Here is a 57,183-nt window from a genome sequence, read left to right on the forward strand (position 1 = left end):
CTGTCTCGCTGGCCGGGTAGCCATGGTTCAGTGCCTGGATTTTTTCGAGCGCGTCGTCCAGCAGGGCCTGGTCGCCGGGCAGATGTTCGGAGTCGGCATCGGTCCAGTCCGTCAGCAGAGCGAACTGCGCATGGGTTTCCCGGCTGGCCAGCCAGTGCAGACTCAGGCGATGCGCCAGTTCGCTGTTGGACGATGGCGAGGTGAGCATGCACGGAATGACGACCAGCACGCGGTGTTCAGCCGGGATACCGGCCGTGAAATCGAGTCGGGCCAGCGGCTGGATGCGGGCCGACTCGGCCACCAGCCTGTGAATCAGCGCGGCGACGGCTTCGGAAGCCGGCAAAGCCATCAACAGCACCCCCACCCAGGCCGTCCAGTGCAGACCTGACAAATGATGCACGGCCGTGTACAGGGCCAGTGCGGTGCCGCCCACCCAGACGGCGGCATACAGAGGCAAACGCCAGGCGTGCCAGTTGATGGTGGCGCGGCGTGGCGTGCTTGTCGGGGAGGCTGGATGCAGTGCCGCTTCCAGCACCGCTCGTCCGGGGCCGATCAGGTAGTAGCCCGCCGTCTGCTCGACCGCGGGCAGACCGGCTTGGGTCGCCGCTGCCAGCACAGCCTCGGCGACGCTGCGCTCGGACCGGCCGCTTTGCTGCGCCAGCCTTTCCATGGCCCGCGTAATCTGCTGGCGCGTCATTTCGCTTTCCATGGAAAAACTCGGCAGACGGCGCAACACCTGCAGGCAGTGGCTGACCGGCTCGATCAGCTCAGTCCACTCGACCTGGCCGATCAGCCGCAGCGTGGTGATGATATTGCTCACCGTGAGGTTGGCCTCAACCTGGGTGGTTTGCGCCTCGCCGATCAGGCCCAGCCCGTCCGCGCAATGGTGTTCGGTCCAGGCGACCAGCGGCGGCTCGGACTCTTGCCGCTCGGCAGGCATGCGTTGCCAGAGCTGGGTCAGGTAGCTGTGCTCCAGGCCTCGGTGTTGCATGTAGCTGTGCAGTTCGTCGAGGTCCTGCAGGCTCAGCGCCTCGGCCGCCTCCCACGCAGCGTGCGCGACTTCCCGTGCCACCTTGTTCCAGGCGATCCGGTCGGCCATGCGTCGCAGATTTTCCAGCAGCACCACACGCAGCGTGGTGGGCAGGGCCCAGAGTTCGCCCAGCGTCAGCTCGCTGACCTCCTGGTAGGCGTTCAGAAAGGCCGTGAACAGTTCGGGGTCCAGCACACTGTCGGTGTGCGCGACATAGGCCCAGGCGATGCCGTACACACGCGGCAGGCCTTCCAGCGGTTTGTCCGCGAGTTTGGGCAGATCCGCGTAGTAGCGGTGCGGCACGCCTTCCTGAATCTGCTGGAGTTGCGCCTCAATCAGGTGAAAGTTGTCGAGCAGCCATTCGGCGGCCGGCGTGACATAGTGACCGCGTCGCGAGGTAATGGCGATGTAGTCGTAGGCTTCGCGCAGGCCGGTGATGTTTTCCTGCACACGCGGAAAAAAGGGCAGCCCGCGCCGGTTGCGGTCGCGGGGACGGATCGCCTGCGCCTTGGCCAGGCTGCGGCCGTGCTGTTCAAAACGGTGAGCGCCGAACAACTCGGCGCGTATGGGTTGATGAATTTCGCCGTGGCGATCAAGAAGTATTTTCCTGGCGTATGGGGTGAGGGTTTCCAGGCGGTTGATGACGATCGTTTTCACACCCTCATGCCAGAATGAAAAGGGCCAGGCCCAAACCCCCGGTTGCCAGCGCGGCCACCGTCACAACGCGTGGGCCGAGCGCGCCATGTGCCGACTGCAGCGCGGAGTGCACAAAGAACAATCGGCTGTGCGAGCTGGCGCAATGGTTCATGTGGGAGGCAAGTTCCGCCGCGTCTGTGGACACGGAATCAACATAGCCGGGTGACGAATCAGTCCGGAATTTAAAGGTATTCATGCTGTGCGCTCCGACGATAGCCATGGCTAACGCCGCGCAGCGACATACCGGCGCGTTTTTCCATGAAATTAGATGCTAGGCTGGGCTGCCACGCTCCGCCATCGGACGGCGCTGGTGTTGACCTAGGACTGGGCCTACAGGGGGCGTTGGGACGACACCGCACGCGTGCGCAATGGCTTTTCAGCCGCGCGCAGGTGCGGTTCAGCCGGTGTTGCGCAATCCAGCCGCGATTCCGTTGATCGAGATGTGGATGCCACGCTGCACCCGTTCATCGGCCTTGCCTTCGCGGTAGCGCCGCACCAGTTCAACCTGCAGGTGGTGCAGCGGGTCGATGTAGGGGAAACGGTGGCGAATCGAGCGCTGCAGCGAGGCATTGCCTGCCAGGCGCTGTTTTTCACCAGTGATCAGGCCCAGCGCTTCGGCCGTGCGGTGCCATTCGGCCTCGATGGCGCTGAAGATTTTCTTGCGCAGGCGCGTATCGTTGACCAGCTCCGCATACCGCGAGGCCAGGGCCAGGTCGCTTTTGGCCAGCACCATGTCCATGTTGCTGAGCAGGGTCCGGAAAAACGGCCATTGTTTGTACATTTTCTGCAGCAACGCGAGCGCTTCCTTGCGACTGGCCGGCGTGCCGCCGGCGCTGAGCATTTGCTCGATGGCCGAACCGAAGCCGTACCAGCCGGGCAGCGTCAGGCGGCATTGGCCCCAGCTGAAGCCCCAGGGAATGGCGCGCAGGTCTTCGATTTTTTGCGAGGCCTTGCGGGATGCCGGGCGCGAGCCGATGTTGAGTTCGGCGATTTCGCGTATCGGCGTGGCGCTGAAAAAATATTCGGTGAAACCAGGCGTGTCGTAAACCAGTGCGCGGTAAGCCGCCATGCTGGTCTGCGACAGCTCGGCAGCGGCCAGCAAAAAGGCTTTGGTGGCGGGTTTGGTCGGCTGCAGCAGCGTGGCCTCCAAAGTGGCAGCCACCAGGGTTTCGAGATTGCGCCGGCCGATTTCGGGATTGGCGTACTTGGAGCCGATGACTTCGCCTTGTTCGGTCAGGCGAATTTGTCCGCGTACCGTGCCCGGCGGCTGCGCCAGGATGGCCTGGTAGCTGGGGCCGCCGCCGCGTCCCACGGTGCCACCGCGGCCGTGAAACATTCTGAGCTGAATGTTGTGGGAGTTCGCGAGCTCGTCGAACAGCTCGACCAGCGCGATCTCGGCGCGGTACAGCTCCCAGTTGCTGGTGAAGATGCCGCCGTCCTTGTTGCTGTCGGAATAGCCCAGCATGATGTCCTGCTCGCCGCCGCTGCGCTTGACCTGCTGCGCGATACCAGGCAGCGCGTAGTACTCGCGCATGATGGGCGCGGCGTTGCGCAGGTCTTCAATCGTCTCGAACAAGGGCACCACGATCAGGTCGTGGGTGGACCTGTGATTCACCGCGTCGCCGGGCCGCCCCAAGGCGCGAGCGCCCCCTCGGGGGGCAGCGACAGACCCGAAGGGCTGAGCGTGGGGGTCGTTAAGGATGCCTTGCATCAGTCCGACCTCTTTTTGCAGCAGCAGGACTTCCAGCAGGTCGCTGACGGTTTCTGTATGGCTGATGATGTAGTGGCGGATCGCCTGTGCGCCGAAGCGCTGGCGCATGACCTTGGCCGATTCAAAAATCGCGATCTCGCCACGCGCATGGTCCGAGTAGGCGGCGCCCATTACGCGCAGCGGCCGGGCATCGTTGAGCAGCGACAGCAGCAACTCGCGCTTGGCGCTTTCGTCCAGGCTGGAATATTTTGTTTCGATGCGTGCGACAGCCAGCAGCTCTGCAATCACCTCCTCATGTTTGTCCGAACTTTGCCGCAAGTCCACCGTGGCCAGGTGAAAGCCGAACACCTCGACCGCGCGTATCAGCGGGTGCAGGCGCTGCGCCACCAGCGCGCTGCCGTGGTTGGCGCGCAGCGAAGCTTCGATGATGCGCAGGTCGGCCAGAAAGTCCTCGGCGCTCAGGTAGGCGTTTTGCGGTGCGACCGCATGGCGTGCAGCATCGCCCCCGGTCAGATCCTTCAGCGTGGCGGCCAGCCGCGCATAGACACCGGTCAGCGCGCGACGATAGGGCTCGTCCAGCCGGTGCTCATTGATGTCGGGCGAGCGTTCGGCCAGAGCACGCATCTCTGGCGTGAAGTCCACCAGCATGGCTGACAGCGAAAGCTCACCGCCGAGGTAGTGGACCTCGGTCAGGTAGTGGCGCAGCGCGACCTCGGACTGGCGCCGTAGCGCGTACTCCAGCGTGTCGGCGCTGACGTTGGGGTTGCCGTCGCGGTCACCGCCTATCCACTGGCCCATGCGCAAAAAGCTGTGTACCGGCTGGCTGCCGAGCGCGCGCTCCAGCTCGGCATACAGCTTGGGGATTTCGCGCAGAAAAGTCGATTCGTAATAACTGAGCGCGTTTTCAATCTCGTCGGCCACGGTGAGCTTGGTGAAACGCAGCAGCCGTGTTTGCCAGAGCTGCATCACGCGCGCGCGCAGCTGGGCTTCGTTGGCGGCCAGTTCGCGCGGTGTCAAGGCGTCGCGGCTGGCATTCACCGCCAGTGCATGCGACTTAATTTCGTCGCGCGCCGTCAGCAGCAGGGCGATGTCGCGTTCGGCGTCCAGGATGCTTTTGCGTTGGACCTCGGTCGGGTGCGCGGTGAGCACCGGCGACACGTAGGCATGGGCCAGCGTGTTTGAGATGGTCTTGGGCGAGATGCCGGCCCAGCGCAGGCGGGATAGCGCCACTTCGATGCTGCCTTCCTGGGTGTCGCCAGCACGTTCGTGGATGGCGCGGCGCCGGATGTGGTGGCGGTCTTCGGCCAGATTGGCCAGGTGGCTGAAGTAGGTGAAGGCGCGGATCACGCTGACGGTCTGGTCGCCCGACAGTCCCTTGAGCAGCTTCTTGAGCGACTTGTCGGCCTCGGTGTCGGCGTCGCGGCGGAAAGTCACCGAGAGCTTGCGCACTTCCTCGATCAGCTCATAGGCAGCCACGCCTTCCTGCTCGCGGATCACGTCGCCGAGGATGCGGCCCAACAGGCGGATGTCCTCGACCAGCGGCCTTTCGTTGTCTTTGGCGCGCGCGCGCGGGCGTTGCTGGCTGTTGCTGCCTGCCGGCTGCTCCCTGGATGATTTCACTCGTGCCGTCGTCACCATTGGTTCACCTTATGTGGGCTCTTGTATTGCAGTGCAGCATGCTAGCATCCGAGAACCCCTCCAGATACGAACAGGTTACGAGTGCGCGCAGATTCTTCAACTTCCCTTCGCGTGGTGATCGCCACGCGTGAAAGCCGGCTGGCGCTGTGGCAGGCCGAACACGTCAAGGCACTGCTGGAGGCGCGCCTGGGCTGGCAGGTGGCGTTGCTGGGCATGACCACCCTGGGTGACCAGATATTGGATCGTTCGCTGAGCAAGGTCGGCGGCAAGGGCCTGTTTGTCAAGGAGCTGGAAACCGCACTGCTCGACGGCCGCGCCGACATCGCCGTGCATTCGCTCAAGGATGTGCCGATGGACCTGCCCGAGGGTTTTGCGCTGGCCTGCGTGCTTGAACGCGAGGACCCGCGCGACGCCTTGGTCTCCAATGATTTCTCCTCGCTGGCCGAGCTGCCGTCGGGCGCCGTTGTCGGCACCTCCAGCCTGCGCCGGCTGGTGCTGCTCAAAAGCCTGCGACCTGACCTGCGCATTGAACCGCTGCGCGGCAACCTCGACACCCGCCTGCGCAAGCTCGACGAGGGCCACTACCAGGCGATCGTGCTGGCGGCTGCCGGCCTCAAGCGCCTGGGCTTGTCATCGCGCATTCGTCAGGCCTTTGAACCCGAGCAGATGCTGCCAGCCGCCGGGCAGGGTGCACTCGGCATCGAGGTGCGTGCCGACCGCCGGGACTTGCTGGCCGCGCTGGCCCCGTTGGCGCACCAGCCGACCTGGCTTGCAGTGACGGCCGAACGCACGGTCTCGCGCGCCATGGGCGGCAGTTGCTCGATGCCGCTGGCAGCGTTCATCCGCGCGCCACAGTCGGCGCAGATGCGACTGGAAGCCGCCTGGGGCGAGCCGGGCGCCGACGGGCAAGGCGTGGCCGGCCAGCCGTTGGTGCGCGCCGATCACAGCGCCAGCGTGACGAACTTTGCCGAAGCCGAGGCATTGGGTGAGCGGGTCGCCGCCTCGCTGCGCGCCGGGGGCGCGGTGTGGGCCGCCAACTCCTGAACCTGGATTGCGCGTGATTGCTTGCCGCCGCTGGCTACCCGCATGAATACAGAGTTTTACTGCCACGACAAGCATCTCCACCTGGGTGAGAAGCGCGTTTTACTGCGGAATCCAGCTTGAAGCCGGGCCGCGTTATCGTTACCCGGCCCGCGCGCGATGCCACGCGCTGGGTGCTCTCCCTGACGCAGCGCGGCCTGCCAGCCGAGGCGTTGCCGTTGATTCGTATTGAAGCGCTGCCGGTGTCGTCGGCGCTGCAGCAGACCTGGCGCGACATCGCCAGCTTTGCCGCGCTGATGTTTGTCAGCGGCAATGCGGCCGAGGCTTTTTTTGCATCAAATGAGGCTTCAGCCCATACCGGTCAAGCGCAAACAGCTATTGATTTCATAGCAAATGAGGGCCCGCGCTGCATGGCGCCTGGCCCCGGCACGGTGGCCGCGCTGCGGGCCGCCGGTATCCCCGACTCGCGCATCGACTCCCCCGCGCTGGATGCCGGCCAGTTTGATTCCGAAGCGCTGTGGTCGGTGGTTGCCGGCCGGCCCTGGCAGGGTCGCCGTGTGCTGATCGTGCGCGGGCAGGGCGCCGGTGCGGAGATGGCGGGCGCATCCAATGGGCGGGACTGGTTGGCGCGGCAACTGTCGGCGGCCGGTGCCCTGCCTGAATTCATTGCGGTTTACCAACGCAGCGCGCCGCTGTTCACCTCGCAGCAGCGCAAAACAATGGCCGAAGCTGCGGTGGACGGCTCGGTCTGGCTGTTCAGCAGTTCCGAGGCGGTCGGCCACCTGCCGGCGGGGGACTGGTCGCGGGCCCGTGCCGTCGCGACACATCCGCGTATCGCCGAGGCCGTGCGCGCGGCGGGCTGGGGTGTTGTTGCTGAGTCACGCCCTGCACTCGATGACATCGTGGCCTCGATAGAATCGATGTAACCATGAGCGATAGCGAACCCCTTACTCCTTCCTTGCCCGCATCGGCTGCGCTGCTACCGGTGGTGGCTGTGCCGCCGGCCAACAGCCTGCCGCGCCGCTGGCTGTTTGGGACTGGCCTGGTGGCGGTCGCCGGGGTGGTGATGAGTGCGCTGTTGTGGCAAAAGCTGGTCAATATCCAGGAAGAACTGGCAAGGCGCAGCACCGATTCAACGGCGCAGTCGATTGAAGCGCGAACGCTGGCGCGCCAGGCCCAGGAGGGCACGCGCGAACTGTCGGCGCGGCTGGCGCTGCTGGAGACCCGGCTCAGCGAAGTCAGCCTGCAGCGCAGCCAGCTGGAGGAGCTGATGCAAAGCCTGTCGCGCTCGCGCGATGAAAATCTGGTGGTCGACGTGGAGTCGGCCCTGCGGCTGGCGCAGCAGCAGGCACAACTGACCGGCAGTGCCGAGCCCATGCTGGCTGCCCTCAAATCAGCCGACCAGCGGCTGGTGCGCGCCGCGCAGCCGCGCCTGAATCCGCTGCAGCGTGCGATTGCGCGTGATGTGGAACGCATCAAGGCCACCACGGTGACCGACGTGCCCGGCTTGCTGCTCAAGCTCGACGAACTGACGCGGCTGGTGGACGAGTTGCCCCTGGCCAATGCGATGCCGGTGGCCAGCAACACGCGCGCACCTGCTGCAGCGCCAGTACCGGCGCGCGCAGCGTCTGCCGGCGCGCCTTCCAGCAATCCCGTTCGCATGGCGTTCGACCGGCTCGCCCTGCAGGCGTGGTGGCAGAACACCTGGCAGGGCGTGCGTGACGAGGCGCGGAACCTGCTGCGTGTCAGCCGCATCGACCAGCCCGACGCGGCCTTGCTGGCGCCGGAACAATCGTTTTTTCTGCGCGAGAACCTCAAGCTCAAGTTGCTCAATGCGCGCCTGGGCCTGCTGTCGAGGCAAACCGCCAGTGCGCGCGCCGATCTGGGCAGCGCATCGGCCATGCTGGGCAAATACTTTGACCCGGCTTCGCGCAGGACGCAGGCGGCCGGCCAGTTGCTGCAACAGGTGTTAACCCAGATGAAGTCCAGCGAGCTGCCGCGCCTGGATGAGACCCTGGCCGCGCTGGCCACGGCGGCGGCGGGCCGTTAGGCGACCGAAACACATGCGCAGCGCACTCTGGCTCCTGGCCCTGTTCGGCATCGCGGTGGCGGTGGCGCTGGTGGCTGGCAACAACCAGGCGGTGGTCACGCTGTTCTGGCCGCCACACCGCATCGACATCTCCTTCAACCTGCTGGTGCTGCTGCTGGCGGGTTTGTTCACGCTGCTGTATGTCGCTCTGCGCGCTTCGTCTGCGGTGTTTTCGCTGCCGGCCGAAGCCAGGCGCTGGCGCGCGCAACAAAAGGAAAGGGCGATGTACGCCGCCTTCATGGACGCGTTGTCGCACCTGATGGCCGGGCGCTTCATCCGCGCCGCCAAACTGGCACAGAACGCCATCACGCAGGAAAAAAGCCTGAGCCAGCTGGCGCGTACCTCCAGCGATGTCAGCAGCTACAACGCCGCGCGGGCAACCCAGTTGCGCTTGCTGGCGCACCTGTTGGCCGCCGAAAGCGCGCAGTCGTTGCAGAACAGGGCGCTGCGCGAAGAGCATTTGCAGCAGGCGCTGGAAAGCAGCAACCACCGCATCGCCCAGGAAACCCGGGACGGTGTTCAATTGCGCGCCGCCCGCTGGGCGCTGGACGACCGTGACCCGAATGGCGCGCTGGAACTGCTGGGCCAGTTGCCGCAAGGCGTTGCACGCCGCACTCTGGCCCTGCGCACCCGGTTGAAGGCCACGCGCCAGGCCAGACAGACCCCTCAGGCGCTGGACACGGCGCGCCTGCTGGCCAAACACCGGGCGTTTTCGCCAGGCGCCGCACAAAGCATCGTGCGCGGGCTGGCTCTGGAGTTGCTGGGTGGCGCGCATGATCCAGCGCAGCTGCAAACCGCTTGGGCTTCGCTGGACGCCGCCGAACGCGCCATGCCCGAACTGGTGGTCCACGCCGCGTCACGCCTGATGGCTCTGCACGGCGACGCCGACCTGGCGCGCTCCTGGCTGCTGCAGGTATGGGAGCCGGTAATGCAGCCGCGCTCGGAGATCAGCGACAACCTGCGCGTCAAGCTGATCCATGTGCTGGAGCAGGGCCTCGACTCCATCGACGCCGCCTGGCTGGCGCGCATTGAGGCCGCGCAGCAGCAGCGCCCGCGTGACGCCAACCTGCAGTACCTGGCGGGCATGGCCTGCCTGAAACGCCAGCTCTGGGGCAAGGCCCAGCAACTGCTGTCTCAGGCCGCGATGGCCTTGCAGGACGCGGGCCTGCATCGCAATGCCTGGCGCGCGCTGGCGCTGCTGGCCGAGCAGCGCGAAGACCCGGTTTCTGCTGCGCAGGCTTACAAGCGGGCGGCGGAAGTTTAATTTCCACTGTTCCGGCTGTGGGTCCGGAGGAGATGCTGTTCCGCCCCTCCCCGCTTGTCATCCCGGACCTGATCCGGGATCCATGTTGGATAACTCGTACAGTTTGGTTCACCAACAAGCCGGGTCTCGCCCCGGCGGGCGACTTACTTTTCTTTGCGTCGCCAAAGAAACCTAAGGAAAAGAAAGGCGACCCGATGGTCTGGGTCCCTCCGCTTCGCTGCGGGCAACCTGCGGTACTCGCCGAAAACGGGGCCGAGCTCGAACTCGCCTTCGGCTCAGACAATCGCTCGCCCTGATCCGTTTTCGGCTGCGCTCCTCGGCCCAGCCCGACGGGTGGGGAGAGAAAACCGATGCCTGATACCGAACTCCCATCCGGAGTGCAGGAAGCGCGAAGCGCTTCCTGCACGGGAATCCCAAGAGTCGGTCATGCTTGCACGCGAGCGCAGCGCACGCGGCCACATGTTGTCCCCCTCCATCGCCCAGCGGGGCGAGGGAGGGGTCGGGGATGCGCTGCCTGACTCCCGCCATGCGCGTTCGGATCCACAACGGGATGATTTGCTTGCCAACACGCCGCGTCGTGTGCCCGAAGGCACACGCAAGGGGTTTGGTGAGGAAAGCGCCCGTTTTGGTCCGAACCCGAAGGGACGTGGTTTTGTGGGCGATCCGTGTCGTTACAAAACCAGGCAAGGCGCAAAGCCTTGCCTTGGGTTTTGCGCCTCACGGCTCATCCCGCAAAAGCCCCGCCGCGCCAGGCGCGAGTCAGGCAGCGCATCCCTGAGGGTGGGAGTGGGGAGTTGAAACTACTATCCCAGGCAAGCCACCGCCTCAGCGTGATGCTCTGAACAATCCAGTCCACAGACGAAAAAAAGGCAGCCCAAGAGCTGCCTTTGATCAAGGTGCCCAGCCGGGCATGAACGGCAGGATTACTCCGCGCGTTCACCGGTAGCCGGTGCGGTCACAGCGGCCTGCTCGAACGGCAAAGTCGTGTCGCGCAGATCGCGTTTGGTCTCGACCAGTACCAGCGGACCGTTGTCCAACTGGGCGACCGGTGCGCGTTCGCGTGGCACATGGATCGGCTTCGGTTCGGCAGCCATCGCGGCCTGGACTTCGGCGATCTTGCTGGCGTTCGAGTTGACCCACTGCAAGCCGGAGGACTGGGCCACCTGGGCCAGGTCCTGCAGCGGCAGGTCATAGGTCTGCACTTTCGGCAGTGCGCGGCCGGCCGGTGCGGGGGATGCGACGGGCGTGGCCACCGCGATGGGGGCTGCTGCCACCGGTGCGGCTTGCGGCGCCATTTGCGGCGCGCGTGTTGGCTCTGCCGGTGCTACAAATTCAGGAGCTGCCTGCGCACGCTGTTCATGGGCTGCGGGTTGATTTGACTCTGAATTGTCGGCAGGTGCAGCTTGCGGTGCATGGCCATTGGCGCTGCCTTCTGCCGGCTGATCGCCCCGCTCCGAACGCTCGCGGCGGTCGCGGCCATAACGGTCGCGGCTGCGGCGCTCGCGGGGCTGGCGGTCGCCGCCTTCTTCGCCCTCGGCACGGGGTTGAACATCGGTCGAGGAAGCAGGTGCCACCGGGTTGCCTGCTTCGTCCATGCTGGCCACAACGGCCGGGTGGGCCGCGTCAAAGCTGTCGGCCTGCGCGCCGGCGACTGGCGCGGCGCTGCCGTCTGTGCGTTCACCCCGGTCGTCACGGCGTTCGTTGCGGCGGCCATTGCCACGGTCCCCGCGCTCTCCGCCACGCTCGCCACGTTCACGTCGGCCCTGGCCTTCCGGGCGGGCTTCGTTGTTGCGGTTGCTGTCCTGGCGCTCACCGTCAGCACCGGTTTCGACCGTGCGATCCTGACGCGGCGAGGCATCACCAGCCATTGCTGCAGCCATGGCCGCCTGGTTGGCCAATGCCTGTTCCTGTTGTTCGGCATCACGCGGTGCGCGCTCGCCGCGCTCTCCACGTTCGCCGCGATCACCACCGCGGCCACGGCGACCACGGCCTTCACGGCCCTCGGCGCCAGCGGCCTGGCCTTCGACTCGGTCCGGACGCTCGCCGCGCGGCTCACGCGGCTCACGCGGCTCGCGGGGTTCACGGGCCTCGCGCGGCTGTTCGTTGCGTTCACCGGCCGGGCGCTCCTGGCGTTGGCCTTCTGTACGGCCCTCGGTGGCGGGACGGTCACCGCGGCCTTCACCGCGTTCACGGCGTTCGCCGCCACGGCCCTCACCACGTTCACTGCGCTCGCCCCGGGCTTCGCGCGGCTGGTCCGGGCGGCCTTCGTCGCGCGCTTCACCGGCACGGCCTTCGCCGCGTCCGCCGCGTCCGCCACGGCGTCCGTCACGGCCGCCGCGTTCACCGCCGCGGTCATTGCGTTCACCGCTGCGCTCGCCACGTCCGTCACGGCGCGCTTCGCCGCTGCGTTCGTCTTTTTTCTCTTCGCGGGTCGGAGCGGCCAAAGGGGCGGCATCGGCACCGACAAAAAATTCCTTGAGCTTGGCGAAGAAGCTTTTTTCGGCCGGGGCGGGAGCTACGACACGGGCCGGAGCCTGGGCAACTGGTGCAGCGGCCACAGGCGCGGGTTTCGGAATCGCCTGCGGTGCCGGTGCATCGGGCAACACACCCTTGATGACCGGTTCCTGCTTGTTGTGTTTTTCCTGGCTGCGGCGCGTGACCGTGGTGGGGTCTTCCATCTCGTCGGCCATCTTGTAGCTGGCTTCGATGTTGTCCAGGCGCGGATCATCGTGTTTCAGGCGCTCAAGCTTGTAGTTCGGTGTTTCCAGCGTCTTGTTGGGCACCAGCAGCACGTTGATGCGCTGCTTCATCTCGATCTTGGCGATCTCGGAACGTTTTTCGTTGAGCAGGAATGACGCCACATCAACCGGCACCTGACACAGCACCGAGGCTGTGCTGTCTTTCATGGACTCTTCCTGGATGATGCGCAGGATCTGCAACGCCGAGCTTTCAGTGTCACGGATGTGGCCAGAGCCGCCGCAACGCGGGCAGGGGATGGACGCGCCTTCGTTGAGTGCCGGGCGCAGGCGCTGGCGGCTCATTTCCATCAGGCCGAACTTGCTGATGGTGCCGAACTGCACACGTGCGCGGTCCTGGCGCAGCGCATCGCGCAGGCGGTTTTCAACGTCGCGGCGATTCCGCGACTCTTCCATGTCGATGAAGTCGATGACGATCAGGCCGCCCAGATCGCGTAAACGCATCTGGCGGGCGACTTCGTCGGCAGCTTCCAGGTTGGTGCGGGTGGCGGTCTCTTCAATGTCGCCGCCCTTGATGGCTCGGGCGGAGTTGACGTCGACGGACACCAAGGCTTCAGTGTGGTCGATCACGATGGCGCCGCCGGAAGGCAACTGCACGGTACGCGCATAGGCCGACTCGATCTGGTGCTCGATCTGGAAACGGCTGAACAGCGGCGCGTCGTCGCGGTAACGCTTGACGCGGTGCTCGTGTTCGGGCATCACGTGGGCCATGAACTGGCGCGCTTGTTCATAAACGTCGTCGGTGTCGAACAGGATGTCGCCGATGTCGCTGTTGAAGTAGTCGCGGATGGCGCGGATCACCAGGCTCGATTCCTGGTAAATCAGGAAGGCGCCTTTGCCCTCCTTGCCGGCGCCGTCGATGGCGGTCCAGAGTTTGATCAGGTAGTTGAGGTCCCACTGCAGCTCGGCGGCGCTGCGGCCAATGCCGGCGGTGCGGGCGATGATGCTGGCGCCGGCCGGGTATTCCAGCTGGTCCATGTTTTCCTTGAGCTCGGCCCGGTCCTCGCCCTCGATACGGCGACTCACGCCACCGCCGCGCGGGTTGTTCGGCATCAGCACGACATAACGGCCGGCCAGTGAGACAAAAGTGGTCAGAGCCGCGCCCTTGTTGCCGCGTTCTTCTTTTTCGACCTGGACCAGGATCTCCTGGCCTTCGCGGATCACGTCCTGGATGCGCGCCTGACTGACCGGCACGCCCTGGGCGAAGTACTGCTTGGAGATTTCCTTGAAGGGCAGGAAGCCGTGGCGGTCCTCGCCGTAGTCGACAAAACAGGCTTCGAGCGAGGGCTCGACGCGTGTCACAACGGCCTTGTAGATGTTGCCCTTGCGCTGTTCGCGCCCTTCAATTTCAATTTCGTAGTCGAGGAGCTTTTGTCCGTCGACGATGGCCAGGCGGCGTTCTTCCGACTGGGTGGCATTGACCAGCATGCGTTTCATGGGGTTTCCTTCGTTCTTCTCTGTCTCAAACATCACTGCCCGAAAAATGGGCAAACGACGCCGGGAGCAGACGTTGTGCGAACGTGGGGAATTGCCGGAGAGCCTTTGACGGCACGACAGCGAACCGGAACAAACCGGTCAGCTGCGCTGTCTGGGCGTAGGCGCGTGGATGGGGCGAGCCGGGGTCAGACAGGTGATTGCTACAAATTCAGTAGCTGCTTGCGCCCGCAGGACAAGGGCTGGCGGCTGATTCATGCCAAACAACGGGGCTAAAAAGCGCCGCAGGCATGAGTTCATCAGTACGACCAGTGTTGTCAAGAGGCTACCCATTCAAAGACCAGATTTCGCTGCTATCCGTGTTCAGCCCGCGGGGCTGAACACATCGTATTCCGTAGTTGTGTTCGCAAAACGTCGACTCGTCCGCACAACAATTTCCTGCCGCGGGGTGCCTGGCACCGTGCGCTTGCAGGCATTTGCTGCCAGTGGCGTCGACCTTCCAGCAAGGCTGTTGGCAGTGGGTTGATGGGTGTGTGGACTAAACTCCCAGACAAATCAACCACTTACAGCTTGTCGCTAGTGAAACACATTATAGGCGTAGGTTCAGCCAAAACAGCCCGCACGGGTAAACCCCCAGACGCCGTCGCAGCTGGAGGCGCCATGGCTGCTGCTGCGCCGCCAAGTGTCGGTGTTACGCCCGAAAAGGCGGCAGTGCAAGCCACATTTGTAACTGTCGACGAGGACTCGGCCGGCCAGCGCCTGGACAATTTTTTGATCCGCCAACTCAAGGGTGTGCCCAAAACCCATGTCTACCGCATCATCCGCAGCGGCGAGGTGCGCATCAACAAGGGCAGGGTGCAGGCTGATACCCGGATAGCGGCCGGCGACCTGGTGCGCCTGCCGCCGGTACGGACCTCGGAGCGCGCCGAGCAAAAAGCCGAGGCCATGGCGGTCGAGATCGCGCGGCATGGCGCGGCGTCCACGGCGGGCGGCTATGCGCCTTCGCGTGAGTTCCCCATCCTGTTCGAGGACGACCATGTGCTGGCGATTGACAAACCGGCCGGCGTGGCGGTGCACGGTGGCAGCGGCGTGGCGTTCGGCGTGATTGAGCAGTTGCGCATGGCACGGCCCGATGCGCATTTCCTGGAACTGGTGCACCGGCTGGACCGCGAAACCAGCGGGATTTTGCTGATCGCTAAAAAACGGGTGGCGCTGAAAAACCTGCAGGAGCAGTTTCGCGAGCGCGAGACCGACAAAATTTACCTGGCGATGGTCAAAGGCGCCTGGCCGGCCAACAAGAAGGTACTGGACAAGCCACTGCAGAAATATTTGCTGGCCGATGGTGAGCGCCGCGTCCAGGTGGTCGGCAAGGAGCACCCGGACGGCATGCGCGCCGTGACGCTGGTCAAGGTGAAAGGCGGGGCGCCGGATGGCGGCTTCAGCCTGCTCGAAGTCACCATCAAGACCGGCCGCACCCACCAGATTCGCGTGCACCTGGCCAGTGAAAGTCACCCGATTGCCGGTGACGACAAATACGGCGACTTCGAGCTCAACAGGGCCCTTCAAAAAGAGGCCGGAGCCGCAGCGCTCAAACGCATGTTCCTGCATGCCTGGCGGTTAAAGTTCACCCATCCGTCCAGCGGCAAACGCATTGAGTTGCGGGCTGCGCTCCCCCCCGATCTCGAGAGTTTCACGACCCATGCCGTCTCCCTCCAAGCCCTTGACCTTTGACCTGATTGCCTTCGACTGGGATGGCACGCTGTTTGACTCCACCCAGATCATCGTGCGCTGCATCCAGGCCGCAGTGCGCGACGTGGGCGGCACGGTGCCGACCGACGAGGCCGCCGGCTACGTGATCGGCCTGGGCCTGATGCAAGCGCTGGCCCACGCAGCGCCCGACGTTCCGGAGAGCAAATATCCCGAACTCGGCGCACGTTACCGTCATCATTACATTGCGCATCAGAACGACATCAGCCTGTTTGAGGGCGTGTTGCCGCTGCTGGCCGCGCTCAAGGCGCGCGGCCACAAGCTGGCCGTGGCCACCGGGAAGAGCCGGCACGGCCTGGACGAGGCTTTGCAGGCGGTCGAGCTCAAGGGCCGCTTTGATGCCTCGCGCACCGCCGATGAGACCGCCGGCAAGCCGCATCCGCGCATGCTGCATGAGCTGATGGACCAGTTCGGCGTGACGCCCGGGCGCACGCTGATGATTGGCGACACCACCCATGACCTGCAGATGGCGGTGAATGCAGGCTGTGCCAGCGTCGGCGTCAGTTATGGCGCGCATGAATTTTCGGCGTTTGAGCCGCTCAAACCGCGTTTCATCGCGCATTCGGTGACCGAGTTGCAGTATTGGCTGGCGCTCCATGCTTGAAGCCGGCGGCGCCGATCTGGCCCCGGTGGCGCTGTGCCGCGCCGGTGAACTGGCTGACGGCGGGCAAGCCGTGCCCTTCGACGTGAGCTACGCCGGCCAGACCTGCCGCGCTTTTGCCATCCGGTTCGAAGGCCAGCCACATGCCTACCTGAACCGCTGCACGCATGTGGCGATGGAACTGGACTGGCAGCCGAACCGGGTGTTCGACGACAGCGGCCAGTGGCTGCTGTGCGCCAGCCACGGCGCGGCTTACCGGCCCGATACCGGTGCCTGCAGCGGCGGCCCCTGCCACGGCGGGCTGGTCAAAATTGACCTTTCCGAACGTGATGGACTTGTTTTCTGGCATACCTCCTACAAACTGAAGGCAATCGAGTTCTAAACTACCTGTTATGAATGATTCAAACCGCAACGACCCGTACGACGATCCAGATTACGATCCAAATCGGCCTCCAGCCCATGTCGGTTCTGCATCAGCAGCTCCTGAAAAAATAGCAAATCGCAACGCCGATCCGACGCTGAAACCGGGCTGGGAGCGGGCCACGCTGGAAAAGCTGGCGTTTGCAGCCCTGAACGAGCAAAAAGCAACGCGCCGCTGGAAAACTTTCGTTCGCCTGTCCTGGCTGGCGTTTTTTGTGTTCCTGGTCTGGTTTGCGCTGCACCGCAGTACCGCCACCAGCGTCACCACTCCGCACACAGCGGTGGTCGAGATCAAGGGCGAGATCGCCGCCGGCGCAGATGCCAGCGCCGAGTTCGTCAACGCCGCGCTGCGTGCCGCCTTTGAAGACGAAGGCGCCAAGGCGGTGGTGCTGCTGATCAACTCACCCGGCGGCAGCCCGGTGCAGGCCGGCATGATGAGCGATGAAATCCTCCGCCTCAAGGCCAAGCACAAGAAGCCGGTCTACGCCGTGGTTGAAGAGACCTGCGCATCCGCCGCCTATTACGTGGCCGCGTCAGCCGACCAGATTTTTGTCGACAAGGCCAGCATCGTCGGCAGCATTGGCGTGCTGATGGACGGCTTCGGTTTTACCGGCCTGATGGACAAGGTCGGCGTCGAGCGCCGCCTCCTGACCGCTGGCGACAACAAGGGCTTCCTTGACCCGTTCAGCCCGCAGTCCGAAAAGCAGCGCGCCTATGCGCAGACCATGCTGGACCAGATCCACCAGCAGTTCATCACCGTCGTCAAGGCCGGTCGCGGCAAGCGCTTGAAGGAAACGCCGGACATGTTCAGTGGCTTGTTCTGGACCGGCCAGCAAGCAGTTGAACTGGGCCTGGCCGACAATGTCGGGTCGCTTGAGTACGTGGCGCGCGAGATTGTCAAGACTGAGGAAATCATCGATTACACGCGCCGCGAAAACGTGGCCGAAAGGCTGGCCAAACGTTTCGGCGCGGCGATCGGTGATGGCGCGATCCGCAGCCTCAAGGCGATTCCCGCCATTCGGTGAGTCTGCATTGCATCCATGAAAAAGCCCGCTGTATGCGGGCTTTTTTTGCGCCTGCAGCCAGGCTTCAACGCCCGATGCAGAACACCGTCGGCAAGGCCAGCGGTGCCGCTGGTTTGTCGCGCTTCCAGGCGCTCACCCCTGCGCTGTGCGACCAGCCCGTCGGCAGGCTCAGGCCGCAGCTCAGGGCGAGGCGGGTATTGGCTTGAAGTGTTTGCAGCAGCGCCTGCAGCAGGGCCGAGTTGCGGTAAGGCGTCTCGATAAAAATCTGGGTCTGGCCGGTTTTCAGCGCCAGCGATTCGAGTTCGCGGATGCGCTGGTTACGCTCGCCGCCGTCTTGCGGCAAATAACCGACAAACGCGAAATTCTGACCATTCAGGCCGCTGGCGGCCAGCGCCAGCATCAGCGACATCGGTCCGGTCAGCGGCAGGACCTGGATGCCCAGCTCATGCGCTGCGCGCACCACTGAAGAGCCAGGATCGGCAATCGCCGGCATGCCGGCTTCGCTGACCAGGCCGATGTTGTGGCCCTCCAGCGCCGCCTTGAGCAGTGGTTTGGCATCGAAGCCCCCGCCGTGGTCGCCCTTTTTATGCACCTCGCGCGGCAACTCCGTGATCTGCAGCGCTTGCACCGGCTGCAGCAGCGGTTGCACCTCGCCGACCCGTTTCAGGTAGGCGCGTGTGCTTTTGGCGTTTTCACAAATCCAGCAGGGCAGCGCGGCCGCGATCTGCAGCGTGCCTAGCGGGATCACGTTCTGCAGCGGCGCCTGGACATCGCAACCGAAGTCCAGCGGCGCTGGAACCAGGTAAAGCTTGCCTTTGGGTGGCGCGCTCATGGCCTGGCTCCGGATGTGGCCAGCAGCGCGATGCCGGCCGCACGCAGCATGCGGCAGGTGCGTATCAGCGGCAGGCCAACCAGCGCGGTCGGATCGTCGCTTTCTATCGACTCCAGCAGGGCGATGCCCAGGCCTTCACTTTTGGCGCTGCCGGCGCAGTCGTAAGGTTGCTCGATGCGCAGGTAGATCTCGATCTCGTCATCGTTCAGTTCGCGAAATTTGACCTTGACCGCGGCCAGCTCGACCTGTTCAAAGCCGCTTTCGGCGCAGACCACGGCCACGGCAGTCTGAAAAATCACGGTCTGGCCGTGCATCTGGTGCAACTGGGCCACGGCGCGTTCATGGCTGCCGGGTTTGCCCAGCGGCAGGCCGTTGAGGTCTGCGACCTGGTCGGAACCAATCACGACGGCGTGCGGAAAGTTAGCGGCCACTGCGCGGGCTTTTGCCAGCGCCAGCCGCAGCGCCAGCTGAGCCGGGGCCTCGCCGGGCAAGGGGGTTTCGTCCACTTCCGGCGACGCCACCTCGAAAGGAATCGTCAGGCGCGTCAGCAATTCGCGGCGGTAGCGCGAGGTGGAACCGAGGATCAGGGTGCGGACGGTGGTGCCGGGGCGGGCTGTGCGGTCATGGTCGGCGGAAGGAGGGCTCATGCAGCGATTCTCTTACACTGCTTGCCATGTCGAAAAATCTGAACGCTCGGCGCCTCAACATGCCGGCCTTTGCCCAAGCGGGCGAGCCGCTGGTGGAACTCACGCCGCTACAAAATATGGAGCGCCTGGCCCAGGAAATACATGGGCCAGCGCCCGATTTGGCCATCAACTGGCGAGCCACTGGCGAGTTGCGCGCGCGCACCGGCGCTGAGGATGATGTCTGGGTGCATCTGGAAGCCAAAACCAGCCTGCCGCTGACCTGCCAGCGTTGCATGGGTGCCGTGACAACGCCGCTGGAGATCGACCAGTGGTACCGCTTTGTGGCCGACGAAGACGTCGCCATGGCCGAGGATGACGAGTCCGAGGAGGACTTGCTGGTCATGGAGCCGCAATTCGATTTGCTGGCCGTGGTCGAGGATGAATTGCTGATGGCCCTGCCATTGGTGCCCATGCACGAGACCTGCCCCGTCAGCCCGGTGTTCAGCACCGGCGAGGCCGATATTGCGCAGCCGGAGGGCGCAGCGGAGGTCAAACCGCATCCGTTTGCAGCGCTGGCCCAGCTCAAAAAGCCTAAATAACGGCGGGTTGACGGGTGGTTTCGAGCCACCCAGCCAGCCGAGCGCACCGGGGCAGTGGATTCGCCGACCGTATCGCGCTATAATCAAAGGCTTCGCGCCGGGATCAGTTCACGGATCCAGAGCGCAATTACCAACCCTATACCCCCTCAGGAGCGGATCATGGCCGTCCAGCAGAACAAAAAATCACCTTCCAAGCGCGGCATGCACCGTGCACACAATGCCCTGACCGTTCCAGGTCTGGCTGTCGAGTCCACCACCGGCGAGATCCATCTGCGCCATCACATCAGCCCCACCGGTTTCTACCGTGGCCGCAAGGTGCTGAAAACCAAATCCGAAGCGTAATTCCGCGCTTTAACGACTGGCCCGCACTCATCCTGCGGGCCTTTGTTTTGTTGAATTCCCATTTCCTGACTGCACCGGTCCTGCCATGATCAGGATAGCGGTCGATGCCATGGGCGGCGATTTCGGCCCGTCCGTCACTGTGCGGGCTTGCCTGGCCTTTCTGGACAGCCATCCCGAAGCCGGCGTCGTGCTGGTGGGCCAGCCTGATGTGCTTGCCACCCAGGCGCAATTTCCCCGCATCCAGTCTCATCCTCGCTGCCAAGTGCTGGCTGCGACCGAAGTAGTGACCATGGACGACCCGATCGAGGTTGCCCTGCGCCGCAAAAAAGACTCCTCCATGCGGGTGGCCATTACCCAGGTCAAGAATGGCAGTGCCCAGGCCGCTGTTTCTGCCGGCAACACCGGCGCGCTGATGGCGATTGCGCGTTATGTGCTCAAGACGCTGGAAGGCATTGACCGCCCTGCAATTGCCACTCAACTGCCCAATGCAGCCGGTGGCGCTACCACGGTGCTGGACCTTGGCGCCAACATCGATTGCACAGAAGACCATCTGTTCCAGTTTGCGGTCATGGGCTCGGCCCTGGTTTCAGCCATTGCCGATAAACCTAGCCCCACGGTTGGCTTGCTCAATATTGGGGAAGAAGCCATTAAAGGTAGCGAAATCATAAAAAAAGCCGGTGAATTGCTGCGATCTGCCGCTAAAAGCGGCGATTTGAATTTTCACGGTAATGTTGAGGGCAACGATATTTTCAAAGGTGTCGTGGATATCGTTGTGTGCGACGGCTTTGTCGGTAATGTGGCGCTGAAGGCCAGCGAGGGTTTGGCCAGCATGATTGGTGGCTTCATCAAGGCCGAGTTTTCCCGAAACATTTTTACCAAAGCTGCCGCCATCGTGGCTTATCCGGTGTTATCTGCGTTTAAAAACCGTGTAGACCACAGACGTTACAACGGCGCAGCGTTGTTGGGCCTGCGTGGTCTGGTGTTCAAGAGTCATGGATCGGCCGATGCCTTCGCTTTTGAGCGGGCCCTGAATCGCGCTTATGATGCAGCTCGAAACAACTTGCTGGAGCGGGTGCAGGAGCGCATCGCCCACGCCGCCCCACTGCTGGCGAAAGCGGCGCTGGGGCCGGCGGGCGCAACAGGGGCCGAGGTGCCTGTTGTGCAGGCCGATCCAATGCCAGCGCATTAAATTAATTCATGAGCCCCTATTCACGTATCACTGGCACCGGCAGCTACCTGCCGCCGCGCCGTTTGAGCAATGCCGACCTGGCGGCCGAACTGGCGGCCAAAGGCATAGAAACTTCGGATGAATGGATAGTCGAGCGAACCGGCATCCGGGCTCGCCATTTCGCGGCGCCTGAGGTCTGCAGCAGCGACCTGGGCCTGGAGGCGGCGAAAAATGCCTTGCAGGCCGCCGGTCTGGAGGCCAAAGACATCGACCTGATCATTGTGGCCACATCGACACCCGATATGGTGTTTCCGTCGGTCGCCTGTATTTTGCAGAACAAGCTCGGCATCGCCGGCTGCCCGGCCTTCGATGTGCAGGCGGTCTGCAGCGGCTTTGTCTATGCGCTGACGGTGGCTGATGCCATGATCAAGACCGGCTCGGCGTCAAGGGCGCTGGTGATTGGTGCTGAGGTGTTTTCGCGCATCCTCGACTTTTCGGACCGTACCACTTGCGTGTTGTTCGGCGACGGCGCAGGCGCGGTAGTGCTGGAAGCCTCCGACACGCCCGGCATTCTGGCGACCGACCTGCATGCCGACGGCAAATACGTCGGCATCCTGTGTGTGCCGGGCACGGTCGCCGGTGGCCAGGTGCTGGGTGACCCCCTGCTCAAGATGGATGGCCAGGCGGTGTTCAAGCTGGCGGTCGGTGTACTGGAAGAGGCGGCCCGCGCCACCCTGGCCAAGGCCGGCCTGCAGGACAGCGACATCGACTGGCTGATCCCGCACCAGGCCAACATCCGCATCATGCACAGCACCGCAAAAAAACTGAAGATGCCGTTGGACAAACTGATCGTCACGGTGGACCAGCACGGCAACACCTCGGCGGCTTCGATTCCGCTGGCGCTCGACGTTGCGGTGCGCAGCGGCAAGATAAAAAAGGGCGACACCTTGATGCTCGAAGGTGTGGGTGGCGGCTTCACCTGGGGCGCCGTGCTCCTGAATCTATAGCTGCCTACATTCGCCTGTTATGGGCTGATGGCTGTTTTGACTAAAAATTCCATGAAACCTTTTGCATTCGTTTTTCCGGGACAGGGCTCGCAGGCCGTTGGCATGCTGGACTCCTGGGGTGAACACCCCGCCGTGCGCGAGACCTTGCGCGAAGCTTCGGATGCGCTGGGCGAAGACCTCGGCAAGCTGATCGCTGAGGGCCCAAAGGAAGCGCTGGGCCTGACCACCAACACCCAGCCGGTGATGTTGGTCGCCGGTGTGGCCGCCTACCGCGCCTGGATGGCAGAGACCGGGCGGGCGCCGGCGGTGGTGGCGGGACACTCGCTCGGCGAATATTCCGCGCTGGTGGCGTCCGGCGTGCTGAGTCTGGCGCAGGCCGCGCCGCTGGTGCGCTTTCGCGCGCAGGCCATGCAGGATGCGGTGCCGGTGGGTGTGGGCGCGATGGCTGCCATCCTCGGCATGGAAGCATCCCGGGTTATCGAAGGTTGTGCCGAAGCGCTGCGCACGTTTGGACCGGGCACTTCCGAGGTGGTGGAGGCCGTCAATTTCAACGACCCGATGCAGACGGTGATTGCCGGCAGCAAGGCCGCGGTGGAAAAAGCCTGTGAAGTTATAAAGGCCAACGGCGCCAAACGCACCTTGCCGCTTCCGGTGTCTGCGCCGTTTCACTCCAGCCTGATGAAACCTGCCGCCGACAAGTTAAAGGAAAAACTTGCGGCAACGGCGTTTGCCATGCCGCTGATACCGGTCATCAACAACATCGAGGTCGCGGTCGAGACCGATCCCGAACGCATCCGCGCGGCGCTGTACGCGCAGGCCTTCGGTCCGGTGCGCTGGGTCGAATGTGTGTTGGCCATCAAGGCGCGCGGCATCAGCACCATCGTTGAATGCGGCCCAGGCAAGGTGCTGGCCGGCATGGTCAAACGTATCGATGCGGAAATGACGGGCGTAGCCGTGTTTGATCCGGAGAGCTTGAAGCAGGCCAGGGAGGCGCTGATATGAGCGGCGCCGGGCCGTCCCAAGCCGTGAGGGCCCCCTGGGGGGCAGTGCAGCAGCGTAGCCGCAAACGTGGGGGGAGTTATGTCTGACGTTAAATTTGAAGGCCAGGTGGCACTGGTCACCGGCGCCTCGCGCGGCATTGGCGCGGCGATTGCGCTGGAACTGGCGCAGCGGGGACTGAAGGTCATAGGGACGGCCACCACCGACGATGGCGCCGCGAAGATCAGCCAGGCGCTGGCGGCCTTTCCCGGTTGCGCCGGAAAGAACCTCAATGTGAACGACGCGACAGCAGCGGAAGCGCTGATCGACGCGATCGTGAAGGAGCACGGCGGGCTGCAGGTGCTGGTCAACAACGCCGGCATCACCCGCGACATGCTGGCCATGCGCCTGAAGGACGACGATTGGGACGCGGTGCTGGACACGAATCTGAAAGCCGTGTTCCGCATGAGCCGCGCCGTGATGCGCACCATGATGAAGCAGCGTTACGGCCGCATTGTCAGCATCACCTCGGTCGTCGGCGCTTCCGGCAATGCCGGCCAGGCCAATTACGCGGCGGCCAAGGCCGGCGTAGCCGGAATGACACGCGCGCTGGCGCGTGAGCTGGGCAGCCGCAACATCACCGTCAACTGCGTGGCCCCCGGATTTATTGAAACCGACATGACCGCGGGTTTGCCTGAGGAGCGGCAAAAAGCCCTGCTGGGACAGATTCCGCTGGGCCACCTGGGCAAGCCGCAGGACATCGCGCATGCGGTGGCTTTCGTCGCCAGCCCGCAGGCCGGCTACATCACCGGGCAGGAATTACACGTCAACGGCGGTATGTATATGTGAGGACTCGTTCGGCAGTTGCCGGCAGGCTTGGCGTCACCCGGATCATGAATAATGGGTGACGCAGGGCCGCTGGCAGGTGCTGGAGTACAAGCCGGGTTTTATCCGTCCGGCTGGCGGGTTGGGGGAATCACCCCAACAACGCTAAAATCACGGATTAATTTACAACCCTCAGAGGGACTTATGAGCGATATCGAATCACGTGTTAAGAAAATCATTGCCGAGCAACTTGGCGTGGAAGAAGGTCAGGTCACCAATGAAAAAGCCTTTGTGGCCGATCTGGGCGCCGACTCGCTTGACACCGTCGAACTGGTGATGGCTCTGGAAGATGAATTTGGCATCGAGATCCCGGACGAAGACGCCGAGAAGATCACAACGGTCCAAAACGCGATCGACTACGCGAACACCCATCAAAAAGCCTGAAGACCCCGGTTCTTACCCCGGTCTTTTTTCATCCCGCCTAGAAAGCCGTCCCCGGTTTTTTGGGAATTTCTTCAGGATTTGCGCATGAGCCGTCGTCGCGTTGTTGTGACAGGTCTGGGGTGTGTCAGCCCAGTGGGTAACACCGTGGCTGATTCCTGGGCCAATTTGCTGGCAGGCAAGCCTGGCATTGACCTGATCACGCAGTTTGACGCCAGCAACTTCGCCTGCAAATTTGCGGGCGAGGTCAAGGGCTTCAACATCACGGATTACATCCCTGAAAAAGAAGCGCGGCACATGGACCGCTTCATTCATCTGGGCCTGGCGGCAGCCTTCCAGGCGGTGGCTGACAGCGGTTTGTCCACCGGTGATGCCCTGGATGCCGAAGAGGCGACGCGCATCGGCTGCAATATCGGCTCCGGCATCGGCGGCCTGCCGATGATCGAGCTGACGCATGCAGAACTGACGAGTCGCGGCCCGCGCCGCATTTCACCATTTTTTGTGCCGGCGTCCATCATCAACATGATCTCCGGCCATGTGTCCATCAAGTTCGGTTTCAAGGGCCCCAACATCGGCGTCGTGACGGCGTGCACCACGGGCCTGCATGCGATTGGCCTGTCGGCACGCATGATCGAGTACGGCGACTGTGACGTGATGGTGGCCGGCGGCGCCGAAGCGACGGTGTCGCCCTTGGGTATGGGGGGCTTTGCCGCAGCACGCGCCCTGTCGACCCGCAACGATGATCCGAAAACCGCGTCCCGTCCCTGGGACAAAGACCGCGACGGGTTTGTGCTGGGCGAGGGCAGCGGTGTGGTGGTGCTGGAAGAATATGAACACGCCAAAGCGCGCGGCGCGAAGATTTATGCGGAGCTCACCGGCTTCGGCATGAGCGCCGACGCGTATCACATGACGGCGCCGGACGTGGACGGCCCGCGCCGCTCCATGGTCATGGCCCTGAAAAATGCCGGCATCAATGCCGATGCGGTGGATTACCTCAACGCGCATGGCACGTCCACACCATTGGGTGACCTCAATGAAACCAACGCCATCAAGGCGGCGTTTGGCGACCATGCCAAAAAGCTGGTGATCAGTTCGACCAAGTCCATGACCGGGCACCTGCTTGGCGGCGCCGGCGGTATCGAGTCGGTATTCACCGTGCTGTCGCTGCATCATCAGAAAATTCCGCCGACCATCAACATCTTCAACCAGGACCCTGAGTGCGACCTGGACTACTGTGCCAACACCGCGCGTGATGCCAGGATTGACGTTGCTGTCAAAAACAATTTCGGGTTCGGCGGCACCAATGGCACGCTGGTTTTCAAGCGGGTTTGATGCCCCTCTTTTCACTCCCTCAGCATCCAGAGCCATCACTGCCCGCCTCGTCCATGCATAACGCCCCGCCGGTTTCCTACCCGCTGGGGCGTTCGCATTTCCAGAGCGTGACCCTGGCGGGTCTCTGGCTGGCCGGGCTGCTGGTGACGGGCTTGTGGTGCTTGACCGCCCCAAGCTTCGACTGGCGGCTCGGCATCGCGGTGGCTGCGGTAGTGATAGCCGGCCTGGCTGCATGGCTGGGATGGAACCACGCACCGGTTGGCCGGTTGCACTGGGATGGGCAGGTCTGGCGTTGGGAAAGCCAGAGTTACCAAGCCGGAACGCCGGTGCTGGCCTTGTCGGTAGCCCTGGACCTGCAGCGCACCCTGCTGATCCGGCTGGACAACCACGATCACGTCTCCTTGTGGCTCTGGGCCCACCGAGCGGCCCTGCCCGAACGCTGGATGGATTTGCGGCGTGCTGTATATTCGCGGCGCAAGGCATGGCCTGTTGGCCTGCCATCTGATCTATCCATCCCTGCAGTCGCAGCGGACTTTTCGGCCAAATCCGATCCCCCACGCCCCTATCCATGAGCGCCGATATCCCTTCACCCGATCCGGCGACGGCCAGTGACAGCGACGCCGTGCTGGTCGAGCGCACGGTGGCGGGCGACCAGAAGGCGTTTGAACTGCTGGTCATCAAATACCAGCGCCGCATCCAGCGGCTGATCGGCCGCATGGTGCGTGATGTGGACCTGGTGGAAGACATTGCCCAGGAAACCTTTATCCGCGCCTACCGCGCGCTGGCCCAGTTCCGTGGCGAGGCGCAGTTTTATACCTGGCTGTACCGGATTGCCGTCAACACTGCCAAAAAAGCTTTGATGGATCTAAAGCGCAATCCCACGGTCTCGGAAAATTCGTTCAAATCCGACGATGACGATGAAACTTCCCCGCTGGAAAACGAACTAACGAGTTCAGAAACCCCGGAAGCCGTGCTGGCCAGCAAGGAAATTGCCCAGATGGTGAATGCGGCGATGGACGCCTTGCCCGAGGAGTTGCGCCAAGCCATTAGCTTGCGGGAAATCGAAGGTTTGAGTTATGAAGAGATCGCTGAGGCCATGAATTGCCCGATCGGCACCGTGCGGTCCCGGATTTTCAGGGCCCGGGAAGCGATCTCTGACAAGATCAAGCCCTTGCTGGAAAACCAGTCGGGAAAGCGTTGGTAGAAAGCGGACCATGACGCCACAGGTGTAGATAGCCGCCACCTTTATTGGAAATCAGAGCAAACAATTAAATCGGCACAGACAAGTTGCCCACGAACACCATGAAACCGACAACGCAAAACCGTGAACTGATTTCCGCTCTGGCCGACGGTCAACTGGCAGGCGAGGAGCTGGCTTGTGCGTTGGCGCTTTGTGAAGCCGACGGGCATGCGCGGGCGAACTGGAGTGCATACCACCTGATCGGCGATGTGTTGCGTTCGCCCGGCTTGGTGCCGCAGGCTTCGGATGTTGCCTTTGTAATGCGTCTGCGCGCTCGCCTGGCGCAGGAGCCGGTGTTGGCTGCTGTCCCCGATACGACCGTGTTGGCGCAAGGCGCTGCGGTGACCCTGTCTGAGCGTCAGGCCGCCAACGACGCCCGTTTCACCTGGAAGCTTGTCGCCGGTTTTGCTTCCCTTGCCGCAGTGGTCGCGGTGGCCTGGAGCGCGGGTTTCGGTTTGTTGTCACCGTCTGCTGCGCCCCAATTGGCTCGTTCGGATGTGCCTCCTCAGCAGGTGCTGGTGATGTCCGCGCAGGGCCCTGTGGTGCGAGATGCGAGGCTGCAGGAGTTGCTGGCGGAACACAAGCAGTTTGGTGGCATCTCCGCCTTGCAAATGCCATCGGGGTTTCTGCGAAATGCCACGTTTGACTCTTCCCAGGGCGAGCGGCGCTAGGGCGTCTGCAAATTGCATCACCTGCTCCAACCCGTTTCAGCCATGAATTTCAAGTTTTTCCGCCTTCTAGCCCTGATGGGTTGTGCGCTGTCTGCTCCACATTACGTCGCAGCGCAGACACCGGCTCCGGCTGCCCCGGCGCAGGCGGCGGAAACCAAAGACATCAACGAATGGTTGATGCGCATGCATGAGGCGTCCAGAAACCGCTCTTATGTGGGCACCTTTGTTGTGTCTTCTGGCAATGCCTTGTCCAGCGCCAAAATTTGGCATGTCTGTGACGGAACTCAGCAAATGGAGCGGGTGGAGGCCCTGACAGGCCCGCCGCGCTCGACCTTTCGTCACAACGATCAGGTTGTGACTTTCATGCCGGAGCAAAAGCTGATACGCGCAGAAAAGCGTGAATCGCTGGGCCTTTTTCCTGCCTTGCTCAAGTCCACCGGCAGCCAAATTGGCGATTTTTACCAGGCCCGGCAGGAAGGCCGGGAGCGGGTCGCGGGCGTGGATGCTGATGTGATCGCGCTTGTTCCCAAAGATGCCATGCGTTTTGGTTATCGCGTTTGGGCCGAGCAGAAGAAGGGGCTGGTGGTCAAATTACAGACCCTGGACATCGATGGCAAGGTGCTGGAACAGGCGGCCTTTTCAGAGTTGCAGTTCGACGCGCCCGTCAAGATTGAAAAGCTCGCGCAGATGATGAACAAGGTTGACGGCTACAAGGTCGAGCGACCTGCGCTGGTCAAAACCACCGCCAGCGCGGAGGGTTGGGCGCTCAAGCAAGCTGTTGCCGGCTTTACACCCATGAGCTGTCACAAGCGCCCGCGCGGAGCACAGGGCGGCGAAGCGCCCATGCAATGGGTTTTTTCGGATGGGCTGGCGTCAGTCTCGATTTTTGTCGAACCGTTTGACGGCCAGCGCCATGTCAAGGAGTCCCGGATGTCTCTGGGTGCGACCCAGTCCCTGACCCGAAGGGTCGAAGCCTACTGGCTGACCGTGATGGGGGAGGTTCCCATGACCACGCTGAGCTTGTTTGCCGATGGTCTTGAACGCAAGAAATAGCACCCCATTTCTTTTTATCGATTTCCTGCCTGGTTGCGAGAGACTTCGGCACCCGTGTTTGCTGTTCTGACAATTTCTCAAAGGCTGATGATGCATCAATTGAACTGGAAACATTGCCGTTCCCATCTTGCTGCCGGCGCGCTGGCGCTGGGCGCTACCTTAAGTCTGATGCCCGCCCAGACTGTGTTGGCGCAAGTGCGCAGCCTGCCCGACTTCACCGACCTGGTAGAGGCGGTTGGCCCTTCAGTCGTCAACATCCGAACGCTGGAAAAAGTCAAAGCCGGCGCTTCAAGTGGCGCCGACGAGCAAATGCTTGAATTTTTCAAGCGCTTCGGCATTCCGGTGCCACCGAACATGCCGCGCGCCCCGCGCCCTGACCGCTCGCAGCCTGACGAAGACCAACCGCGCGGCGTCGGTTCGGGCTTCATCCTGAGCTCGGACGGACTGGTCATGACGAATGCACACGTCGTTGAAGGTGCGGACGAGGTGCTGGTTACCCTCCCCGACAAGCGCGAGTTCAAGGCCAAGATCATTGGCAGCGACAAACGCACTGATGTAGCGGTGGTCAAGATCGAGGCGACTGGTTTGCCGGCCGTCAAGATTGGTGACATGAACCGCCTCAAAGTCGGTGAGTGGGTGATGGCCATTGGGTCGCCTTTTGGTCTGGAGAACACCGTGACAGCCGGCATTGTCAGCGCCAAGCAGCGCGACACCGGCGACTACCTGCCCTTCATCCAGACCGATGTGGCCATCAATCCCGGCAACTCGGGTGGCCCGCTGATCAATATGCGTGGCGAGGTGGTTGGCATCAACAGCCAGATTTATTCGCGCTCCGGCGGTTTTCAGGGCATCTCGTTTGCCATCCCGATTGATGAAGCCATCCGCGTGGCGGACCAGCTGCGCAGCACCGGAAGGGTAACGCGCGGGCGCATCGGTGTGCAGATTGATCAGGTCAGCAAAGATGTGGCCGAATCCATAGGCTTGGGCAAGGCGCAGGGCGCGCTGGTGCGTGGCGTTGAGGCTGCTTCGCCGGCGGAGAAGGCCGGCATCGAGGCAGGCGACATCATCACCAGGTTTGAAGGCAAGGTGATCGAGAAAGCCACTGATCTGCCGAGGCTGGTTGGCAATGTGAAGCCGGGCACCAAATCGACTGTGACTGTTTTCAGGCGTGGAACAACACGGGACATGAGTGTGATCATCGGCGAGGTCGAGGCGGAAAAACCTGTACGCAAGGCGCAGGCGCCGGAGGCCAAGCCGCCAGTGGCTGGCCCTGCGCAAGCTATGGGCTTGATGGTCAGCGAGTTGCCCGATGCGCTGAAGAAAGAGCTCAAGCTCAAAGGCGGCGTCAAGGTAGATACCAGTGAAGGTGCTTCCGCCCGCGCCGGCTTGCGTGAAGGCGACGTGATCCTCGCCATCGCCAATACCGAAATCAGTGGCGTGAAAGACTTCGAAGCAGCCCTCGCCAAGATTGACAAGGTCAAACCTGTCAATGTGCTGTTCAGGCGCAGCGAGTGGACCCAATACGCCTTGATTCGTCCCGCACGATAGGCGCCCGGCGCGCGGTATCACTGTCACCCTTTTGACCTGACCCCATTCCCTGCCAGGATTGGGGTTTTCGGTTTGCGAATTTTTTGCCTTAGAAAAAATATTTTTCTGATTTCAAAATTAAATAAATGTTGGTATTCACTAACATTTTAATTCGTCTAAGGATTGATTTTGGTAGAATGATTTACTGTTTTTGGTTGATTCAAATATATCGGCCTCCAAAAAGTTTCTGTTTTGGCATGAATTAACTCCATTCACTGCTGATCCACAGATCACCCACAAGTTGTCCAGAGCTTCTCAGTTAAAATTGTGAATAAGTTGTGTATAAGTTTCATGTTGCTGCCTTGCAACGAGAAAAATTTGGCAATTTCGAAGCTATGCGTCGCTGGCTTTTTGCCTACAATGAAGTTTCCAGCTATCGCAGTTGCCATAGATTGTTGGTTCAGGGCGCGTCATCAGTGACGCGCCCTTTTTTATGTCTTTCGCGAATGAGCCTTCCGTTCTTCGCAATACTTTCAAGCACTTAGGCGTTCCCTTTGATGAATCACATCAGAAACTTCTCGATCATTGCGCACATTGATCACGGCAAATCCACGCTTGCAGATCGCATCATCCAGCGCTGTGGTGGTTTACAGGATCGCGAGATGAGTGCGCAAGTGCTTGACTCCATGGATCTGGAAAAGGAACGTGGGATAACCATCAAGGCACAGACTGCCGCGCTCAAATACAAGGCACTTGATGGCCAGATCTACAACCTCAACCTGATCGATACACCTGGCCATGTTGACTTCTCCTATGAAGTGAGCCGATCACTGTCGGCGTGCGAGGGTGCGCTGCTGGTTGTCGATGCAAGCCAGGGCGTGGAAGCGCAGACCGTCGCCAATTGCTACACCGCGCTCGAGCTGGGCGTGACGGTGGTGCCGGTGCTCAACAAGATGGATTTGCCGAATGCAGATCCTGAGAACGCCAAGCAGGAAATCGAAGACGTGATCGGTATCGATGCGACAGATGCGATTCCGTGCTCGGCAAAAACCGGCATGGGCATCGACGAAATCTTGGAGGCGGTGATCGCCAGGATGCCACCGCCGCAGGGCAACCCGGACGGTCCGCTGCGCGCGATGATTGTCGATAGCTGGTATGACGCTTACGTTGGCGTGGTCATGCTGGTGCGTGTGGTTGATGGCAGGCTGGCCAAAGGAGAGCGCATCAAGCTCATGGCCAGCGAAGCCACCTACAACGCAGAGCAACTTGGAGTCTTCACGCCGCATACCGAGCAGCGCCCCGCGCTGGAGGCCGGCGAGGTCGGTTTCATCATTGCCGGCATTAAGGAGCTGCAGGCGGCTCGCGTCGGCGACACCGTGACCCTGATCAAAACCGGTACTGGCGGCGCGGCAGCCACGGCCACCCAGGCCTTGCCAGGCTTCAAGGAAATCCAGCCGCAGGTGTTTGCCGGCCTGTACCCGACCGAAGCCAGCGAGTACGACTCGTTGCGTGATGCGCTGGAAAAGCTCAAGCTCAACGATGCGTCATTGCATTACGAGCCGGAAGTCAGCCAGGCGTTGGGTTTCGGTTTTCGCTGCGGCTTTTTGGGCTTGCTGCACATGGAAATTGTCCAGCAGCGGCTCGAACGCGAGTTTGACCAGGACCTGATCACCACCGCGCCAAGCGTGGTCTACGAGGTGCTGCAGGCCGACGGCACCATCATCAAGGTGGAAAACCCGTCGAAGATTCCCGACGCCGGCAAGGTCAACGAGATTCGCGAGCCGATTGTCACGGTGCATCTCTATATGCCGCAGGACTATGTGGGCGCAGTCATGACGCTGGCCAACGTCAAGCGCGGCGTGCAGCTCAACATGGCTTACCACGGCAAACAGGTCATGCTGACCTACGAAATGCCGCTGGGCGAGATCGTGCTGGACTTCTTTGACAAGCTGAAGTCGGTCTCCCGCGGTTATGCGTCCATGGACTACGTGTTTAAGGAGTTCCGGGCGTCCGACGTCGTCAAGGTGGACATTCTGCTCAACGGCGAGAAGGTCGATGCGCTGTCCATCATTGTTCACCGCAGCCAGTCGGCCTATCGCGGCCGGGCGGTGGTGGCCAAGATGCGGGAGATCATTTCCCGCCAGCAGTTCGACGTTGCGATTCAGGCCGCCATTGGGGCCAACATCATTGCGCGTGAGACAATCAAGGCCTTGCGCAAAAACGTTATCGCCAAGTGTTATGGCGGTGATATCTCCCGCAAACGCAAGCTCCTGGACAAACAAAAAGCGGGTAAAAAACGCATGAAACAAATCGGCTCGGTGGAAGTGCCCCAAGAGGCCTTCCTGGCCATCTTGCAGGTAGAAGAATAATGCTGGGCTTCATGAGTACCCTGACTGCGCTGGTCCTGGCCGTGTTTGTCGGCTATGGCGGCGCCTGGTATTTCGGCGTGGTGGAAGGCAATTTTTCCCTGCTGCTGTTTCTGGCCACCGTCGTCACCGGCCTGTACTGGCTGGCCGAGAAGTTTTATTTCTGGCCGCAACGACGCAGGGCCGCCGCCAGCCTGGAGGCGCAAGCTCTACAGCGCCGCGCAGAACTTGCCACTCAGGGCATTCACCAGGTCGACAACAACATGGGTGACTCCCATGCCCGGTTGCTCATGCAGCCGTGGTGGCTGGACTGGACTGCCGGCCTGTTTCCGGTCATCGTGGTAGTTTTTTTGCTGCGCTCATTTTTGTTTGAGCCCTTTAAAATTCCGTCGGGCTCCATGATCCCCACGTTGTTGGTTGGCGACCTGATTCTGGTCAACAAATTCCACTACGGCGTGCGCCTTCCGGTCATCCAAACCAAGATACTGGACAACAACAGCCCCCAGCGCGGTGACGTGATGGTATTTCGCTACCCGCCCAAGCCCAGCCTGGACTACATCAAGCGGGTGGTGGGCCTGCCAGGCGACGAGGTGGCTTACCTGAACAAGAAACTCACGGTCAACGGCAAGCCTCTGCCCAAAGTGGCGCTGGCGGATTTCTTTGATGAAGAGGCGTTGCGTTACGCCAAGCAGTTCCAGGAATCCAGTGCCGGCAAGAGCTACCGCCTGCTCAATGACCTGGATCGCCCTGCCTTTATCGCTGGCGCGGACGACTTCCCTTATCGGCAGAATTGCCGTTACAGTAGCGAAGGGGTGGTTTGCAAGGTGCCCGAGGGACAGTACTTCATGATGGGCGACAACCGCGACAATTCGCTGGACTCTCGCTACTGGGGGTTTGTCCCTGAAAAGAACATCGTCGGCAAGGCCTTTTTTGTCTGGATGAACTTTGGTAGTCTCAAGCGGATTGGAAAAATTGACTGAGCGCGTGCGGGTTGCCGTGCAGCAACACACAGGTCAATCAGGTCATGGGACAAAAATTGGCAATACTGGAGTGGAGAAACACATGAACAATCGACAACGTGGCATTTCCTTCATCGGGGTCCTGTTTGTGGTCGGCGTGCTGGCTTTTGCCGGTGTGATTGCCGCCCAGGCTTTCCCCACGGTGGTTGAGTTCCAGTCCATTACCAAGGCCGCCACCAAGGCCAAGGACGGCGCTTCCGTCACAGAAATCCGGACCATTTTTGACAAAGCCGCCCAAGTCGATGACATCAAGTCCATCACCGGAAAAGACCTCGAAGTCAGCAAGGAGGGCGACAAAACCGTTGTCAGCTTTGCCTACAACAAGGAAATCCATATCGCAGGACCGACTTTCCTGCTGATCAAGTACGCAGGCCGATCCAAGTAAGTGCGTGCCAATGCCCCGTTGAGCCCCGATCTCCAGTCGCTGCAAAAGCGCCTGGAGCATGAGTTTTCCAATCCCCGCCTGTTGCAGCAGGCCTTGACCCACCGCAGTTTTTCGGCGGACCACAACGAACGCGTCGAATTTCTCGGCGACTCCGTGCTCAATCTCGCGGTCGCAGGCTTGTTGTATGAGCGGCTCAGCGAATTGCCTGAAGGCGATTTGTCCCGGGTGCGCGCCAACCTCGTCAAGCAGGACACCCTGCACCAGCTGGCCGTGGAGCTCGGCCTGCCGGCGTTGCTGCGCCTCGGTGAGGGCGAAGCCAAGTCGGGCGGACACAAACGCCCGTCCATCCTGGCCGATGCGCTGGAAGCGGTGATTGGTGCGGTTTACCTCGACGCCGGGTTTGCCAAAGCGGACCAGCTGGTGCGCCGGCTGTTCAGCGCGGTGGAGATCAACCCGACCATGCCGGCCATCGGCAAGGACCCCAAGACCGAGTTGCAGGAATGGCTGCAGGGCCGCAAAATGAATCTGCCGATCTACCGCGTGGTCGGCACCCTGGGCGCTGCCCACAAGCAGACGTTCGATGTGGAATGCGAGATCAGCGAATACGGGCGGGCCGAACGCGGCATCGGCGGCTCTCGCCGCGCTGGCGAACAGGCGGCTGCAGCCGCCATGCTGGCCTACGTGAAGACGCTCGACTGAAGAAACCCGGCGCTTGCAAATGCAGCCGCCAACAGGCATCCGACATGACCCCAGGCAAAAAAACCTCCAAAAACCCCGAACGTCCGGCGAAACCGGCCGACAGCCTCCCGGCTGAAGCCCTGAGCGCGGATCTGCCCGCGCAGGACGCAGAGCTCGAAGCCATGTTAGCGCGGGCCATGATGTCCCAGGCCAACAATGCTCCGCCAGCAGAAGGCCAGCGCTGCGGCCTGATTGCCATTGTCGGCAAGCCCAATGTGGGCAAATCAACGCTGCTCAATGCGCTGGTCGGGCAGAAAATAAGCATCACGTCGCGCAAGGCCCAGACCACGCGCCACCGCATCACCGGCATGCGCACGGTCGGCCCTACGCAGTTTGTGTTTGTCGACACGCCAGGCTTCCAGACCCGGCACGGCAATGCGCTGAACCGCTCGCTGAACAAGACAGTGGTTGGCGCCGTCAACGACGTGGACCTGATCGTGTTTGTGGTCGAGGCTGGCCAATTCAATCAGGCCGACGCCAAGGTGCTGTCGCTGCTGCCGGCCGGCACCCCGGCCATCCTGCTGGCCAACAAGTTCGACCTGATCCACCGGCGCGCCGAAATCGCACCCTGGCTCAAGGAAATGCAGGAGCGCCACAATTTCGCCGAGTTCGTGCCGATGTCGGCCAACAGCGCGAAGGATGTGGTTCGGCTGTTCGGCATCTGCGAAAAATACCTGCCACCCCAGCCCTGGATGTACGGCGCCGACGAGCTGACAGACCGCAGCGAGCGTTTCATGGCTGCCGAGATCATCCGCGAAAAGCTGTTTCGCCTGACCGGCGACGAGTTGCCCTACACCTCGACCGTGATCATCGACAAGTTCGAGCAGGAGGGCGAGCTGCGCCGTATCGCTGCCACCATCGTGGTCGAGCGCGATGGCCATAAAGGCATGATCATTGGCGAGAAGGGCGAGAAGCTCAAACGCATAGGTACCGAGGCGCGCCACGAGATGGAAGCGCTGACCGGTGGCAAGGTATTTCTTGAGATCTGGGTCAAGGTCCGCTCGGGCTGGGCCGACGATGAAGCCCGAGTGAGAACGTTTGGCTACGAGTAATGGAGTCTCGGTGCGCCTAGAAATTTGGGGGCCGGGATGCAGGCCAAGGCGCCCGGAGCGCAGGACACCGGAATGCACTTGGGTGCATGAGGATTCCGAGCACCGCGCAACGCCAGCATGCGCTCTGCCGTCGGATTTATAGGCGTACCGGCGTGGTCACCAAACGCATCTCCGACGAGCCGGCTTATGTCCTGCACCGCTACGACTGGAGCGAATCCAGCCTGATCCTGGAAGTGTTCACCCGCAGCTACGGCCGTATTGCGCTGGTGGCGCGCGGGGCGAAGAAACCGAGTTCCAACTTTCGGCCCATCCTGCTGCCGCTGCAGCCGCTGCATGTGGCTTTTGGTGGCGACGCCGAAATCCGCATGTTGCGCAGCGCCGAATGGCAGGGCGGCCACGTGATGCCGACGGGCGACGCGCTGCTCTCGGGTTATTACCTCAACGAGCTGCTGATGCGCCTGTTGGCGCGCGATGATCCGCACCCGGTGCTGTTCGACGCCTATGCCGCGACGGTGCAATTGCTGGCCAGCCAGAGTGCAGATACGCTGCAGGTGGCTTTGCGCGCCTTCGAGTTGCGCCTGTTGCGTGACATCGGACTGCTGCCGACGCTGGACGCCCAGACCGCGACGCTGGCGCCGCTGGAGCTGCAGACGCCTTATGTGCTGGTTGCCGAATCGGGTCTGCGCGAAGCGCATGAGGACGACCGCGCCAGCCTGAGCGGCGAGCAGTGGCGGGAGCTGCAGGCCTCGCTGGCCGACGACGCGCCCTTCACCGACACCGTCCGTGCCTGCGTGGAGCATCTGCCGCAGCTCAAGACCCAACTGCGCGCGCTGCTGCACTACCATTGCGATGTGAAGGTTCTCAAAACCCGGCAGATGATGATCGATCTGCAGGCTTTTTAGGTGTGCGTTATCAAGGCAAGTTCATGACTCCCGTCCATCCCCCGGCCCCGCACCACCGCACCGCCCTGTCGGTCAATATCAACAAGGTGGCGCTGCTGCGCAACACGCGCCACCTCGGCATTCCCGATGTGCTGCGTGCTGCCGAGCTGTGCCTGCAGGCGGGTGCCCAGGGCATTACCGTGCACCCGCGCCCTGACGAGCGCCACATCCGCAAGGACGATGTCTATGAGCTCGCCGCACTCATGAAGGACTGGCCCGACCGGGAGTTCAATGTCGAGGGCAACCCGCTGCAAAACCTGATGGAGTTTGTGCGCAATCTATCGGCGCGTGGCCTGCCGCTGCACCAGTGCACTTTTGTGCCCGACGGTGAAAGTCAGTTCACCAGCGACCACGGCTGGAGCTTTCCCGATGACGCTGCGCGCCTCAAGCCGCTGATCGAGGAAGTGCATGGTCGCGGCGTGCGTGTCAGCCTGTTCATGGACCCGCTGCCCGAGGCCATGGCCGCCGCCAAAGAAGTCGGCGCGGACCGGGTGGAGCTCTATACCGAAACCTATGCCCGGGCCTGGGGCACGGTCGACAAAGACAAGGTGTTGAATCAGTTTGCCCTTGCGGGGCGGGCGGCAGCAGCTATCAATTTAGGAGTAAATGCAGGCCACGACTTGAACCGGGACAACCTCGCTGAGTTCATCCATGCCGTTCCCGGCGTGATGGAAGTGTCGATAGGCCACGCGCTGATCGCCGATGCGCTGGAGCTCGGCTACAGCGCCACCGTTGCCGCATATCTGGGCTGTATTGATAACGCATTCACCGTCGCCTGATGCCCACGTTGCTGGAAACTCTTGTCTTTGCCAGCCGGTTCCGCGAGTCCGGCTTTGCCGGCCCGCAGGCGCAGCAGCCCCCCCGGGGGGCAGGGAGCGACACGCAATGCGCGACCGTGGGGGCAACATTTTCATGATCTACGGCATAGGCACCGACATCTGCGACGTGCGCCGCGTGCGCGCAAGCTTCGAGCGCCATGGCGAGCGGTTTGCGCAGAAAATCCTCAGCGACGCCGAACTCGCCACCTGGAAAGCCCGCAGTGCGCGCTGGCCCGAGCGCGGCCTGCGCTACCTGGCGACGCGCTTTTCAGCCAAAGAGGCTTTCAGCAAGGCGATCGGCATGGGCATGCGTTTGCCCATGACCTGGCGCAACTGCGAAATTACCAAGGCCCCCAGCGGCAAACCTGAAATTGTTTTGCACGGCGCGCTCAAGGAATGGTTTAAGGCGCGGGGCCTCACCGCCCACGTCAGCGTGACCGACGAAACCGACTACGCCGCCAGCTTTGTGGTGGTCGAGCACAATCCAGGCACTGAAACCAATGCTGTCGGTCCCGGTTCGCAATGAAAATCTTCTCACTCGTCATTGCGGACTAGATCCGCAATCCATGCCGCACTGAACCGTCAATTGCGTTGTGCCGGTATGGATCCCGGATCGAGTCCGGGATGACAGACCGGGGACAAGGCCTTTATCGAACACCAGTGCAACTAACCAGATTTTAAACCAGAGTCCCCATGAGCCCACACGCCCCCCTGATCATCGACATTGCCGGCCTCGCTCTGAGCAAAACCGACAAACGCCGCCTCAAGCATCCGCTGACCGGCGGCATCATCCTCTTTGCGCGCAACTGGGAAAACCGTGCGCAGCTCAAGGCCCTGTGCCACGACATCAAGAAAGTCCGCGCTGACCTGCTGATCTGCGTGGACCATGAAGGTGGTCGTGTTCAGCGCTTTAAAACTGACGGTTTCACCCACCTGCCGCCGATGCGCGCGCTGGGCGAGTTGTGGCTGAAAGACGCCATGGCCGCCACCAACGCCGCCACAGCTTGCGGCTACGTGCTGGGCGCCGAGCTCCGTTCCTGCGGTGTGGACTTCAGCTTCACGCCGGTGCTGGACCTCGATTTTGGCGAGAGCAGCATCATCGGCGACCGCGCTTTTGCGCGCGACCCGCGCGTGGTTGGCCTGCTGGCCAAAAGCCTGATGCACGGCCTGCTGCAAAGCGGCATGGCCAACTGCGGCAAACATTTTCCGGGCCATGGTTTTGTCAAGGCTGACTCCCACACCGACATCCCGGTCGACAAGCGAAGCCTTAAGGCCATTCTGGCGGACGACGCTGCGCCTTACGACTGGCTCAACACCACGCTGACCAGCGTGATGCCGGCGCATGTGATCTACCCCAAGGTCGATGCACGGCCGGCCGGTTTCTCGGAGAAATGGCTGACCTATATCCTGCGCGGCCAGCTCGGCTTTGGCGGCGCGATTTTCAGCGACGACCTCAGCATGGCCGGCGCCCGCCTGATCGACGGCAAGGAAGTCAGCTACACCGAAGCGGCCGTTACGGCGCTGAATGCCGGCTGCGACATGGTGCTGCTGTGCAATCAGTCGGTGGACGGCGGCGAGGCTGTGGACGAGTTGCTCAATGGCATGGCAGAAGCCCAGCTCGAGGGCCGCTGGGAGCCGCTGGAGTCCAGCGAGTTGCGCCGCTTGGACCTGCTGCCGGTCATACCGGCTCATGGCTGGGACGACCTGATGGTGCATCCGGCCTATATGCACGCGATGGGCCTGATTCCCTGAGCTCCTGAGGTTTACAAGCCTTTTTGGCCGCCAGCCCATGTCAAATGGGCGTGAGCAGCTCCTGAATTCATAGCGCTGCCTGGGCTGCCGGCCACGGCGTACTGCCACCCGCGTCGACATGTGTCAGGTAAAGGCGCAGGTCGAGTTCGAACTGGTGGTACTGCGGCTCCATGTAGGTGCACAGTTGGTAGAAGGCCTTGTCGTGGCCCTTTTCCTTCAGATGCGCCAGCTCATGCACCGTGATCATGCGCAAAAACTCGATTGGCACCTCCTTGAACAGGCTGGCCACGCGGATCTCGCGCTTGGATTTGAGCTTGCTGCCCTGCACGCGTGACACCGTGGTGTGTGTACCCAGCGCGTGGGCAATCACCTGCAGCTTGCTGTCGTACGCGACTTTGCTCAGCGCATCTGCATTCCGCAAAAAGTCGTTTTTCAGATTGATCACATAGCCATACAGTGCCTTGTCGGTGCGTATGTCGTGCGTGCTGGGGTACTTCTTTTGCAGCATCGCCCCCAGGCGGTTCTGCGTGACCAGCTCTCGCGCCTGAGCTTGCAGGGTATCGGGGTAGCCCATCAGGTAGTTCATGGTGTTTTCAAACGGGCGTGGGCAGCTCGCAATTTTAGTCGTGCGCGGCCCCGGAGCTGCAATTCATCGGCCTGAGACCGATTCTTGCTAAGCTGCCCGCATGAACCTTCCGCCTGCACCAGAACCTTCTGCCGACATCGGCGCGCCGCAGCCCATCATCAATCTGGCGCTGCAGGGCGGTGGCTCGCACGGTGCATTTACCTGGGGCGTGCTGGATGCGCTGCTGGAAGACGGACGGCTGGACATCGAAGGCATCAGCGGCACCAGCGCTGGCGCCATGAATGCCGTGGCCCTGGCGCATGGTTTTGCACTGTCAGAGGGCAAAACCAGAATTCAGCGGCACGAGGCAGCGCGCCAGGCGCTGGACAGCTTCTGGAACGGCATTGTCGACATGGGCGCCATCTCGTCATCGCTGTCCAAAATGCAGCGCGCACCTTTTGGAATCTTGTTTGGCCTCATGGGCACCGGCAACTCTTCAACCAAGCTGTGGACGGACGCCATGACGCGGTACTGGTCCAGCTCCATGTCGCCCTACCAGAGCAACCCCTTTGATATCAACCCTTTGAGAGACTTTCTTGAAAAGCAGGTTGACTTTGACCGCCTGGCTGCTGCTCGCCACCCCGAAACGCCCAAGGTATTTGTCGTGGCTACCCGCGTTGCCAGCGGCAAGGCCGAGGTTTTTTCGGGCAGGCGCTTGACGGTCAGCGCGGTCATGGCATCAGCCTGCCTGCCCATGGTTTTTCAGGCGGTGGAGATAGACGGCGACCACTACTGGGACGGCGGCTACTCCGGCAACCCCGGTATTCACCCGCTGATCTACAGCTGCGACAGCCGCGATGTGGTGCTGGTGCAGATCAACCCCATTCTTCGAGGCAAGCTGCCAACCACGGCAGCAGAAATCGCCAGTCGCGTCAACGAGATCACCTTCAACGCCGCACTCATCGCCGAAATGCGCGCCATCGACTTTGTCAAACGCCTGCTGGCCGAAGGCAAGCTGGAGGCCACGCACTACAAAGACGTGCTGATGCACCGCATAGACGGCGGCGCGGCGCTGGACAAGTTTGAATCTGCCACACGGGCGTCGACAGAAAAGGGCCTGATCCATTCGCTGCGCGATCTGGGTGTGCTGTGCGGCAAGGAGTGGCTGGCCAAACGTTATGACGCTCTCGGCGTCAAAAGCACGGTCAACATCGCGCGCGACTACCTCGATGACTTGCGCATGCCGGTGGAGAAGGCGGAACCGGTGCCGGTTGTAGCAGAGCCTGGTGCGCCCGAAACGCAGGAGCCGCCGACCACGTTTCTGCCGGGGGCCGGGCTGCTGTAGCCCGACAACCGTTCGGGCTGAGCCTGTGGAAGCCTTTCAACACGCTCAGGGATGCGTAACATTACTCCTTATTTGATAGCTGTTTGTGCTGGTAGGACGCGGGCTAGAGGCCGATTTGATGCTTAAAAACCGGTACATCTTTTCCAGATGAACCCTGCGCTACGCTGTTGATGCATTAAAACAGCCGCTGGCCCTTTAGATATGGGCGTAAGCAGCTATTGAATTGATAGCGAATCAGGTGCTCAGTGCGTCCAGCGGATTTGCCGTCCCGCCCGCGGCGACCTTGAGCACATGGGTGTAAATCATGGTCGTGCTCACGTCAGAGTGGCCCAGCAGCTCCTGAACCGTGCGGATGTCGGTGCCCGACTGCAGGAGATGGGTGGCAAAGCTGTGGCGCAGCGTGTGCACCGATACTGGCTTGAAGATGCCAGCCCGCGTGACGGCCTGCTTCAGGCTGCGCTGCAAACGCTCTTCGTACAGATGATGGCGGCGCTTAATGCCGCTGCGCGGGTCTTTTGACAGTGTGGGTGAAGGAAACATCCAGAACCAACCCCAGGTTTGGCCCAGCCTGGGGTATTTCACACTCAATGCGTCGGGTACCTGTACACCCGCGCGTTGTGCCTGACGGTCTGCCTCCCAGGTGGCACGGGCGGCAAGCATTTGCAGCCGCAGCGCAGTCGCCAGAGAGCGGGGCAGCATCACCACGCGGTCCTTATTGCCCTTGGCTTCACGCACGATGATCACATGGCGGTCAAAGTCAACGTCCTTGATGCGCAGACGCATACCCTCCATCAGCCGCATGCCCGTGCCATACAACAAGCGCGCCAGCAAGGCTGGTTCTCCATCAAGAAATGCCAGCAGTCCGGCAACTTCGTCTTTTGTCAGCACCGACGGAATTCGCCGCGCGCGGGTGGGGCGGTTGAGGTTATCGAGCCAGGGCAGGTTGACACCCAGCACCTCACGGTACAAAAACAGCAGCGCACTCAGAGCCTGGTTATGCGTGGATGCTGAAACCTTGCGTTCTGTTGCCAGCATGGTCAAAAACCCCTCGACCTCTCTGGCCCCCATGTCGCGTGGATGTTTCAAACCATGCCAGCGGATGAAAAAACGCACCCAGTACACATAAAGCTTCTCGGTGCTGAGGTTATAGTGCAAGTACCGAATTCGCTCCTTGACCTGGTCGAGCAAGCGGATGGACTGCAGCGGAGGGTTGCCGGGTTTCATAGAAGCATTTATAGCTGTATGAAAATACAGTATATTTGCCGGAAACCCAATAAACAAGAGGGTTTTGGGAGATATTTATGGTCAAGTTAAACCTCAGACGCCAAGTTAAACCGCAGGTTTTGCGGTCTAAATTACGTTAGACGTCACACCCATGAACGAAGCCGAACGTGCCGCCGGGCTACCGGCTACCGCCCAGTATCAGTATGCCGAGCGCGTAGGCAACCAGCTCTTTGTAGCTGGTCAGGTGCCCCATGATTCCCAAGGGCACGTTGTCGGCTTGGACGACCCCCATGCTCAAGCTCTCAAGTGCTTGAGCAACCTGAACGCAGTATTGGCGGTTCATGGTTTTTCAACTTCTGATGTCCGCCAACTTGTGGTCTACGTTGTCGGGGGACAAGCCAATCTCTCAGCGGCATGGAAACTTGTCGCGGACTCCTTCGGTGGACAGGTTCCTCCAGCTACTTTATTGGGCGTCGCAGGCCTTGGTTATGCGGGGCAGTTGGTCGAAGTGCATGCCACAGTGCTCAAGGCATAGAGCCTTCGTTGTCGAGACACAACGTGACGCCTAACCCTTCCCTCCAGCCGATTCACTACGGCTGGCTTCACCAGCCTACGCGAGCGGCTGAGCTCAAACGTTAAACCGCAAGTCTATGGATGCAAAGTTCGTTGCGCACGTAGAGTCTCTGCGTCCCAAGCTCGAAGCGTTGCTTGCCATGCAACCGGTTAAGCCGACTCAACTCCCAACTCAGATGCCTAAGGCCGGAGTCTATGTTTTGTCTGAAGGCGGGCAAGCGCTATATGTTGGCCGTAGCAACGACATTCGAGCTCGCATTGGCAGGCATTCAAAGCCAGGTGCCACGCATCGAATGGCCGCGTTTGCGTTCAGGCTTGCGAGAGTGGAAACCGGCCATCTACGTCCTACCTACAAGAAGGGCGAGGGTTCGCGTTCAGCTCTCATGGAAGATCCCGGTTTTGCCGGTGCCTTCCTTGCGGCGAAGGCGCGCATTTGCGACATGGAATTGCGATATGTTGAGGAATCCGACCCCGTACGGCAAACGCTGCTGGAGGTGTATGTTGCGGTCGTTCTGGATGCGAAGCACAATGACTTCGACAATCACTAATGCTGTTTAACATGTCAATCGACACGGACCCACAACAACAGAAGGCGGCTCCGCCGCTAAGTGTTGTGATCCGGTCATCTTCACGTTAGGCCGCAGGTGGCGCGATTGAACCCACAGGTCGACTACGTGCAGGAGCTCTTAGCGCTTCGGAAAATCTACGCGTGCGTGCAGCCGCAGGCTCGATGGAACGTCATCGCCCAGCGTCTCGGTCAGTCTGAAATTGGTCCGGCGCGTCTAGTCACCGTTGTTTCTGCTGTGAAGGCTCTAGCTCGTTCCTTGTTGGTGCATGCTCAATCCGGCAGCGCTGCGGATACCTCTGCTGTTTACGGCAAGCATAAGTACAAGGAGCCGCAGGTGCTCATCGAGAGCTTGCTTGCCCACCATCGCTTACCTGAGCCGCACGCGCACTTTACGGAGGACACTTGGCCGCTGTTTAAGCATGCGGTCAACTTCCGAAATTTGGTGGTTCACGAGTGCACCTACCTGGGCCAGGACAAGTTTCCCTCCCTTATCGCCGCCGCCGAGGAAATCCTCGATGCTTTGATAGAGCTCGGAGGGATTCGTGTAAATGCGCATGCCTAACTTACCAATCGACACGGACCCACAACGGCAGGATGCGGCTGCGCCGCGAGTGTTGGTGGCCCGGTCATCTTTACGTTAGCCGTCACAAACCATCTTCCGCAGTCACTCCCAATTCCGAGAAAACACCATGGCAAAACTCCGTGTAGAAGGTTTCACCATCTCGCTCGACGGATTCGGCGCTGGCCCGGACCAGGACATCAACAACCCACTCGGCGTGGGCGGTACGTCGCTGCATGGCTGGGCCATGCCCACACGCACGTTTCAGAAGTACCTGTTCGGCAACGATGGCGGGGAAGTGGGTATTGATGAGGACTTTGCCGCGCGAGGCTTTCGGAACGTGGGGGCCTGGATTCTGGGCAGAAACATGTTCGGCCCGGTTCGCGGACCGTGGCCCGATGAGAGCTGGCGGGGTTGGTGGGGCGATAATCCTGTCTATCACGTCCCGGTGTTTGTGCTGACCCATCACGCACGCGCGCCGCTGGTCATGGAGGGAGGCACGACCTTTCATTTCGTGACGCAAGGCATTGCCGCCGCCCTGGCGCAAGCCCGCGAAGCGGCCCAAGGCAAGGATGTCCGGGTGGGTGGCGGCGTCAACGTCATTCAACAGTATCTTCGCCAACGCCTGATCGACGAGATGCACATTGCCATTGCGCCAGTGCTGCTCGGGGCGGGTGAAAGACTCTTTGAAGGAATCAATCTTCCTGCGCTGGGCTACGCCTGCACCAGGCGCGAAAGTTCGCCACTTGCCACTCACGTGCTTCTTACTCGGCAGTGATCACATGATGATGGCGGCGTTTGCGCCCCGCCTCAAGCCTCAAGCCTCAAGCCTCAAGCCTCAAGCCTCAAGCCTCAAGCCTCGCGCCGCAGCGCCGGAAAAAGAATCACGTCGCGAATGCTGGCGCTGTCGGTCAGCAGCATCATGAAGCGGTCTATGCCGATGCCGCAGCCGCCGGTGGGGGGCATGCCGTACTCCAGCGCGCGCACATAGTCGGCATCAAAATGCATGGCTTCTTCGTCGCCGCCGTCTTTGGCGTCGGACTGGGCATGAAAGCGCGCGGCTTGGTCTTCGGCGTCGTTGAGCTCGCTGAAGCCGTTGCCAAATTCGCGGCCGGTGATGTAGAGCTCGAAGCGTTCGGTCACCTCGGGCCGTGTATCGTTGGCTCGGGCCAAGGGGGATATCTCGGTGGGGTGCTCCATGATGAAGGTCGGCTGCCAGAGCTTTTCTTCCACCGTTTCTTCAAAGTAGGTCACCTGCAAGCTCGGCAACGAGCGCTCCTCGAGCTTGTCCTTGGCGCTGTGTTTGCCGAGTCTTTTCAGCGCGTCCAGCAGCCAGGCGGCGTTGTCAACATTGGCGCCGGCGTCGGTGTGTTTGATGATGGCTTCGCGTATGGTCAGGCGTTCAAACGGTTGGCTCAAGTCCACCGGCTTGCCCTGGTAGCTCAGCACCGTGCCGCCCGCGACTTGCGTGGCCACATGGCGGATCAGATCCTCGGTGTAGGTCATCAGGTCCTGGTAGTTCCACCACGCGGCGTAGAACTCCATCATCGTGAACTCGGGGTTATGCCGCACACTGATGCCCTCGTTGCGGAAGCTGCGGTTGATTTCGAACACGCGTTCGAAACCGCCGACGATCAGGCGTTTGAGGTAGAGCTCGGGAGCGATGCGCAAAAACATCTGCTGGTCCAGCGCGTTGTGGTGCGTGACGAAAGGCTTCGCATTGGCGCCGCCCGGAATGGGGTGCAGCATCGGCGTTTCAACTTCAAGAAAATCGTTGTCAACCATGAAGCTGCGCATGGTCGAGACCGCCTTGCTGCGTGCCGCAAAACGCTTGCGCGCGGCTTCGTCGGTGATCAGGTCCACATAACGCTGGCGGTACTTGACCTCCTGGTCGGCCACGCCGTGAAACTTGTCGGGCAGCGGCCGCAGGCTTTTGGTGACCAACCGGATGCCCGTGGCGTGAATCGACAGCTCGCCGGTCTTGGTCTTGAACAAGGTGCCGGTGGCGGACACGATGTCTCCCAGGTCCCAGTGTTTGAACGCGTTGTGCACGTCCTCGCCGACACCTTCGTTGTTGATATAGACCTGGATTCGGCCACCCGACGGCCCGAAGGACGCGTCCTGCAGCGTCGCAAAACTGGCCTTGCCCATCACGCGTTTGAGCATCATGCGGCCGGCCACGCTGACCGTAACGGCCAGCGGCTCCAGCTCTTCCTTGGTATTGCCGTCGTACTGCGCAAACAGTGCCTCGGCGCGGTGTGCCGGCTTGATGTCGTTGGGAAAGGCCACGCCCTTGCCCTCGGCCTGGTGCTGGCGCATGAGGCGCAGCTTGTCGCGGCGCTCCGTCATCAACTGGTTTTCGTCGTGCGCGGGAGCGGCCGCGGGGCTGGTGGGCGTGTTGGACATGAAAATTTCTCGAAGAAAGAGGGCAGGCCGAAGGGACCGGGCCAAGTGCCAAACCCCTGATTTTAGGCTGCGTTGCCGCCCACACCTGGGGCGGCCATGCGCTACATCGCGATGCCGGTTTTTTCGAGGATGTCGCTGACCAGTTCGAGCCGCACCAGCGGGTTGTCCAGCTCCATCAGCCGCTGCTTGATTTCGACCGGCATGGGCAGCAACTCGCACCAGCGGTTGGCGACCCAGCCGCAGTCGTCGAGGCGGTAGGGCGGCTCCAGCGGCATCTGGTCAGCCGGGATATCCCGCTCCTGCAGGCTTTTGATGAGTTTGCCGAGCGCGTTGGCCGCGCTGCGCAGGTCGTCCGGGACCTGAACCACCTGGTCGTCGTCAAGGCGTGTCACATCGGCAATCCACAAGCCGTGTTTGAGTTTTTCGTGGCTGGAAATCTCGAAGCGCTGCGCACCGCTGCAGCGGATCACCATCAAGCCCGGCTGCGGCACGGAATAACTGGTGATGGTGGCCAGCGTGCCGACGCTGTGAAAGGCCTCGCTGGCAAAGCCGTCGCCGCTGGGGCCGTCCCCAGCCTTGCGCACTTCCGAGCCCTGGGTCAGCGCCACCACGCCGAAAGGCGCGCCGGTCTTGTGGCATTTGCCGATCATGTCGAGGTAACGGACCTCAAAAATCCGCAAAGGGAGCAGGCCGCCGGGGTAGAGCACCGTCCCCAAGGGAAACAGCGGCAGCGAAAAAAGAGTAATGGCTTCGGACATCGGTTCAAGGCGCGAAATTCACGAAAAATGGGTGGCTACCCCTATCTTCCCACGATCCTGTTTTCCCTTGCTTGGATGATGGCCGGCGCGCTTTTCTGAAGGCCGCCGGCCGGACGCGTGGTTTCCAGTGCTCGCAGGGGCTTATTTGTGATTTTTGAGAGAGAAACAGGGCTCTAGCCCATGCAGGTTGGTCACTGATAGCTATGTTTTTAATAGCAAACCTGGCTCACAGGGAGCCGGGTTTCAGAGGACCGCGTCGGCCGGCTGGCGCAGCAGCATGGCCAGCGAATTGGCCACGGTTTTACGCAGCTCGCGCCGGTCGCAAATGAAATCCACCGCACCTTTGGTCTGCAAAAACTCGGCGCGCTGGAAGCCTTCTGGCAAGGTCACGCGCACGGTGGACTCGATCACCCGTGGCCCGGCAAAACCGATTAGCGCCTTGGGCTCGGCAATCACGATGTCGCCCACAAAAGCGAAGCCGGCGCTGACGCCGCCCATGGTCGGGTCGGTCAGCACGCTGATGTAAGGCAGGCCTTTTTTGGCCAGACGGGTCAGCGAGGCATTGGTTTTTGCCATCTGCATCAGGCTGAGCAGGCCTTCCTGCATGCGGGCGCCGCCGGTGGCGGTAAAGCAGATGAAAGGCACTTTTTGCTCGATCGCCGCATGCACGCCGCGCACAAAACGCTCGCCGACCACGCTGCCCATGCTGCCGCCCATGAAGTCGAACTCGAAGCAGGCCACGACGACACCGATGCTGTGCACCGCGCCACCCATGACGATCAGGGCATCGGTCTCGCCGGTGTTTTCCAGCGCCTCTTTCAGGCGTTCGGGGTACTTGCGGCTGTCCTTGAACTTCAGCGGATCGACCGGCAGCACTTCCTGCCCCAGCTCATAACGGCCTTCCGGATCCAGGAAGGCGTCGAGCCGGGCTCGCGCGTCCATGCGGTGGTGGTGGCTGCACTGCGGACAGACGCTCTGGTTTTTTTCCAGGTCGGTCTTGTACAGCACGGCTTCGCAACTCGGGCACTTGACCCACAGGCCTTCGGGCACACTGCGGCGCTCGGTCGGATCGGTGGGGGTGATTTTGGGAGGGAGGAGTTTTTCTAGCCAAGACATGTATCAGTCCTTGAGGGCAAACCGGAAAGAAGGGAATTATGCGCGCTTCGCCGGGGCTGTCGATTCATCCAGCGCCTGGCGTATGCCGGCCAGAAAATCGCGCACCACTGCGGCGGCCTGTTCGCGGGGCTGCCCGTCCAGCAGCTGGATGATGCGGGTGCCAATGACCACGGCGTCGGCCACGCGGCTGATGGCCGTGGCCGTGGCCGCGTCGCGGATGCCAAAACCGACGCCGACCGGCACGCTGACATGCTCACGTATGCGAGGCAGCATGGCTTCCACCGCGCCCAGGTCCAGCGCGCCGGAACCGGTCACGCCCTTGAGCGAAACGTAATAGACATAACCACTGGCCACGCCGGCGATCTGCGCCATGCGTTCGGAGGTAGAGGTCGGCGCGAGCAGGAAGATCAGGTCCATGGCGTGGCTGCGCAGCGTGGCAGCAAAAGCCACACATTCCTCAGGCGGGTAGTCCACCACCAGCACGCCGTCCACGCCGGCTGCCGACGCATCGCGCACAAAGCTGTCCTTGCCGCGCTTGAGGTCGTAGGCTTCGATCGGGTTGGCATAACCCATCAGAACGACCGGCGTCTTGCTGTCCTTTTGCCTGAACTGCTGCACCATTGCCAGCACCTGCACCAGACCAATGCCCATGGCCAACGCTTTGTCGCCAGCCTTCTGTATGACAGGTCCGTCGGCGCTGGGGTCTGAAAAAGGCACGCCCAGCTCAATCACGTCGGCCCCGCCTGCGACCATGCTGTGCATCAGCTCGGGTGTGATGTCTGCGTAGGGAAAACCGGCCGTGACGTAGGGAATCAGGGCTTTGCGGTTTTGCGCTTTTAATGCTTCAAAGGTGGCGGCAATGCGGCTCATGTGGCAGCTCCCCCTTTGACTACATGCCCGCGCATCGACGGCCGGTCATAAAAATCCGCACCCGAGAGGTCGGCAACGGTGCCGATGTCCTTGTCGCCGCGGCCTGACAGGTTAACGAGGATGGACTGGTCGGGGCGCATCGTCGGAGCCAGCTTCATCGCGTAGGCAATGGCATGGCTGGATTCGAGCGCGGGGATGATGCCTTCGGTGCGGCACAGGTAATGAAAAGCAGCCAGCGCTTCTGCGTCGGTGATGCCGACGTATTCGGCGCGGCCGATATCTTTCAGGAAGGCGTGTTCGGGACCGACACCGGGGTAGTCCAGGCCGGCGCTGATGCTGTGGGTCTCGGTGACCTGGCCGTCCTCGTTCTGCAGCACATAGGTGCGGTTGCCGTGCAGCACACCCGGGCTGCCGCGTTGCAGCGAGGCCGAATGTTTGCCGCTGTCCATGCCCTCACCGGCCGCTTCGACACCGATCAGGCGCGTGGCTTCGTGCGCGATGTAAGGGTGGAAGATGCCCATGGCGTTGCTGCCGCCGCCGACACAGGCAATCACCGCGTCGGGTTGTTTGCCGCCGGTCATCTCCGGCATCTGCACCAGGCATTCCTCGCCGATCACGCTCTGGAAGTCACGCACCATCATCGGGTAGGGGTGCGGGCCGGCCACGGTGCCGATGATGTAGAAGGTGTTGTCCACATTGGCGACCCAGTCGCGCATGGCTTCGTTGAGCGCGTCCTTCAGCGTCTTGCTGCCAGACTCGACCGGCACCACGGTGGCACCCAGCAGCTTCATGCGGTAAACGTTGGGGCTTTGGCGCTTGACGTCCTCGCTGCCCATGTAGACCACACATTCGAGGTCGTAACGTGCGCAGATGGTGGCGGTGGCCACGCCGTGCTGGCCGGCGCCGGTTTCGGCGATCACGCGTGGTTTGCCCATGCGTTTGGCCAGCATGGCCTGGCCGATGGTGTTGTTGATCTTGTGCGCGCCGGTGTGGTTCAGGTCCTCGCGTTTCAGGTAAATCTGCGCGCCGCCCTGCTCACGGCTGGTGCGCGCCGCATGGTAGACCGGCGAGGGCCGTCCCACAAAATGCGCCAGTTCGTACTGGAATTCGGCGAGGAACTCCGGATCGTGCTGGTATTTGGCATACGCAGCCTTGAGTTCGTTGATCGCGTGGGTCAGTGTTTCGGAGACGAAGCTGCCGCCGTAAATTCCGAAGTGGCCTGTAGTGTCAGGCTGTTGGTAATCGTACATGGTGTCCTGCAAGTAAGTCGTCGGCGGCGCGAACGGCTGCGACGAAATGATGAATCTTGTCGGCGCTTTTGATTCCCTTGAGGGTGGAGCCCCCGGGTGCGGAAATCTCGACGCCCGAACTGACATCGACGGCCAGCGTTTTACAACGCGGCCGCACTTGCAAAATGCCATCGGTCACATTTGCAGGTGTGAGTCCACCAGACAAAACGAGGTGAGCGTTGACGCTTGGAGGAAGAAGTGACCAATTGAATGTTTTTCCGCTGCCCCCGAATCCGTCGACATGGGCGTCGAGCAGGATGGCCTGGGCGGCTTTGAAGTCTTCGACGTATTTTACGAGATCAAAGGCGTCAGCGCCATCAGCGGGGCTTTCATCGAGCGGGATGCGCGCGGCGCGCATGAAGGTGCGTCCTGCCTGCAGGCAGGTTTCCGGCGTTTCATCGCCGTGAAACTGCAGCAGGGCGGTCGGCAGCAAGGCGCACGCTGCAGCGATATCAGCAGCCGATGCATTGACGAAAAGAAGCACCGCCGTCACGAAGGGCGGCAGGCGGCGCGCCAGTTCGGCGGCGCGTTCGGCGCTGACGTGGCGCGGACTGGGTGCGTACATGACAAAACCGACCGCATCCACCCCTGCGGCCACGGCTGCATCCACATCTTCCTCACGTGTCAGGCCGCAGATCTTGATGCGGGTTCTGGTCGATGCAGGGGTGGGTGCGCTGTTCATGGCAACCAATCATAAGCCGCCGTGCGGTCCGGCAGGCCGTAACTGGCGTCGTAACGCGGGCCCAGAAAATACAGACCGTCGGGCGAGAAGGTTGGCGCGGCAACGTCGCGTCTGCGAGCGTCCCGCACCTCCACCATCCAGCCGGGCCGCTGACTGCCCTGGCCAATGGCGACCAGGCAACCCATGATGTTGCGGATCATGTGGTGCAAAAAGGCGTTGGCCTCGAACTCGAATCGCCAATAGCCGGCGCGCTGGGTCACTTCGATGCGCGTGATGGTTTTAACTGGCGTCTTGGCCTGGCACTGGGCGGCGCGGAAGGACGAAAAATCGTGTTCGCCGACGAGGTGAGTGATGGCCTCGCGCATGGCAGCGCCATCCAGCGGGCGGTAGACCCAGCCCACCCGGCCGGCCTCGACGCTGGGGCGCACCGTCGACTCCAGCAGCACGTAGGCATAACGTCGGCTGGTGGCGCTGCCGCGGCAGTGGAAGGCATCGGGAACCGCGTGCGCCCATTGCACGGCAATATCGCGCGGAAGAAAGGCATTGGTGCCGCGCACCCAGGAGGGCAGCTCGCGCGCAAGGGCGGTATCAAAGTGAACCACCTGCATCAGCGCGTGGACACCGGCATCAGTGCGCCCCGCGCACAAGGTGCGTATCGGCTGGTCGGCGAACTTGCCGAGTGCTTTTTCGAGTTGGTCCTGCACGGTCTTGCCGGACAACTGGCTCTGCCAGCCTTGGTAGGCGCTGCCGTTGTAGCTCAGGCCCAGAGCGAGCCTCACGGGTGGCCCTCAGGGGAAAGGCACAAAAGCTTCAGGCCAGGGCGTTGAGGAAAGCCTGGGCCTTGGCCTTGAGCGAACCACTCGACTGCGCCAGAACTTCTTCGGCCAGCGAACGCGCGCCATCGGCATCACCGATCGCACGGAACTCTTCAGCCAGCGCGAACTTGGTCTCCAGCGGGTCTTCCAGGTCCATCGACGGTAAGGGTGCGAATGCCGATGCCGGCGCGGGCGTGATGTCCTGGCTCTCGGTGGTCGGGCCGTCGAGGTCCAGCGACAGCGCACCCATGTCGAACTCGAGCATGCCGCCAGATGTATCCAGCGGTGTGGCCGCCGTGGTAACGGCCGGTTCGTCGGTGGTAAAGCTCAGGCCGGCATCCATGGATGGCAGGGGCTCGGCAATCGCCGGGGCGGGCGCCGCGGTCGGCATGGCCAGCGTCGCCGAACTGAAGTCCATCCCGTTGTCCAGTGGAGCCGCCGCAGTGATGACTGGCATGGCCAAGGTCTGTTCGGTGCGTGCGACAGGTGCGGGCGCCGGTGTATCGTCTCCCATCGAAAAATCAAGATCGAGGTCGAAGTCAACCGCCGATGCCTCAGGCTCAGGGGCGATTTGCGGGGCTTGCGGCGAGGATTGGGTTGCAAAAGAGGCGCTAGCAATTCCTACTGCAGCGATCGCAGCGGCAGAGGGAGGCTGGCCATCAGGCTGGTACATCGGGTTGCCCGGGTCCAGGTCACGACCCATTTCAGCCATGTGCGCCCACTCGACCCCGTGGCCCTTGGTCTGGTTGAAGGCATCAGTGGCCACCGATGCAAAAGCGGCAGTGTCCCGGCGTTTCGCATAAATTTCCATCAGCTTGGCATGGATGGCAATCCGGGTCGGGCTGACACGTATGGCTTCCTTGAGGATCTCCTCGGCCTGCAGGTCGCGGCCGTAAGCCAGGTAGACATCGGCTTCAGCCACCGGGTCCACGTCGCCGGCGGCATCGAGTTGGCTGGGCGAATACACCATGGACGAGCCGGTGACATTGGCCTCATTGGTGTCGATGCGCTGGCCGCCGCTGGCGCCGAAGAAGGAGTCGGGCTGCAGGCGGCTTTCCAGGAAGGAGCTGTCCACGGCGACGGAATTTTTGCGCTGGCGCGCGCGGTAAACGCCCAGAGCCAACAACAGCAGCAGCAAGATGGCGGCGCCGGCGAGGAGCAGGGGGTTTTCAAGCAGCTCGTCAACCAGGCTCGGCTCTGGCGGAGGAGGGGGCGGCGCCACCACTGGTTTTTTCGCGGGCACAGTCGCCGGTGCTGCCGCACTGGCTGCTGGTGCTGCGGTTACCGCAGCGCTGGCCGCAGGCAGGGCCACAGTTGCGGCAGGGGTGGGGGTGAGGACGGCTGCGGTGCTGCTGGCCGGCGCCATGGGTGTAGCCGGTGCGGTGGCAGTGGGCGAAGTGCCTGCCAGAGCGGCGGGGCTGGTAATTGCGACGCCGGGCGCCGGGGATGCCGGTGCGGGTGCAACCGGTGCTGCAGCGGCCGCTGGCGTGGACGGAGCGCCCAGCTTGTTCAAGTCGGCGATATTTTTTGACAGCTCGGCGACGCGCGCTGCTGCTTCCTTGGACTGGCGATCTTGCGCAATTTTTTCTTCCGCTGCGGCCTTGCCCTGGACAGCCCCTTTGGACAGGGTCAGCTTGTCGGGCGTTGCGGCGGCCGGTGCCTTGTCCTCCACCTTGGCCTGGACCTGGCCCGCAGCCTGACGGTCGGCGCCGGCGGTCTGGGTGGCGGGTGCGCTTTCGGCAAGCTTGCGACGGAAAGAATTGAAGTCACGGCTTTGCGCGACGATGGTTCGGCTGGCCTCGCTGGCAGAGAGAGCTTCAGCCTGGTCGGCGCTTGGCACTTCCAGCACGGCGCCGGCCTTGAGGCGGTTGACATTGCCGCCTATGAAGGCATCCGGATTGCTGCGTAGCAGCGCCACCAGCATCTGGTCCAGCGAGATGCTGGCGGGTTTGGTTTGTGCCGCGATCTTGCCGGCGGTGTCTCCGGTTTTAACGGTGAAAGTCTGGCCGCCGGGTGATGGGGCGCGGCTTGTGACAGCGGGGGCCGGTGTTGGCGGTACAGCAGGCCGGACGGCGGGCGGGCTGGGCGGCGAAAAGGGAACGGCGGCCGGTGTCGGTGCCGGCGGCAGCGTGGCGACCGGTGCGGGAGGCCGTGATACCACCGGCGGGATCGGTGCGGGCATGGGCCGCGCGGTGGAGCGCAGGTTCGGCGGATCAAACAACATCGTGTAGTCACGCACGATGCGCCCGGACGCCCATCGGGCTTCCAGAATCAAATCGACAAAAGGTTCGCTGACAGGTCTGTCACTGCTCAAACGCAGATAAGACCGCCCGTCGGGCCTGCGCTGCAGGGTGATCTGCACATTGGTGACGGCGGCACTGTACTCCAGGCCGGCGGCTTTGAAGGCATCGGCACTGGCGACGCTGGTGCGCAGGCTGGCGGCCTCCTCTGCATTGATCTCGGCAATGTCGATTTCGGCCCGCAAGGGTTCGCCGAGTGCAGACTGGACGGTAACCCGGCCCAAACCCAGGGCCAAAACCGGCAAACTGGCAAAACTGCCGGACAGGGCAACAGCAGCTGCTACCGCTCCGATACGCCAACGGCGAGGATGATTCATGGGAATGTGAGCCTCCGGTGCTCCGTCTGCATCAAATTTTATTCTGCTGGTCCGCACAAAAACCCCTGCGCTAATTTCCGACAAACAACATTAACATCAAGGGATTAGGCTGACAAGCTAAGACAGCACTTAAGTTTTGACACGCGGGGTTAGCATCACTTACAAGTTTCGGTTGTTGTCTGACGACAACGTCTCGTCACAAGTAGTTACGGTTGCGGACGCCAGCAATGGCGGGCCGCTGTACATGCGGCCCGCATTGTCAGGCTTGAAGAAGAATGCGCAACATGCGGCGCAGCGGTTCGGCCGCACCCCAGAGCAACTGGTCGCCGACGGTGAAGGCGCCGAGGTAGTCGCCACCCATGGCGAGTTTGCGCAGGCGTCCGACGGGAATGTTCATGGTGCCGGTGACGGCCACGGGCGTCAGGTCGGTGATGCTGGCCTCGCGCGTGTTCGGCACGACTTTCACCCACTCATTGTCGGCGGCGATCATGGCCTCGATGTCGGCCAGCGGCACATCCTTCTTGAGTTTGAAGGTCAGCGCCTGGCTGTGGCAGCGCATCGCGCCGATTCGCACGCAAAAGCCGTCCACCGGCGTTTCGGCCGTGCCGAAGCTGGCCCCCTGGCCCAGGATCTTGTTGGTCTCGGCGCCGCCTTTCCATTCCTCCTTGGACATCCCCCAACCCGGCTCGTCCCGGTTTTTGCCGATCCCCAGGTCCTTGTCGATCCAGGGGATCAGCGAGCCGCCCAGCGGCACGCCGAAGTTGGTCATTTCTGCGGCTGACAGCGATTGCTGTTTCGCCAGCACGCGGCGATCGATCTCCAGAATGGCTGATTTCGGGTCGTCCAGCAGCGCGCGGACTTCGGCGTTGAGCGTGCCGTACTGCGTCAGCAGTTCGCGCATGTGCTGGGCGCCGCCGCCGGATGCTGCCTGGTAAGTCATGGACGTCATCCACTCGACCAGGCCGGCCTTGTACAGCGCGCCCACACCCATCAGCATGCAGCTCACGGTGCAGTTGCCGCCAATCCAGTTCTTGCCGCCTTTGGCCAGAGCGTTCTGGATCACAGGCAAGTTGACCGGGTCCAGCACGATGATGGCGTCATCATTCATGCGCAGGGTCGACGCGGCGTCGATCCAGTGGCCGGTCCAGCCGGCGGCACGCAGTTTGGGATAGACCTCGGAGGTGTAGTCGCCGCCCTGGGCGGTCAGGATCACGTCGCACTTCTTCAGGGCCTCGATGTCGAAGGCGTCTTTCAGGGTGGTTTCGTTTTTCGCCTGGGCCGGGGCTTTGCCGCCGGCGTTGGAAGTCGAAAAGAAGACCGGCTCGATCAGGTCGAAGTCGCCTTCGGCCTGCATGCGGTCGATCAGCACCGAGCCGACCATGCCGCGCCAGCCGACGAGTCCCGTGAGATTGCCCTTGAGTTTCATGATGTCGCCCTTCAAAAAGTCAGAAATACGGCTTTTTGGCCCGGCTCATCGAGCCGGCAGGGCACGACGAACTAGGCTTGTCAGCCTTTAATGGTGGTCGTTTTGGTGGTCTGGGCAAAAACCGGCGCAGCGCTGATAGCGCGCGAAGCGGCGACAAAGCGGGTGGAAGCGGGGTTTTTACGCATGGGACTATTGTAATCACGGCGGGCCGGACCGGCGCCGCGCGGGCGCCATTTGCCGGCCTGGCCTGTGGTAGCCAGCCAACGACCAAGCGCTGGTGGCGACGTTTCAGGACTGGCTGAGGGCTTTCACGACCGCATCACCCATCTGCACCGTGCCGACTTTGGTCGTGCCTTCGCTGAAGATGTCCGGTGTGCGCAGGCCTTGCGTCAAAACCGCGTCCACGGCTTTTTCGATACGCACGGCGGCTTCCGGCTGGTTCAGGCTGAAACGCAGCATCATGGCCGCGCTCAGGATGGTGGCCAGCGGATTGGCCACGCCCTTGCCGGCGATGTCCGGCGCGCTGCCGTGGCTGGGCTCGTACAGGCCCTGGTTTTTGGTGTTCAGGCTGGCCGAGGGCAACATGCCGATGGAGCCGGTCAGCATGGCGGCGGCGTCGGACAGGATGTCGCCGAACATGTTGCCTGTCACCACCACGTCGAACTTCTTGGGCGCCTTCACCAGTTGCATGGCGGCGTTGTCCACATACATATGGTCCAGCGCGACGTCGGGGTATTCCTTGCCGATCTCGGTGAGCACGTCTTTCCAGAGCTGGAAGGTCTCCAGCACATTAGCCTTGTCGACGCTGGTGACGCGGCTGCTGCGCTTGCGCGCCGCCTGGAAGGCAACGTGGGCGATGCGCTGGATCTCGGGCCGCGAGTAACGCATGGTGTCGAAAGCTTCCTCGGCGCCGGGGAAGTGGCCGTCGGGCGACACACGGCGGCCGCGCGGCTGGCCGAAATAGATGTCGCCGGTCAGCTCGCGGATGATCAGGATGTCCAGGCCGGACACCAGTTCGCGTTTCAGGCTGGAAGCATCGACCAGCTGCGGGTAACAAATGGCCGGGCGGAAGTTGGCGAACAGGCCGAGGTTCTTGCGCAGGCCGAGGATGGCCTGCTCGGGACGCAGCGGCCGGTCCAGCGTGTCGTACTTCCAGTCGCCGACGGCGCCGAACAGGATGGCGTCG

General features: G+C 62.1%; 53 protein-coding genes (2 of these 53 only partly in view). 35 read left to right on the forward strand and 18 right to left on the reverse strand.

The features are described 5' to 3' along the window. The 3 genes from IEX16_RS01305 to ppc all read right to left on the reverse strand — a co-directional run. A protein-coding gene (locus IEX16_RS01305; RefSeq protein ID WP_188705794.1) for a glycoside hydrolase family 94 protein crosses the window boundary here: on the reverse strand, positions 1–1,687 show its start. The gene continues 6,461 nt to the left of window position 1, outside the view; the window shows 1,687 of its 8,148 coding nt (coding positions 1–1,687); the start codon lies at positions 1,685–1,687; the stop codon falls past the left edge of the window. Positions 1,688–1,691: 4 nt separating this feature from the next. Further along, a complete protein-coding gene (locus IEX16_RS01310) occupies positions 1,692–1,922 on the reverse strand; it encodes a hypothetical protein (protein ID WP_188705796.1) in 231 nt (76 codons plus the stop codon). Positions 1,923–2,123: 201 nt separating this feature from the next. Continuing rightward, positions 2,124–5,075, reverse strand: coding sequence for a phosphoenolpyruvate carboxylase (ppc, locus tag IEX16_RS01315; RefSeq protein WP_188705798.1), 2,952 nt, complete (start codon positions 5,073–5,075; stop codon positions 2,124–2,126). Positions 5,076–5,156: 81 nt separating this feature from the next. Between ppc and hemC the strand changes: the two genes are divergently transcribed. The 4 genes from hemC to IEX16_RS01335 all read left to right on the forward strand — a co-directional run bounded on the left by hemC (position 5,157) and on the right by IEX16_RS01335 (position 9,469). After that, positions 5,157–6,119 (forward strand): hydroxymethylbilane synthase, encoded by a 963-nt coding sequence (gene hemC / locus IEX16_RS01320; RefSeq protein ID WP_188705800.1) that lies wholly within the window; start codon positions 5,157–5,159, stop codon positions 6,117–6,119. A gap of 116 nt (positions 6,120–6,235) precedes the next feature. Then, positions 6,236–7,042 (forward strand): uroporphyrinogen-III synthase, encoded by an 807-nt coding sequence (locus IEX16_RS01325; RefSeq protein ID WP_188705802.1) that lies wholly within the window; start codon positions 6,236–6,238, stop codon positions 7,040–7,042. Between the two features lie 2 nt (positions 7,043–7,044). Beyond that, the gene (locus tag IEX16_RS01330; RefSeq protein WP_188705804.1) at positions 7,045–8,166 is read left to right on the forward strand and encodes a uroporphyrinogen-III C-methyltransferase; all 1,122 of its coding nucleotides are present in this window, start codon (positions 7,045–7,047) and stop codon (positions 8,164–8,166) included. A gap of 13 nt (positions 8,167–8,179) precedes the next feature. Next, positions 8,180–9,469: a heme biosynthesis HemY N-terminal domain-containing protein gene (locus tag IEX16_RS01335; protein ID WP_188705807.1), complete on the forward strand. Its 1,290-nt coding sequence runs from the start codon at positions 8,180–8,182 to the stop codon at positions 9,467–9,469. A 923-nt stretch (positions 9,470–10,392) separates the two neighbouring features. Here the strand turns inward: IEX16_RS01335 and IEX16_RS01340 are convergent. Further along, positions 10,393–13,662, reverse strand: coding sequence for a ribonuclease E/G (locus tag IEX16_RS01340; protein ID WP_188705808.1), 3,270 nt, complete (start codon positions 13,660–13,662; stop codon positions 10,393–10,395). A 657-nt stretch (positions 13,663–14,319) separates the two neighbouring features. Between IEX16_RS01340 and IEX16_RS01345 the strand changes: the two genes are divergently transcribed. Genes IEX16_RS01345 through IEX16_RS01360 form a run of 4 tightly spaced genes read left to right on the forward strand, consistent with a single transcriptional unit; the run spans position 14,320 to position 17,472 of the window. Further along, positions 14,320–15,390, forward strand: a complete 1,071-nt coding sequence (locus IEX16_RS01345) for an RluA family pseudouridine synthase (RefSeq protein WP_188705810.1) — start codon at positions 14,320–14,322, stop codon at positions 15,388–15,390. Beyond that, positions 15,359–16,030: an HAD family hydrolase gene (locus IEX16_RS01350; protein WP_188705812.1), complete on the forward strand. Its 672-nt coding sequence runs from the start codon at positions 15,359–15,361 to the stop codon at positions 16,028–16,030. Before IEX16_RS01345 ends, IEX16_RS01350 begins: the two co-directional genes overlap by 32 nt. Further along, entirely contained in the window at positions 16,023–16,409 is a 387-nt protein-coding gene (locus IEX16_RS01355) for a Rieske (2Fe-2S) protein (protein WP_188705814.1), read from the forward strand. Before IEX16_RS01350 ends, IEX16_RS01355 begins: the two co-directional genes overlap by 8 nt. A 10-nt stretch (positions 16,410–16,419) precedes the next feature. Further along, positions 16,420–17,472 carry a S49 family peptidase gene (locus tag IEX16_RS01360; RefSeq protein ID WP_188705816.1) on the forward strand — a complete coding sequence of 351 codons (1,053 nt, stop codon included), beginning with the start codon at positions 16,420–16,422 and terminating at the stop codon, positions 17,470–17,472. A gap of 64 nt (positions 17,473–17,536) precedes the next feature. Here the strand turns inward: IEX16_RS01360 and IEX16_RS01365 are convergent, their stop codons facing one another. Next, entirely contained in the window at positions 17,537–18,304 is a 768-nt protein-coding gene (locus tag IEX16_RS01365; protein ID WP_188705817.1) for an SAM-dependent methyltransferase, read from the reverse strand. After that, positions 18,301–18,951, reverse strand: coding sequence for a Maf family nucleotide pyrophosphatase (locus IEX16_RS01370; protein ID WP_188705819.1), 651 nt, complete (start codon positions 18,949–18,951; stop codon positions 18,301–18,303). The genes IEX16_RS01365 and IEX16_RS01370 overlap by 4 nt, the downstream gene beginning before the upstream one ends. A 26-nt stretch (positions 18,952–18,977) precedes the next feature. Between IEX16_RS01370 and IEX16_RS01375 the strand changes: the two genes are divergently transcribed. The 22 genes from IEX16_RS01375 to nagZ all read left to right on the forward strand — a co-directional run bounded on the left by IEX16_RS01375 (position 18,978) and on the right by nagZ (position 39,184). Then, positions 18,978–19,529: a YceD family protein gene (locus IEX16_RS01375; RefSeq protein ID WP_188705820.1), complete on the forward strand. Its 552-nt coding sequence runs from the start codon at positions 18,978–18,980 to the stop codon at positions 19,527–19,529. Positions 19,530–19,688: 159 nt separating this feature from the next. Further along, positions 19,689–19,871, forward strand: a complete 183-nt coding sequence (gene rpmF, locus IEX16_RS01380; RefSeq protein WP_188705822.1) for a 50S ribosomal protein L32 — start codon at positions 19,689–19,691, stop codon at positions 19,869–19,871. An 85-nt stretch (positions 19,872–19,956) separates the two neighbouring features. Further along, complete coding sequence (gene plsX / locus IEX16_RS01385) at positions 19,957–21,060, forward strand: phosphate acyltransferase PlsX (RefSeq protein WP_188705824.1); 1,104 nt, start codon at positions 19,957–19,959, stop codon at positions 21,058–21,060. Positions 21,061–21,068: 8 nt separating this feature from the next. Beyond that, entirely contained in the window at positions 21,069–22,046 is a 978-nt protein-coding gene (locus IEX16_RS01390; RefSeq protein WP_188705827.1) for a beta-ketoacyl-ACP synthase III, read from the forward strand. Between the two features lie 51 nt (positions 22,047–22,097). Then, positions 22,098–23,048, forward strand: coding sequence for an ACP S-malonyltransferase (gene fabD, locus IEX16_RS01395; protein WP_188705829.1), 951 nt, complete (start codon positions 22,098–22,100; stop codon positions 23,046–23,048). Between the two features lie 78 nt (positions 23,049–23,126). Continuing rightward, positions 23,127–23,873: a 3-oxoacyl-ACP reductase FabG gene (gene fabG, locus IEX16_RS01400; RefSeq protein ID WP_188705830.1), complete on the forward strand. Its 747-nt coding sequence runs from the start codon at positions 23,127–23,129 to the stop codon at positions 23,871–23,873. Positions 23,874–24,053: 180 nt separating this feature from the next. Further along, positions 24,054–24,293, forward strand: a complete 240-nt coding sequence (gene acpP / locus IEX16_RS01405; protein ID WP_188705832.1) for an acyl carrier protein — start codon at positions 24,054–24,056, stop codon at positions 24,291–24,293. A gap of 84 nt (positions 24,294–24,377) precedes the next feature. Beyond that, complete coding sequence (gene fabF / locus IEX16_RS01410; protein ID WP_188705835.1) at positions 24,378–25,622, forward strand: beta-ketoacyl-ACP synthase II; 1,245 nt, start codon at positions 24,378–24,380, stop codon at positions 25,620–25,622. Positions 25,623–25,675: 53 nt separating this feature from the next. Further along, the gene (locus IEX16_RS01415; protein WP_188705837.1) at positions 25,676–26,194 is read left to right on the forward strand and encodes a hypothetical protein; all 519 of its coding nucleotides are present in this window, start codon (positions 25,676–25,678) and stop codon (positions 26,192–26,194) included. Beyond that, complete coding sequence (gene rpoE, locus IEX16_RS01420) at positions 26,191–26,826, forward strand: RNA polymerase sigma factor RpoE (RefSeq protein ID WP_188705839.1); 636 nt, start codon at positions 26,191–26,193, stop codon at positions 26,824–26,826. Before IEX16_RS01415 ends, rpoE begins: the two co-directional genes overlap by 4 nt. Positions 26,827–26,924: 98 nt before the next feature. After that, positions 26,925–27,533, forward strand: a complete 609-nt coding sequence (locus IEX16_RS01425; RefSeq protein WP_188705841.1) for a sigma-E factor negative regulatory protein — start codon at positions 26,925–26,927, stop codon at positions 27,531–27,533. A 42-nt stretch (positions 27,534–27,575) separates the two neighbouring features. Further along, complete coding sequence (locus IEX16_RS01430) at positions 27,576–28,586, forward strand: MucB/RseB C-terminal domain-containing protein (protein ID WP_188705844.1); 1,011 nt, start codon at positions 27,576–27,578, stop codon at positions 28,584–28,586. Between the two features lie 90 nt (positions 28,587–28,676). Then, the gene (locus tag IEX16_RS01435) at positions 28,677–30,134 is read left to right on the forward strand and encodes a DegQ family serine endoprotease (protein WP_188705846.1); all 1,458 of its coding nucleotides are present in this window, start codon (positions 28,677–28,679) and stop codon (positions 30,132–30,134) included. A 536-nt stretch (positions 30,135–30,670) separates the two neighbouring features. Beyond that, positions 30,671–32,482 (forward strand): translation elongation factor 4, encoded by a 1,812-nt coding sequence (lepA, locus tag IEX16_RS01440; RefSeq protein WP_188705848.1) that lies wholly within the window; start codon positions 30,671–30,673, stop codon positions 32,480–32,482. 11 nt (positions 32,483–32,493) lie between these two features. Next, positions 32,494–33,459, forward strand: a complete 966-nt coding sequence (lepB, locus tag IEX16_RS01445; RefSeq protein ID WP_188705850.1) for a signal peptidase I — start codon at positions 32,494–32,496, stop codon at positions 33,457–33,459. Between the two features lie 82 nt (positions 33,460–33,541). Continuing rightward, a complete protein-coding gene (locus tag IEX16_RS01450) occupies positions 33,542–33,883 on the forward strand; it encodes a DUF4845 domain-containing protein (protein ID WP_188705852.1) in 342 nt (113 codons plus the stop codon). Positions 33,884–33,901: 18 nt separating this feature from the next. After that, positions 33,902–34,582, forward strand: a complete 681-nt coding sequence (rnc, locus tag IEX16_RS01455) for a ribonuclease III (protein WP_188705854.1) — start codon at positions 33,902–33,904, stop codon at positions 34,580–34,582. A 161-nt stretch (positions 34,583–34,743) separates the two neighbouring features. After that, positions 34,744–35,673, forward strand: coding sequence for a GTPase Era (gene era / locus IEX16_RS01460; RefSeq protein ID WP_229676133.1), 930 nt, complete (start codon positions 34,744–34,746; stop codon positions 35,671–35,673). 152 nt (positions 35,674–35,825) lie between these two features. Continuing rightward, positions 35,826–36,575, forward strand: a complete 750-nt coding sequence (gene recO / locus IEX16_RS01465) for a DNA repair protein RecO (protein WP_188705857.1) — start codon at positions 35,826–35,828, stop codon at positions 36,573–36,575. Positions 36,576–36,598: 23 nt separating this feature from the next. Then, positions 36,599–37,393: a pyridoxine 5'-phosphate synthase gene (locus IEX16_RS01470; RefSeq protein WP_188705860.1), complete on the forward strand. Its 795-nt coding sequence runs from the start codon at positions 36,599–36,601 to the stop codon at positions 37,391–37,393. Positions 37,394–37,526: 133 nt separating this feature from the next. Beyond that, positions 37,527–37,958, forward strand: coding sequence for a holo-ACP synthase (acpS, locus tag IEX16_RS01475; protein WP_188706261.1), 432 nt, complete (start codon positions 37,527–37,529; stop codon positions 37,956–37,958). A 167-nt stretch (positions 37,959–38,125) separates the two neighbouring features. Beyond that, entirely contained in the window at positions 38,126–39,184 is a 1,059-nt protein-coding gene (gene nagZ, locus IEX16_RS01480; RefSeq protein ID WP_188705862.1) for a beta-N-acetylhexosaminidase, read from the forward strand. 67 nt (positions 39,185–39,251) lie between these two features. Here the strand turns inward: nagZ and IEX16_RS01485 are convergent, their stop codons facing one another. After that, complete coding sequence (locus tag IEX16_RS01485) at positions 39,252–39,770, reverse strand: YgjP-like metallopeptidase domain-containing protein (protein WP_188705864.1); 519 nt, start codon at positions 39,768–39,770, stop codon at positions 39,252–39,254. A 100-nt stretch (positions 39,771–39,870) separates the two neighbouring features. Here IEX16_RS01485 and IEX16_RS01490 point away from each other — a divergent pair, with 100 nt between their 5' ends. Further along, complete coding sequence (locus IEX16_RS01490) at positions 39,871–41,094, forward strand: patatin-like phospholipase family protein (protein WP_188705866.1); 1,224 nt, start codon at positions 39,871–39,873, stop codon at positions 41,092–41,094. Between the two features lie 234 nt (positions 41,095–41,328). On the opposite strand, the gene IEX16_RS01495 is transcribed toward IEX16_RS01490, so the two are convergent. Further along, positions 41,329–42,318, reverse strand: coding sequence for an integron integrase (locus IEX16_RS01495; RefSeq protein WP_188705868.1), 990 nt, complete (start codon positions 42,316–42,318; stop codon positions 41,329–41,331). Between the two features lie 151 nt (positions 42,319–42,469). On the opposite strand from IEX16_RS01495, the gene IEX16_RS01500 reads away from it, so the two are divergent. The 4 genes from IEX16_RS01500 (at position 42,470) to IEX16_RS01515 (ending at position 44,796) form a co-directional block, all read left to right on the forward strand. Next, on the forward strand, positions 42,470–42,853 hold the full coding sequence (locus IEX16_RS01500) for a RidA family protein (RefSeq protein ID WP_188705871.1): 384 nt from the start codon (positions 42,470–42,472) through the stop codon (positions 42,851–42,853). Between the two features lie 115 nt (positions 42,854–42,968). Then, positions 42,969–43,439 carry a GIY-YIG nuclease family protein gene (locus IEX16_RS01505; protein ID WP_188705873.1) on the forward strand — a complete coding sequence of 157 codons (471 nt, stop codon included), beginning with the start codon at positions 42,969–42,971 and terminating at the stop codon, positions 43,437–43,439. A 105-nt stretch (positions 43,440–43,544) separates the two neighbouring features. Next, complete coding sequence (locus IEX16_RS01510; protein WP_188705875.1) at positions 43,545–44,021, forward strand: hypothetical protein; 477 nt, start codon at positions 43,545–43,547, stop codon at positions 44,019–44,021. 127 nt (positions 44,022–44,148) lie between these two features. Next, on the forward strand, positions 44,149–44,796 hold the full coding sequence (locus IEX16_RS01515; protein ID WP_188705877.1) for a dihydrofolate reductase family protein: 648 nt from the start codon (positions 44,149–44,151) through the stop codon (positions 44,794–44,796). A gap of 74 nt (positions 44,797–44,870) precedes the next feature. On the opposite strand, the gene lysS is transcribed toward IEX16_RS01515, so the two are convergent. From lysS to leuB, 10 genes are all read right to left on the reverse strand, one after another. Then, a complete protein-coding gene (gene lysS, locus IEX16_RS01520; protein WP_188705879.1) occupies positions 44,871–46,424 on the reverse strand; it encodes a lysine--tRNA ligase in 1,554 nt (517 codons plus the stop codon). A 101-nt stretch (positions 46,425–46,525) separates the two neighbouring features. After that, the gene (locus tag IEX16_RS01525; protein ID WP_188705881.1) at positions 46,526–47,182 is read right to left on the reverse strand and encodes an LON peptidase substrate-binding domain-containing protein; all 657 of its coding nucleotides are present in this window, start codon (positions 47,180–47,182) and stop codon (positions 46,526–46,528) included. Between the two features lie 243 nt (positions 47,183–47,425). After that, complete coding sequence (gene accD / locus IEX16_RS01530) at positions 47,426–48,298, reverse strand: acetyl-CoA carboxylase, carboxyltransferase subunit beta (protein WP_188705882.1); 873 nt, start codon at positions 48,296–48,298, stop codon at positions 47,426–47,428. Positions 48,299–48,334: 36 nt separating this feature from the next. Then, positions 48,335–49,168: a tryptophan synthase subunit alpha gene (gene trpA / locus IEX16_RS01535; RefSeq protein ID WP_188705884.1), complete on the reverse strand. Its 834-nt coding sequence runs from the start codon at positions 49,166–49,168 to the stop codon at positions 48,335–48,337. Then, positions 49,165–50,418 carry a tryptophan synthase subunit beta gene (gene trpB, locus IEX16_RS01540; protein ID WP_188705886.1) on the reverse strand — a complete coding sequence of 418 codons (1,254 nt, stop codon included), beginning with the start codon at positions 50,416–50,418 and terminating at the stop codon, positions 49,165–49,167. The genes trpA and trpB overlap by 4 nt, the downstream gene beginning before the upstream one ends. Beyond that, entirely contained in the window at positions 50,396–51,139 is a 744-nt protein-coding gene (locus IEX16_RS01545; protein WP_188705887.1) for a phosphoribosylanthranilate isomerase, read from the reverse strand. The genes trpB and IEX16_RS01545 overlap by 23 nt, the downstream gene beginning before the upstream one ends. Then, positions 51,136–51,918, reverse strand: a complete 783-nt coding sequence (gene truA, locus IEX16_RS01550; RefSeq protein ID WP_188705890.1) for a tRNA pseudouridine(38-40) synthase TruA — start codon at positions 51,916–51,918, stop codon at positions 51,136–51,138. Before truA ends, IEX16_RS01545 begins: the two co-directional genes overlap by 4 nt. Before the next feature lie 31 nt (positions 51,919–51,949). Continuing rightward, a complete protein-coding gene (locus tag IEX16_RS01555) occupies positions 51,950–54,571 on the reverse strand; it encodes a FimV/HubP family polar landmark protein (RefSeq protein WP_188705892.1) in 2,622 nt (873 codons plus the stop codon). 259 nt (positions 54,572–54,830) lie between these two features. Then, positions 54,831–55,997 carry an aspartate-semialdehyde dehydrogenase gene (gene asd / locus IEX16_RS01560; RefSeq protein ID WP_188705893.1) on the reverse strand — a complete coding sequence of 389 codons (1,167 nt, stop codon included), beginning with the start codon at positions 55,995–55,997 and terminating at the stop codon, positions 54,831–54,833. Between the two features lie 288 nt (positions 55,998–56,285). After that, positions 56,286–57,183, reverse strand: partial view of a 3-isopropylmalate dehydrogenase gene (gene leuB / locus IEX16_RS01565; RefSeq protein WP_188705896.1) — the 3' portion only. 179 nt of this gene lie beyond the right edge of the window; 898 of the gene's 1,077 nt are visible here — the last part of the coding sequence; the start codon falls outside the window, past its right edge — the gene reads right to left on this strand; its stop codon occupies positions 56,286–56,288.

The organism is Polaromonas eurypsychrophila, from assembly GCF_014641715.1.
GTDB classification, from domain to species: Bacteria; Pseudomonadota; Gammaproteobacteria; order Burkholderiales; family Burkholderiaceae_C; genus Polaromonas; species Polaromonas eurypsychrophila.

Coding starts and splice junctions, on each gene's coding strand:
- IEX16_RS01425 (WP_188705841.1), top strand. CDS start 26,925: ATGAAACCGACAACGCAAAACCGTGAACTGATTTCCGCTCTGGCCGAC.
- IEX16_RS01390 (WP_188705827.1), top strand. CDS start 21,069: ATGAGCCCCTATTCACGTATCACTGGCACCGGCAGCTACCTGCCGCCG.
- acpP (WP_188705832.1), top strand. CDS start 24,054: ATGAGCGATATCGAATCACGTGTTAAGAAAATCATTGCCGAGCAACTT.
- IEX16_RS01495 (WP_188705868.1), bottom strand. CDS start 42,318: ATGAAACCCGGCAACCCTCCGCTGCAGTCCATCCGCTTGCTCGACCAG.
- IEX16_RS01375 (WP_188705820.1), top strand. CDS start 18,978: ATGTCGAAAAATCTGAACGCTCGGCGCCTCAACATGCCGGCCTTTGCC.
- fabD (WP_188705829.1), top strand. CDS start 22,098: ATGAAACCTTTTGCATTCGTTTTTCCGGGACAGGGCTCGCAGGCCGTT.
- fabG (WP_188705830.1), top strand. CDS start 23,127: ATGTCTGACGTTAAATTTGAAGGCCAGGTGGCACTGGTCACCGGCGCC.
- fabF (WP_188705835.1), top strand. CDS start 24,378: ATGAGCCGTCGTCGCGTTGTTGTGACAGGTCTGGGGTGTGTCAGCCCA.
- IEX16_RS01355 (WP_188705814.1), top strand. CDS start 16,023: ATGCTTGAAGCCGGCGGCGCCGATCTGGCCCCGGTGGCGCTGTGCCGC.
- IEX16_RS01415 (WP_188705837.1), top strand. CDS start 25,676: ATGCATAACGCCCCGCCGGTTTCCTACCCGCTGGGGCGTTCGCATTTC.
- nagZ (WP_188705862.1), top strand. CDS start 38,126: ATGAGCCCACACGCCCCCCTGATCATCGACATTGCCGGCCTCGCTCTG.
- rpoE (WP_188705839.1), top strand. CDS start 26,191: ATGAGCGCCGATATCCCTTCACCCGATCCGGCGACGGCCAGTGACAGC.
- lysS (WP_188705879.1), bottom strand. CDS start 46,424: ATGTCCAACACGCCCACCAGCCCCGCGGCCGCTCCCGCGCACGACGAA.
- IEX16_RS01430 (WP_188705844.1), top strand. CDS start 27,576: ATGAATTTCAAGTTTTTCCGCCTTCTAGCCCTGATGGGTTGTGCGCTG.
- IEX16_RS01555 (WP_188705892.1), bottom strand. CDS start 54,571: ATGAATCATCCTCGCCGTTGGCGTATCGGAGCGGTAGCAGCTGCTGTT.
- lepB (WP_188705850.1), top strand. CDS start 32,494: ATGAGTACCCTGACTGCGCTGGTCCTGGCCGTGTTTGTCGGCTATGGC.
- IEX16_RS01335 (WP_188705807.1), top strand. CDS start 8,180: ATGCGCAGCGCACTCTGGCTCCTGGCCCTGTTCGGCATCGCGGTGGCG.
- IEX16_RS01330 (WP_188705804.1), top strand. CDS start 7,045: ATGAGCGATAGCGAACCCCTTACTCCTTCCTTGCCCGCATCGGCTGCG.
- IEX16_RS01310 (WP_188705796.1), bottom strand. CDS start 1,922: ATGAATACCTTTAAATTCCGGACTGATTCGTCACCCGGCTATGTTGAT.
- era (WP_229676133.1), top strand. CDS start 34,744: ATGTTAGCGCGGGCCATGATGTCCCAGGCCAACAATGCTCCGCCAGCA.
- asd (WP_188705893.1), bottom strand. CDS start 55,997: ATGAAACTCAAGGGCAATCTCACGGGACTCGTCGGCTGGCGCGGCATG.
- IEX16_RS01485 (WP_188705864.1), bottom strand. CDS start 39,770: ATGAACTACCTGATGGGCTACCCCGATACCCTGCAAGCTCAGGCGCGA.
- IEX16_RS01370 (WP_188705819.1), bottom strand. CDS start 18,951: ATGAGCCCTCCTTCCGCCGACCATGACCGCACAGCCCGCCCCGGCACC.
- IEX16_RS01340 (WP_188705808.1), bottom strand. CDS start 13,662: ATGAAACGCATGCTGGTCAATGCCACCCAGTCGGAAGAACGCCGCCTG.
- IEX16_RS01450 (WP_188705852.1), top strand. CDS start 33,542: ATGAACAATCGACAACGTGGCATTTCCTTCATCGGGGTCCTGTTTGTG.
- acpS (WP_188706261.1), top strand. CDS start 37,527: ATGATCTACGGCATAGGCACCGACATCTGCGACGTGCGCCGCGTGCGC.
- IEX16_RS01345 (WP_188705810.1), top strand. CDS start 14,320: ATGGCTGCTGCTGCGCCGCCAAGTGTCGGTGTTACGCCCGAAAAGGCG.
- IEX16_RS01545 (WP_188705887.1), bottom strand. CDS start 51,139: ATGAACAGCGCACCCACCCCTGCATCGACCAGAACCCGCATCAAGATC.
- ppc (WP_188705798.1), bottom strand. CDS start 5,075: ATGGTGACGACGGCACGAGTGAAATCATCCAGGGAGCAGCCGGCAGGC.
- IEX16_RS01505 (WP_188705873.1), top strand. CDS start 42,969: ATGGATGCAAAGTTCGTTGCGCACGTAGAGTCTCTGCGTCCCAAGCTC.
- trpA (WP_188705884.1), bottom strand. CDS start 49,168: ATGAGCCGCATTGCCGCCACCTTTGAAGCATTAAAAGCGCAAAACCGC.
- IEX16_RS01350 (WP_188705812.1), top strand. CDS start 15,359: ATGCCGTCTCCCTCCAAGCCCTTGACCTTTGACCTGATTGCCTTCGAC.
- IEX16_RS01435 (WP_188705846.1), top strand. CDS start 28,677: ATGCATCAATTGAACTGGAAACATTGCCGTTCCCATCTTGCTGCCGGC.
- IEX16_RS01490 (WP_188705866.1), top strand. CDS start 39,871: ATGAACCTTCCGCCTGCACCAGAACCTTCTGCCGACATCGGCGCGCCG.
- rpmF (WP_188705822.1), top strand. CDS start 19,689: ATGGCCGTCCAGCAGAACAAAAAATCACCTTCCAAGCGCGGCATGCAC.
- plsX (WP_188705824.1), top strand. CDS start 19,957: ATGATCAGGATAGCGGTCGATGCCATGGGCGGCGATTTCGGCCCGTCC.
- IEX16_RS01470 (WP_188705860.1), top strand. CDS start 36,599: ATGACTCCCGTCCATCCCCCGGCCCCGCACCACCGCACCGCCCTGTCG.
- accD (WP_188705882.1), bottom strand. CDS start 48,298: ATGTCTTGGCTAGAAAAACTCCTCCCTCCCAAAATCACCCCCACCGAT.
- IEX16_RS01515 (WP_188705877.1), top strand. CDS start 44,149: ATGGCAAAACTCCGTGTAGAAGGTTTCACCATCTCGCTCGACGGATTC.
- IEX16_RS01360 (WP_188705816.1), top strand. CDS start 16,420: ATGAATGATTCAAACCGCAACGACCCGTACGACGATCCAGATTACGAT.
- trpB (WP_188705886.1), bottom strand. CDS start 50,418: ATGTACGATTACCAACAGCCTGACACTACAGGCCACTTCGGAATTTAC.
- lepA (WP_188705848.1), top strand. CDS start 30,671: ATGAATCACATCAGAAACTTCTCGATCATTGCGCACATTGATCACGGC.
- IEX16_RS01365 (WP_188705817.1), bottom strand. CDS start 18,304: ATGAGCGCGCCACCCAAAGGCAAGCTTTACCTGGTTCCAGCGCCGCTG.
- IEX16_RS01525 (WP_188705881.1), bottom strand. CDS start 47,182: ATGTCCGAAGCCATTACTCTTTTTTCGCTGCCGCTGTTTCCCTTGGGG.
- IEX16_RS01500 (WP_188705871.1), top strand. CDS start 42,470: ATGAACGAAGCCGAACGTGCCGCCGGGCTACCGGCTACCGCCCAGTAT.